This window comes from Acetobacter sp. DmW_043, from assembly GCF_002153485.1.
Lineage (GTDB): Bacteria > Pseudomonadota > Alphaproteobacteria > Acetobacterales > Acetobacteraceae > Acetobacter > Acetobacter thailandicus.
The window spans coordinates 1-56734 of sequence record NZ_JOMN01000003.1; the positions used below are offsets into that span (position 1 = coordinate 1).

At 51.5% G+C, this 56734-nt stretch carries 63 protein-coding genes (1 of these 63 cut by a window edge); 16 read left to right on the plus strand and 47 right to left on the minus strand.

The features are described from left to right. Positions 1–40 precede the first annotated feature (40 nt). The 9 genes from HK11_RS00250 to gmk form a co-directional block, all read right to left on the minus strand. On the minus strand, positions 41–640 hold the full coding sequence (locus HK11_RS00250) for a hypothetical protein (protein ID WP_086553341.1): 600 nt from the start codon (positions 638–640) through the stop codon (positions 41–43). Next, the gene (locus HK11_RS00255) at positions 637–1548 is read right to left on the minus strand and encodes a DUF4123 domain-containing protein (RefSeq protein WP_086553342.1); all 912 of its coding nucleotides are present in this window, start codon (positions 1546–1548) and stop codon (positions 637–639) included. The genes HK11_RS00250 and HK11_RS00255 overlap by 4 nt, the downstream gene beginning before the upstream one ends. Next, on the minus strand, positions 1545–1916 hold the full coding sequence (locus tag HK11_RS00260) for a PAAR domain-containing protein (RefSeq protein WP_086553343.1): 372 nt from the start codon (positions 1914–1916) through the stop codon (positions 1545–1547). Before HK11_RS00260 ends, HK11_RS00255 begins: the two co-directional genes overlap by 4 nt. Positions 1917–1954: 38 nt before the next feature. Further along, complete coding sequence (locus HK11_RS00265; protein ID WP_086553344.1) at positions 1955–2374, minus strand: DcrB-related protein; 420 nt, start codon at positions 2372–2374, stop codon at positions 1955–1957. Between the two features lie 84 nt (positions 2375–2458). After that, positions 2459–3562: a DUF563 domain-containing protein gene (locus HK11_RS00270; protein ID WP_086553345.1), complete on the minus strand. Its 1104-nt coding sequence runs from the start codon at positions 3560–3562 to the stop codon at positions 2459–2461. Positions 3563–3605: 43 nt separating this feature from the next. Further along, positions 3606–5120, minus strand: a complete 1515-nt coding sequence (locus HK11_RS00275) for a replicative DNA helicase (RefSeq protein WP_086553346.1) — start codon at positions 5118–5120, stop codon at positions 3606–3608. 2 nt (positions 5121–5122) lie between these two features. Further along, entirely contained in the window at positions 5123–6298 is a 1176-nt protein-coding gene (locus HK11_RS00280) for an AGE family epimerase/isomerase (RefSeq protein WP_086553347.1), read from the minus strand. Further along, a complete protein-coding gene (gene rfaE1, locus HK11_RS00285) occupies positions 6295–7728 on the minus strand; it encodes a D-glycero-beta-D-manno-heptose-7-phosphate kinase (RefSeq protein ID WP_086553348.1) in 1434 nt (477 codons plus the stop codon). Before rfaE1 ends, HK11_RS00280 begins: the two co-directional genes overlap by 4 nt. Positions 7729–7734: 6 nt before the next feature. Then, complete coding sequence (gene gmk / locus HK11_RS00290) at positions 7735–8388, minus strand: guanylate kinase (protein WP_086553349.1); 654 nt, start codon at positions 8386–8388, stop codon at positions 7735–7737. Positions 8389–8783: 395 nt separating this feature from the next. On the opposite strand from gmk, the gene HK11_RS00300 reads away from it, so the two are divergent. Continuing rightward, complete coding sequence (locus tag HK11_RS00300; protein ID WP_086553469.1) at positions 8784–10130, plus strand: cytosine permease; 1347 nt, start codon at positions 8784–8786, stop codon at positions 10128–10130. Here HK11_RS00300 and rlmB read toward each other — a convergent pair. Next, positions 10064–10894 (minus strand): 23S rRNA (guanosine(2251)-2'-O)-methyltransferase RlmB, encoded by an 831-nt coding sequence (gene rlmB / locus HK11_RS00305; RefSeq protein WP_086553351.1) that lies wholly within the window; start codon positions 10892–10894, stop codon positions 10064–10066. The genes HK11_RS00300 and rlmB overlap by 67 nt on opposite strands. A gap of 254 nt (positions 10895–11148) precedes the next feature. Between rlmB and HK11_RS00310 the strand changes: the two genes are divergently transcribed. The 5 genes from HK11_RS00310 to lptB all read left to right on the plus strand — a co-directional run bounded on the left by HK11_RS00310 (position 11149) and on the right by lptB (position 15429). Next, positions 11149–11811 (plus strand): ribonuclease D, encoded by a 663-nt coding sequence (locus tag HK11_RS00310; RefSeq protein WP_086553470.1) that lies wholly within the window; start codon positions 11149–11151, stop codon positions 11809–11811. 66 nt (positions 11812–11877) lie between these two features. Further along, on the plus strand, positions 11878–12873 hold the full coding sequence (locus HK11_RS00315) for an SIS domain-containing protein (RefSeq protein ID WP_086553352.1): 996 nt from the start codon (positions 11878–11880) through the stop codon (positions 12871–12873). Beyond that, positions 12870–13598 carry an LPS export ABC transporter periplasmic protein LptC gene (gene lptC / locus HK11_RS00320; RefSeq protein WP_086553353.1) on the plus strand — a complete coding sequence of 243 codons (729 nt, stop codon included), beginning with the start codon at positions 12870–12872 and terminating at the stop codon, positions 13596–13598. The genes HK11_RS00315 and lptC overlap by 4 nt, the downstream gene beginning before the upstream one ends. Positions 13599–13600: 2 nt before the next feature. After that, complete coding sequence (locus HK11_RS00325) at positions 13601–14608, plus strand: LptA/OstA family protein (RefSeq protein ID WP_086553354.1); 1008 nt, start codon at positions 13601–13603, stop codon at positions 14606–14608. 2 nt (positions 14609–14610) lie between these two features. Further along, positions 14611–15429, plus strand: a complete 819-nt coding sequence (gene lptB, locus HK11_RS00330) for an LPS export ABC transporter ATP-binding protein (RefSeq protein WP_143216333.1) — start codon at positions 14611–14613, stop codon at positions 15427–15429. Between the two features lie 43 nt (positions 15430–15472). Here lptB and HK11_RS00335 read toward each other — a convergent pair whose 3' ends face one another. Then, complete coding sequence (locus tag HK11_RS00335) at positions 15473–15745, minus strand: hypothetical protein (protein WP_143216334.1); 273 nt, start codon at positions 15743–15745, stop codon at positions 15473–15475. A gap of 281 nt (positions 15746–16026) precedes the next feature. Here HK11_RS00335 and hpf point away from each other — a divergent pair, with 281 nt between their 5' ends. Then, complete coding sequence (gene hpf / locus HK11_RS00340) at positions 16027–16620, plus strand: ribosome hibernation-promoting factor, HPF/YfiA family (RefSeq protein WP_086553356.1); 594 nt, start codon at positions 16027–16029, stop codon at positions 16618–16620. A 77-nt stretch (positions 16621–16697) separates the two neighbouring features. Here hpf and HK11_RS00345 read toward each other — a convergent pair whose 3' ends face one another. Continuing rightward, the gene (locus HK11_RS00345) at positions 16698–16964 is read right to left on the minus strand and encodes a hypothetical protein (protein ID WP_086553357.1); all 267 of its coding nucleotides are present in this window, start codon (positions 16962–16964) and stop codon (positions 16698–16700) included. A gap of 46 nt (positions 16965–17010) precedes the next feature. Beyond that, the gene (locus tag HK11_RS00350) at positions 17011–17514 is read right to left on the minus strand and encodes an Hsp20 family protein (RefSeq protein ID WP_086553358.1); all 504 of its coding nucleotides are present in this window, start codon (positions 17512–17514) and stop codon (positions 17011–17013) included. Between the two features lie 224 nt (positions 17515–17738). Between HK11_RS00350 and def the strand changes: the two genes are divergently transcribed. The 4 genes from def to HK11_RS00370 are packed head-to-tail and all read left to right on the plus strand — an operon-like array spanning position 17739 to position 20596. After that, positions 17739–18302 (plus strand): peptide deformylase, encoded by a 564-nt coding sequence (gene def / locus HK11_RS00355; protein ID WP_086553359.1) that lies wholly within the window; start codon positions 17739–17741, stop codon positions 18300–18302. A 25-nt stretch (positions 18303–18327) separates the two neighbouring features. Then, positions 18328–19245 carry a methionyl-tRNA formyltransferase gene (fmt, locus tag HK11_RS00360; protein WP_086553360.1) on the plus strand — a complete coding sequence of 306 codons (918 nt, stop codon included), beginning with the start codon at positions 18328–18330 and terminating at the stop codon, positions 19243–19245. A 21-nt stretch (positions 19246–19266) separates the two neighbouring features. Continuing rightward, the gene (gene truA, locus HK11_RS00365; RefSeq protein WP_086553361.1) at positions 19267–20094 is read left to right on the plus strand and encodes a tRNA pseudouridine(38-40) synthase TruA; all 828 of its coding nucleotides are present in this window, start codon (positions 19267–19269) and stop codon (positions 20092–20094) included. Continuing rightward, on the plus strand, positions 20072–20596 hold the full coding sequence (locus tag HK11_RS00370; protein WP_086553362.1) for a YaiI/YqxD family protein: 525 nt from the start codon (positions 20072–20074) through the stop codon (positions 20594–20596). Before truA ends, HK11_RS00370 begins: the two co-directional genes overlap by 23 nt. Positions 20597–20611: 15 nt before the next feature. Here the strand turns inward: HK11_RS00370 and HK11_RS00375 are convergent, their stop codons facing one another. The 9 genes from HK11_RS00375 to rpmH form a co-directional block, all read right to left on the minus strand. Next, on the minus strand, positions 20612–21253 hold the full coding sequence (locus HK11_RS00375; protein WP_086553363.1) for a hypothetical protein: 642 nt from the start codon (positions 21251–21253) through the stop codon (positions 20612–20614). A gap of 40 nt (positions 21254–21293) precedes the next feature. Beyond that, a complete protein-coding gene (locus HK11_RS00380; protein ID WP_086553364.1) occupies positions 21294–21917 on the minus strand; it encodes a hypothetical protein in 624 nt (207 codons plus the stop codon). Then, entirely contained in the window at positions 21917–23086 is a 1170-nt protein-coding gene (gene dapE, locus HK11_RS00385) for a succinyl-diaminopimelate desuccinylase (RefSeq protein WP_086553365.1), read from the minus strand. Before dapE ends, HK11_RS00380 begins: the two co-directional genes overlap by 1 nt. A 15-nt stretch (positions 23087–23101) precedes the next feature. Then, the gene (dapD, locus tag HK11_RS00390; protein WP_086553366.1) at positions 23102–23950 is read right to left on the minus strand and encodes a 2,3,4,5-tetrahydropyridine-2,6-dicarboxylate N-succinyltransferase; all 849 of its coding nucleotides are present in this window, start codon (positions 23948–23950) and stop codon (positions 23102–23104) included. A gap of 162 nt (positions 23951–24112) precedes the next feature. Next, positions 24113–25018, minus strand: a complete 906-nt coding sequence (gene argB / locus HK11_RS00395; RefSeq protein ID WP_086553367.1) for an acetylglutamate kinase — start codon at positions 25016–25018, stop codon at positions 24113–24115. 38 nt (positions 25019–25056) lie between these two features. Then, positions 25057–25734 (minus strand): ribosome biogenesis GTP-binding protein YihA/YsxC, encoded by a 678-nt coding sequence (gene yihA, locus HK11_RS00400; protein WP_086553368.1) that lies wholly within the window; start codon positions 25732–25734, stop codon positions 25057–25059. Next, entirely contained in the window at positions 25734–27482 is a 1749-nt protein-coding gene (gene yidC, locus HK11_RS00405) for a membrane protein insertase YidC (protein ID WP_086553472.1), read from the minus strand. Before yidC ends, yihA begins: the two co-directional genes overlap by 1 nt. A 124-nt stretch (positions 27483–27606) precedes the next feature. Continuing rightward, positions 27607–28026, minus strand: a complete 420-nt coding sequence (rnpA, locus tag HK11_RS00410) for a ribonuclease P protein component (RefSeq protein ID WP_086553369.1) — start codon at positions 28024–28026, stop codon at positions 27607–27609. 17 nt (positions 28027–28043) lie between these two features. Continuing rightward, a complete protein-coding gene (gene rpmH / locus HK11_RS00415) occupies positions 28044–28178 on the minus strand; it encodes a 50S ribosomal protein L34 (RefSeq protein WP_081773530.1) in 135 nt (44 codons plus the stop codon). Positions 28179–28327: 149 nt separating this feature from the next. On the opposite strand from rpmH, the gene HK11_RS00420 reads away from it, so the two are divergent. Next, positions 28328–28522: a HAMP domain-containing histidine kinase gene (locus HK11_RS00420; protein WP_086553370.1), complete on the plus strand. Its 195-nt coding sequence runs from the start codon at positions 28328–28330 to the stop codon at positions 28520–28522. A gap of 17 nt (positions 28523–28539) precedes the next feature. Here HK11_RS00420 and gloA read toward each other — a convergent pair whose 3' ends face one another. The 20 genes from gloA to folK all read right to left on the minus strand — a co-directional run bounded on the left by gloA (position 28540) and on the right by folK (position 47598). Beyond that, positions 28540–28926, minus strand: coding sequence for a lactoylglutathione lyase (gene gloA, locus HK11_RS00425; RefSeq protein WP_086553371.1), 387 nt, complete (start codon positions 28924–28926; stop codon positions 28540–28542). A 93-nt stretch (positions 28927–29019) separates the two neighbouring features. Continuing rightward, positions 29020–29859, minus strand: a complete 840-nt coding sequence (locus HK11_RS00430) for an LpxI family protein (protein ID WP_086553372.1) — start codon at positions 29857–29859, stop codon at positions 29020–29022. Between the two features lie 2 nt (positions 29860–29861). Next, entirely contained in the window at positions 29862–30734 is an 873-nt protein-coding gene (lpxA, locus tag HK11_RS00435) for an acyl-ACP--UDP-N-acetylglucosamine O-acyltransferase (protein WP_086553373.1), read from the minus strand. Positions 30735–30851: 117 nt separating this feature from the next. Continuing rightward, positions 30852–31319, minus strand: a complete 468-nt coding sequence (gene fabZ / locus HK11_RS00440) for a 3-hydroxyacyl-ACP dehydratase FabZ (RefSeq protein ID WP_086553374.1) — start codon at positions 31317–31319, stop codon at positions 30852–30854. A 50-nt stretch (positions 31320–31369) separates the two neighbouring features. Next, positions 31370–32473, minus strand: a complete 1104-nt coding sequence (gene lpxD, locus HK11_RS00445) for a UDP-3-O-(3-hydroxymyristoyl)glucosamine N-acyltransferase (protein ID WP_086553375.1) — start codon at positions 32471–32473, stop codon at positions 31370–31372. Between the two features lie 5 nt (positions 32474–32478). Continuing rightward, positions 32479–33342 carry an OmpH family outer membrane protein gene (locus HK11_RS00450; protein ID WP_086553376.1) on the minus strand — a complete coding sequence of 288 codons (864 nt, stop codon included), beginning with the start codon at positions 33340–33342 and terminating at the stop codon, positions 32479–32481. A gap of 4 nt (positions 33343–33346) precedes the next feature. Beyond that, a complete protein-coding gene (gene bamA / locus HK11_RS00455) occupies positions 33347–35857 on the minus strand; it encodes an outer membrane protein assembly factor BamA (RefSeq protein WP_086553377.1) in 2511 nt (836 codons plus the stop codon). An 87-nt stretch (positions 35858–35944) separates the two neighbouring features. Further along, on the minus strand, positions 35945–37054 hold the full coding sequence (gene rseP, locus HK11_RS00460; protein ID WP_173559468.1) for an RIP metalloprotease RseP: 1110 nt from the start codon (positions 37052–37054) through the stop codon (positions 35945–35947). 33 nt (positions 37055–37087) lie between these two features. Next, positions 37088–38245, minus strand: coding sequence for a 1-deoxy-D-xylulose-5-phosphate reductoisomerase (gene dxr, locus HK11_RS00465; protein ID WP_086553378.1), 1158 nt, complete (start codon positions 38243–38245; stop codon positions 37088–37090). A 51-nt stretch (positions 38246–38296) separates the two neighbouring features. Further along, positions 38297–39127, minus strand: coding sequence for a phosphatidate cytidylyltransferase (locus HK11_RS00470; protein WP_086553379.1), 831 nt, complete (start codon positions 39125–39127; stop codon positions 38297–38299). Next, complete coding sequence (uppS, locus tag HK11_RS00475) at positions 39124–39864, minus strand: polyprenyl diphosphate synthase (RefSeq protein ID WP_086553380.1); 741 nt, start codon at positions 39862–39864, stop codon at positions 39124–39126. The genes HK11_RS00470 and uppS overlap by 4 nt, the downstream gene beginning before the upstream one ends. 30 nt (positions 39865–39894) lie before the next feature. Continuing rightward, positions 39895–40416, minus strand: a complete 522-nt coding sequence (frr, locus tag HK11_RS00480) for a ribosome recycling factor (RefSeq protein WP_212333936.1) — start codon at positions 40414–40416, stop codon at positions 39895–39897. A gap of 120 nt (positions 40417–40536) precedes the next feature. After that, on the minus strand, positions 40537–41274 hold the full coding sequence (gene pyrH / locus HK11_RS00485) for a UMP kinase (protein ID WP_086553382.1): 738 nt from the start codon (positions 41272–41274) through the stop codon (positions 40537–40539). A gap of 104 nt (positions 41275–41378) precedes the next feature. Further along, complete coding sequence (gene era, locus HK11_RS00490) at positions 41379–42278, minus strand: GTPase Era (RefSeq protein WP_086553383.1); 900 nt, start codon at positions 42276–42278, stop codon at positions 41379–41381. Further along, a complete protein-coding gene (rnc, locus tag HK11_RS00495; protein WP_233127746.1) occupies positions 42271–43017 on the minus strand; it encodes a ribonuclease III in 747 nt (248 codons plus the stop codon). The genes era and rnc overlap by 8 nt, the downstream gene beginning before the upstream one ends. Beyond that, positions 43014–43823 (minus strand): signal peptidase I, encoded by an 810-nt coding sequence (gene lepB / locus HK11_RS00500; protein ID WP_369822897.1) that lies wholly within the window; start codon positions 43821–43823, stop codon positions 43014–43016. Before lepB ends, rnc begins: the two co-directional genes overlap by 4 nt. A gap of 19 nt (positions 43824–43842) precedes the next feature. Beyond that, positions 43843–44262, minus strand: coding sequence for a holo-ACP synthase (acpS, locus tag HK11_RS00505; RefSeq protein ID WP_086553384.1), 420 nt, complete (start codon positions 44260–44262; stop codon positions 43843–43845). Between the two features lie 25 nt (positions 44263–44287). Then, positions 44288–46531, minus strand: coding sequence for a bifunctional (p)ppGpp synthetase/guanosine-3',5'-bis(diphosphate) 3'-pyrophosphohydrolase (locus tag HK11_RS00510; protein ID WP_233127749.1), 2244 nt, complete (start codon positions 46529–46531; stop codon positions 44288–44290). A gap of 93 nt (positions 46532–46624) precedes the next feature. Beyond that, positions 46625–46996, minus strand: coding sequence for a DNA-directed RNA polymerase subunit omega (gene rpoZ, locus HK11_RS00515; protein ID WP_086553385.1), 372 nt, complete (start codon positions 46994–46996; stop codon positions 46625–46627). Positions 46997–47079: 83 nt separating this feature from the next. Beyond that, complete coding sequence (folK, locus tag HK11_RS00520) at positions 47080–47598, minus strand: 2-amino-4-hydroxy-6-hydroxymethyldihydropteridine diphosphokinase (protein ID WP_233133235.1); 519 nt, start codon at positions 47596–47598, stop codon at positions 47080–47082. A gap of 131 nt (positions 47599–47729) precedes the next feature. On the opposite strand from folK, the gene HK11_RS00525 reads away from it, so the two are divergent. The 3 genes from HK11_RS00525 (at position 47730) to HK11_RS00535 (ending at position 50231) form a co-directional block, all read left to right on the plus strand. Then, a complete protein-coding gene (locus tag HK11_RS00525) occupies positions 47730–48380 on the plus strand; it encodes an NYN domain-containing protein (protein WP_086553386.1) in 651 nt (216 codons plus the stop codon). Between the two features lie 210 nt (positions 48381–48590). Next, on the plus strand, positions 48591–49286 hold the full coding sequence (locus HK11_RS00530) for a carbonic anhydrase (protein WP_086553387.1): 696 nt from the start codon (positions 48591–48593) through the stop codon (positions 49284–49286). 30 nt (positions 49287–49316) lie between these two features. Next, a complete protein-coding gene (locus HK11_RS00535; protein WP_233133237.1) occupies positions 49317–50231 on the plus strand; it encodes an endonuclease/exonuclease/phosphatase family protein in 915 nt (304 codons plus the stop codon). A gap of 62 nt (positions 50232–50293) precedes the next feature. On the opposite strand, the gene HK11_RS00540 is transcribed toward HK11_RS00535, so the two are convergent. The 4 genes from HK11_RS00540 to gluQRS all read right to left on the minus strand — a co-directional run bounded on the left by HK11_RS00540 (position 50294) and on the right by gluQRS (position 55707). Next, positions 50294–51610 carry a DEAD/DEAH box helicase gene (locus tag HK11_RS00540; protein ID WP_086553388.1) on the minus strand — a complete coding sequence of 439 codons (1317 nt, stop codon included), beginning with the start codon at positions 51608–51610 and terminating at the stop codon, positions 50294–50296. A 643-nt stretch (positions 51611–52253) separates the two neighbouring features. Then, entirely contained in the window at positions 52254–53459 is a 1206-nt protein-coding gene (locus HK11_RS00545; protein WP_086553389.1) for a pyridoxal phosphate-dependent aminotransferase, read from the minus strand. 3 nt (positions 53460–53462) lie between these two features. Continuing rightward, the gene (locus tag HK11_RS00550; RefSeq protein ID WP_369822898.1) at positions 53463–54704 is read right to left on the minus strand and encodes a pyridoxal phosphate-dependent aminotransferase; all 1242 of its coding nucleotides are present in this window, start codon (positions 54702–54704) and stop codon (positions 53463–53465) included. Positions 54705–54861: 157 nt separating this feature from the next. Continuing rightward, positions 54862–55707: a tRNA glutamyl-Q(34) synthetase GluQRS gene (gene gluQRS, locus HK11_RS00555; protein ID WP_086553391.1), complete on the minus strand. Its 846-nt coding sequence runs from the start codon at positions 55705–55707 to the stop codon at positions 54862–54864. Between the two features lie 204 nt (positions 55708–55911). Between gluQRS and HK11_RS00560 the strand changes: the two genes are divergently transcribed. Then, positions 55912–56475, plus strand: coding sequence for an HNH endonuclease (locus tag HK11_RS00560; protein WP_086553392.1), 564 nt, complete (start codon positions 55912–55914; stop codon positions 56473–56475). A gap of 7 nt (positions 56476–56482) precedes the next feature. Here the strand turns inward: HK11_RS00560 and HK11_RS00565 are convergent, their stop codons facing one another. Next, positions 56483–56734: the 3' portion of a hypothetical protein gene (locus HK11_RS00565; protein WP_086553479.1), read on the minus strand. The gene runs 42 nt beyond the window's last position; only the last 252 of its 294 coding nucleotides appear in the window; its start codon lies beyond the right edge, outside the window — the gene reads right to left on this strand; the stop codon is at positions 56483–56485.

Here is a 56734-nt window from a genome sequence, read left to right on the forward strand (position 1 = left end):
TTCCTTGCCGTCATCCATATCGCAGCAACAGCAGACTGGATTAAGTTCTAACAGGCCCTAGATTATTCATTCTCTCTAAAATATAATTATTAGATTCTTCTGGAATACTCCCTTTTTTATGGTTTATTCCTGTGTAAGTTTTTCCATTTCTCCTATTAAATGCTATAGCATGGGCTGGACCAATTTTATCTTTTATTGATTTCTTAGAATTAGACCCTAATTTTTCTTTTAATTCTTTAAGTTTTTTTATATTTTCTTTTCTTAAATCATCATCTGATATTGTATAGTAAGGTTTCTCACTTTCAAAAGGAAGACGTTTTACTGCTTCATTACAGTTATAACATTCTTCTAATGGTGCTTTCAGGGTTTCCCCGTTATCAGGAACAACAGCTATGACATCATGCTCCTGACTTATTATCGATGATGACTGACCATGAGAAACATTCCCTCCTAATAAAGAAGACGAACCAGAAACTGTAATTTTTTTAGACAGAGCTGATGCTGGCAGAGATTTGTCGTGACCACTTGCATCCTGCATTACTCGGGTAAGATCAGCGTTTTTCTCCGTAGCAGATGATGCTGACTCTGCCTGTGGTGTAAACCATTTTGAATTATCTGCGTTATCTGAATCACCGCTCATTTCTCCAGCTCCTTCTGAAGATCGTGCCGGGCGGCGTCTCTTATAGATTTTACCAGACGCTCATCTGGTGTCATATGAGATGTGCTCTCATCTCCATGCATGATATATTTTTTAAACGCCTCATCTTTCATGAAGGCCGTGTCTCCAACGATAACGCTTCGGCAAAAAAAGATCAGACACGGCGTTGTCGTCAGTCCCCATGATGCTCCATGCCTGATTTCCTCCTCCACCAGAGTATGCATCTCCACATCTGTCACAGAGGCTGTTTTATCGGGCCATGACGCCCGTAAATAGGTAATAAATCTTCTTATATTCTGCTCATAACGGGCATTTTCAAGCTGTGTCGTTTGTTCTGGTGAGAGGGTCAGAACACCGGGCTGAGGAGCAGGCCACCTGAGATTACGCCTGACTATTTTCACCCCATCTGGCACTGCAATGAGCAGAGCATTTGCCGGACCAAAAAATCGAGCACGCTGAGCTGGGGTGAATATTGGAAAGATACGTTCTGTGACCCATGGATCCTGAAAACGAAACATAGCGGTTCTCATTTTTTGACCACTGCCATCATCAAGTGATGAGGGTATACTGACTTTGGTCAGTTTACGCAGGTGAGACCAGAAAACATGTCCGCTGATTTCTGATGTATGCCAGAATATAGCGTTGCGAATGATGCCTGGTATAGAAAGCAGATTATCCAGCTTTTTTTGTTCAGCCTGAATCAGAAAAGGACCCGTTCGTAAAATGTCAGGGTCACATGGCTCCCGGAATAACGAACCATAAATCAGACCATGCGCTTTCAACAAAGCCGGACAATCAGGGTATGCCGCACCTTCAATAACAGCGAAAACAGTCCCTGTTGTCAGCCATTCTGCCAGTCTGTTTTTAAGGTCTGAGAGAAGATCGCTCATTTTCGGTCAGAAAAAAAAGCAGTCTCTTTCTGAGCGGCCTGTACCGGACACAAAGCCGGAGAAACTCGACCACCACGATCTCCGATAAACACATTCAGGCTACCAGCTGTGATTACTCCACCATGCGCTGTTTTATCACCCATCCGGGCGGCAGGTTTACCATTAATAAAAACGGTAGGAGAGCCCTGAGCCACAGAATCTGACGGACCATTACAAAGTGCTGTATCGCCTGTACGGGCAGCAGGCATACCGTTAATAGTAACATCTGGAGAACCCTGTACGACAGGGCCTCCGACATGCGGCACAAGACCTGAAAATTGCGGACAGGTATGAAGGTCTGTAATACGGGCGGCGGGTTTACCTGCCATTTTCTTTCTCCCTTTTCCGGAAGAAAGATTACTATCATTTAATCTTTAAATTGGAAACTTTTGCTTAAATTATTTAAGGCATTAAGCTGTGCTTCTGAGAATTTCTTCTGAACAGTCGCTATAAATGTCAGAACCTGCATATTATTCTGTATATAAATACGACGCTGTTCAGAGGGATACTTTTCGTTTCCTATGAGAGTAGCAAGAATAAAGCATGGCCTCTCCTGAATCGTGTAAGAGCGTTTCCATAAGAGTTTAAAAAAATTCTCTTCCGTTTCAGTATTTATAATAGTCCGGGCGATATAGGCTGGCAGTGTTTCGGAATCTATAAGAACGCTGCGGGTTATCATCAGACTGAACGGCTCACCATTTTCAGGCGTAATGGTCAGAACATTGATGCTTTGATCGACAAAACCAGCTGGCAAATCAAAACTTGCTTCCTGTATATGATAATCCATATTTTTCCTTTTAAATATCTGCTTTCACAGTCTCAATAAATTAACAGGCCCTGAAGCTAAGCTGATAAATAACCCGGTAAAATACTAAACAACATATTGTTGCAGCTGCTTTGCCCGCCCGATAACAGCCGGCACATCGAACCCACGCAGAGAGGCCGCAGTATGGTTGTCCCCCTCCACACCTGTTTCAATCAGGTCGCCCCAGTATAACAATCCCATCTGAGTGGTGAGAGCCAGTGTGCAGGGATTTTGATGGTGTGCCGGCACAAGCTCATATACGACTGTACCGGGGTGACACCAGGCAACATTTGCCATAGCAGCACCCAGTGAACCCACGACCATACGTGCCCGCGCAAAAAAACGCATCTGCCCGGCAACGCTTAATGTCTCTGGCCGGATAACCGTAAAACCAGCTTCCCTCATAGCCTCAGCCAGTTCAGCCTCATTTGGCATAGCCCTGTTAGACGCGCTGCCACGCTCAATAAAAATAAACAAATCACGCTCATCCGGCTTACAGCCACCGGCTTCAGCCACCAGGGTGTGATAGGCCCGCGCTGAAAGAGGCGACACCGAAAAATCAGCAAGGCCTCTCACATAATCAGTATAAATAACCTGTTTAAAAGCATACTGATGACCATGATGCGTGGTGGCCTGAGGGGCATTCTCAAAACCATTCATTTTGAGCGTTTCAGCCTGCCATGGCTGCAGGTAAGGCAAAATAAAACCGCCTTTATACTGCGCCTCACGCAGGGCAAAAAAAGTCGGGACAGTATGCCTTACCCAGTGGAAAAAATTAATATCCCAGTGGTCAAAACTGGCAGCCATAACTGGCTCTTTCAGAAATTCTTTTGAAAGATCACCCGGGCGCACTGTCAGCGCTGCCACCGCATCAGGGGGCTGAAGGTAAGATGTCTCTGCAACAGGGTGGCCATTTTTGAGGAACACCATGAGAGAACGATCAAGAACAACTTTTGACAGAATATACTGACGCAGTGTCAGTGCCTTACTCTGCCAGCCATAAAAAACTGAGCGCGAACCGTCGGGCAGCACCCCACCCTCCACCATCAACGCCGGATATGATACTGGCGCCTCAAGCTCCGTCACCCCGGAAGAGGCCTGAGCGAGAGTAAGAGAAGACTGCTCTGACTGCCTTTTTAATTTCGACATTATAAATTTAAAAAATGTCATACCAGTCTTCTTTTTTCACAATTTAAGTCAGGCTCTTATCATATCAGTAATGGTGACCATCATCATGAATTTCATCAAGGTTACCAAAACGCGTATATTCACCTTCAAAGAACAGATGCACCGTACCTGTCGGACCATGTCTCTGCTTTTCAAGAATCAGTTCAGCTTTGTTATGAACCAGGCTCATTTTATGTTGCCAGTCATCAAGTGCCATTGAGTATTTTTCTTTAGAATCAAAAGAAACTTCCTTCGGCATACGCTGCTGAAGATAATATTCATCACGGTAAACAAACATCACGGCATCAGCATCCTGCTCAATCGAGCCTGATTCACGAAGATCTGACAGCATGGGGCGTTTATCTTCACGCGATTCAACCTGACGCGACAGCTGTGAGAGAGCAATAACCGGCACCTCAAGCTCTTTTGCTATCGCTTTCAGACCCTGTGTAATCATAGAAATTTCGAGCACACGACTTTCAGGCTTTGTCCCGACCGACGGACGCATAAGCTGAAGATAGTCAACAACTATCAGGCTCAGGCCCTTAGTGCGCTTTAGCCGGCGGCAACGCGTACGCATGGCAGAGAGCGAAATAGCTGGTGTGTCATCAATGACCATAGGCAGGCGAGCCAGCTTCTGGCTGACCCGAACAAAACTATCAAACTCTTTTTGCCTGATATCACCCCGACGCAGACGCTCGCCCGAAACCTGAGCCTGCTCTGACAAAATACGGGTTGCGAGCTGCTCAGCCGACATCTCGAGGGAGAAAATAGCAACCGTGCCTTTAGGCTTTGCACCTGTTGCCTCAGCTTCCTCAAGCAGGGAGCTCGCAGCAGAGAACGCCATTTTGGTCGCCAGCGCCGTTTTACCCATGGCCGGACGTCCAGCGAGAATCAACAGATCAGAAGGATGAAAACCACCGGTTTTTTTATCAAAATCAACCAGACCAGAGGTCAGACCTGTAACATGACCTTCATTCTGAAATGCTTTCTCCGCCGTCACAATAGCATCGGTCAAAGCACGGCCAAACTCAACGAACCCGCCGTCCTGGCCTTTTTCTGTAGCCAGACGGAAAAGAGCCTCCTCACCAGCCGCGATCTGATCCGGGCCGGAAAGAGATGAGCTTTTACCAAATGCTTTGTTAACAACCTCTTCGCCGATATCAATCAGCTGCCGGCGAATCCAGGCATCGTAAATGGTGCGCCCGTAGTCTCCAGCATTAATGATGCCAACCATTGATGTCAGCAATTTACCCATATAGGCAATGCCACCAACCGGCTCGAGCACATCAGAGTTCACCAGCTCAGCACGCAGCGTTACCGGGTCTGCCAGCTGACCGCTTTCGATGCGGCGGGCGATGATATCAAACAACCGGCCATTTGCCTGGTTAGCAAAATGCATCCCACTCAAAAAATCAGAAACACGATCATAAGCACGGTTATTTGTCAGCAAAGCACCCAGCAATGCCTGCTCAGCCTCAATATTAGCCGGGGGGTGCCGAAGGGTAAGAGAAAGAGAAGAATCTTCAGTAGCGGTAAGCCCGGTATCTGCCTGTGCCATATTTATTGTGTCACCTCTGAACGAACTTTATTCAGCACATCATATGCCGTTATAATATGATAAAGAGAACTTGCCGGAATGGCCTTTGAAACCGGATAGGCTGCCTCATTCAGCTGATCATGCCATGTGCCAGCCGGACAGTCAGTGAAATATCGTTCAAGCAGGTTTGTAACGATACGGGCTGCCAGCCCGTCAGTGTCCTGCGGATCAACCGTAAGCACTGCTCGCAGCGTTTCACCCTGAACCCACAGACGCGATGACGCCTTAAGCACTGAACCATCACGCCCCAGCGCATCACACACCAGGCCTGTCGCCGGGTCGGGGCCATAGCGTTTTGCAAACTGATACAGTCTGTCAGCACGTGTTTTTGTGATAACGCCTGTCAGGCGCTCATATTCTGACAAAAGCCAGACCCACTCAAAGTGATGGCCAGGCTCAAGCCAGTTCCCCTCATGCCCGGGCGCGGGAGCCCAGTCTGACGTGAAATATTCACCCAGTGTGCCAGTTGTTTCATCCTGTAAAAACTGACTGAACAAAGCATACAGAGCATGAGCCTGGGTCAGGTCTGCAATTTCACCGGTTGTTTCATACAAAGCCAGAATGGCCTCAAATAAATGCATGTGCGGGTTTTGCTGGCGTGGCTCATCACCCGCTGGCAGAGTATTAAAAAACCCACCCTGAGGGGTGCTCATATTTTCGCTGATCCAGCGTAATGCCTGACGCGCCAGAGCGAGCGCCTTACCACTTTGATCCAGCCGTTCATACCAGGCCAGAGCAAAGATAACAAAAGCAAGATCATAAAGGTCAGCCGTGGGGTCAAGAAGCTGACCTTCGGGTGTCAGACTGCGGCCCCATTTGCCCTGTTCATTATGGGCATTGCATAAAAAAGCAAAAATACCGTCGGCCCGGCTACGCCCTTCGGCCTGGCCCTGTAACGCGGCCCACGAAAATACAAAAAGCTGCCTGGCCTGCACTCTCACTCTTTTAAAAGGTGCCTGTGCTGAAACACCCTCCAGGGTCAGGCTTTCCTGCGCGCCGTACAGTGCAGGGTTCTCTGGTGTGCCATCACACCCTGCTGTCGCCCAGAAAGGCAAAGCCTCATCAAAAAGCCAGTTCGTAAAACGCTGGTGCATAATAAGCAGAGGCTCTGTTTTTTTTTCAGAAATATGCTGCATCATACACCTTTGATCCGTCCGATCGTAGCTGTTGTTGAATGCCCTTTGAGCAGATCGACCAGGACCAGACGCCCGCCGCCGGCTATTACCTCACGTGCTCCGACAACCTGCTCAGGTGTATAGTCTGCTCCCTTGACCAGTACATCAGGCTCAAGCGCCTGTATGATCTCCAGCGGGGTATCTTCATCAAAGGCTACAACAGCATCGACATGGCGGATGGCAGAAATAACGCGGGCCCGTGCATCAAGTGTGTTAACCGGCCGCTCATCCCCCTTGAGACGACGAACACTCGCGTCTGTATTTAAAGCGACGACAAGGCGGTCACAGGCAGCGCGTGCCTCAGCCAGAAGGTCAACGTGACCCGGGTGAATAATATCAAAACAGCCATTGGTAAAACCAACACTCAGCCCCCTGCTCTGCCATTTCTGTATCAGCGCATGCGCTGCTGAAGCAGACAGTAAATGTGGCATTTCATCCGGGCCTGACTGTTTCTCCAGCTCCTGAATGACTTCCTGTATATCTGCTGTGGCCGTACCCAGTCTGGCCACAACAACACCCGCTGCGGCATTTGCAACACGCATAGCCTGCTCAAGCGTACTGCCAGAACCTGTGACAACGGCCATGGCTGCAATAACGGTATCGCCCGCACCTGAAACGTCAAAGACTTCACGGGCACGCGTAGGCACAGACAAAACCGGGCCATTATGGCGCACCAGCATCATGCCTTTTTCAGAGCGTGTTGCGAGAATAGCATCTGCCCCGGCCGCAGCCATCACTTTACGGGCGGCGACTTCAGTCTGCTCTTCTGACGCAACAGGCAGGGCTGAAGCCGCTGCCAGTTCTTTTGCATTCGGTGTGATGCAGGTTGCCCCGCGATACAGACGGTAGTCAGGTGATTTCGGGTCAACAAACACCGGCACCTTACGCGCATGCGCCAGAGTAAAAACCTGCTGCAGCACCTGCGGGGAACACACGCCCTTACCGTAATCTGACACAACAACAGCCTGCACCTGGTCTATCCATTGTGCAATGGCAGCATTCAGCGCTTCAGCCTCTTCCTCCTGCAGCGGCAGAGCACTCTCTTCATCAGCACGCACAACCTGCTGGTTAGCCGCAATAAAGCGTGTTTTACAAATAGTAGGGCGACAGGTGCTCTCAACCGTTGCATCAACAACATTAGCACGACCGGCAAGGCTGTTACGCAATAATGCGCCTGCCTCATCGCGTCCGGCCAGCCCGATAAGAATAGCACGGGCACCAAGTGCTGTAACATTGCTGGCCACGTTACCCGCACCACCTGGCATTTCTCTTTTATTTTTCAGCAGCAACACCGGAACCGGTGCTTCAGGTGAGATCCGCTCCATACCACCGTATAAAAAACGGTCGAGCATAACATCACCAACGCAAAGCACTGAAACAGAAGAGAAATCCATAACCTATCAGACTCCAAACGTAGCCACAAAGTCTGCCAGACCCGTCTGACGACGCATGCGCAGACGACCAGCTGTCAAAACAGAGCGCGCCTCAAAAATCGCGCGGTCAAGGTCTTTATTAACGATAACATGGTCAAACTCAGACCAGTGTGAAATTTCATCCTGTGCAGCCGCCATACGACGGGCAATTTCATCAGGGTGGTCTGAAGCCCGGTTATCCAGACGTCTGCGGAGTTCTTCCAGAGAGGGGGGAAGAACAAACAGGCTGACCACATCATCCGGTAACGCCGTGCGAATTTGCTGGTGCCCCTGCCAGTCGATATCAAACACCATGTCATATCCGGCAGAAAGGGCCTCTTCTACCGGCGCACGCGGGGTGCCATAGCCACGCCCGAACACAGTTGCCCATTCGAGCAGCTCACCCGCTGCTGCCATAGTTTCAAACTGCTCCATAGAACGGAAGTGATAATGCACACCTTCTTTCTCACCCGGGCGCGGGGCGCGGGTAGTAACAGAAACAGAGTGGCGCAGCTGAGGTTCTGAGGCACGCAATGCATTTGCGATTGTTGATTTTCCGGCACCTGAGGGCGCTGAAATAACGAAACAAAGACCACGACGCTTCATTTCTGTCCCTGCATTCGTCATTCTGTTCTGAACCATAATCCGCAAAACCCCTTAACTAAATCTGTCTGCGCAGGCACGATACAACAGTCACTGCACGAAACACAGGGGAGATAAGCAGAATACTCATTCTGTCACTAAAGGCAGATATATGATGAGAGTAAAAAACCTCAGAGCGGAGGTGATATACTGGTTGCAGACCCTGCTGGTGTTATTTCTGCACCCGGAACGAAGAGGCTGGGATTACTCTTATCTCGTGCGTCATTTTTATTGTGATATTATGGTGTTATATACCGGGCCACAGGCATACAGCGCTGACCGCTTACAGAGACACATCCCCTGCGCGGCAATAAAAATGATAATTGCACGCTGACAGTTTCCTTAAAGCGAGGCAGTTTGTGCCCTCCAGAACAGACGGAGAAACAGAAGATATTATGACACAGCCCCTCCCTTCTCCGCACGCTTATCTGATGGAAGATTTATCAGCTGCCTCAGTACGCGAACCCGTGCCCGCCGCCCTTAAAACAATGCCGACTGACCGCGTGTTCTGGAGCCATTTCTCACCCAACCTTGGCCCGGGCGGATGGGTAACAGGCGCACTGCTGATCAGCATGGGACTGGATTTTTATACCGGTGTTCTGGCCATTATCGTGGGAAATATTATCGGCGCCCTGCCTGTAGCCTTTGCCGCCTCTATCGGACCAGAGACCGGCCTCACCCAGATGGAGGCCTCACGACGGGCCCTTGGTCGCCTGGGGGTAAGACCTCCTGCTTTTCTAAACTGGATTTATTGTGTCGGGTGGGATGCCGTAAACAATGTACCCGCTGCCACAGCATTGATTGCTCTGCTCCTGGCGTGCGGCCTCTCAGCTCCCTTCTGGCTGGCACTGGGTCTGCTGGCCGCAGTGCAGATGATGGCTTCAGTTTACGGGCATCATGTCGTTCAGCTTTTACAAAAATATCTCGGTGCTCTGCTGCTTGTCACTTTTCTGATTATCGGAGGGGTGCAAATCAGCCACAGCACAGCACACCTCACAGCCACGCACCCTGTCAGCTGGCAGACTTTTTTGCTGGCAACCGGCATTCTGGTCAGCTTCAACCTGTCATGGGCCTCATACTCATCAGATTACACACGCTACCTGCCAGCCAGCACCAGCCCGACTAAAATTATCGGCCTCGCACTAACGGGGCTGCTCGGGTCTGCCATTCCATTCCAGATTCTTGGATTGCTGACTGCAAGCAGCATCGCTGAGCCATCGCCAACTGCTGTTATTGCCTCATTTCAGCATGCGATGGGGCCCGTTGGCATTGTGGCGCTGGCAGCCATTGCGCTCTCATCCATCACCGGCAACTCTTTTAACGATAATACGGCAAGCTACAGCCTCATCTCAGCCGGCCTGCATGTACCCCGCATTGCCGCTGCTGTTCTGACAGCCTCTCTGGGCTATGTTCTGGCTGTTGCGGGGGCCGGGCAGTACGCCAGCCTTTATACTGACTATCTGCTTGTCACGATGTACTGGATCGCCCCATGGATCGGCATTGTGCTGGCCGACTGGTATTTTGGAGACCGCACCCCAAAACCCGTGCCCCCTGGCTGGACCAGAGGGGCTACGATTTTTACCGTAACATCAGTGCTTACTATCGGGCTTTTTTCGACCAGCACAATTTATACCGGCCCCGTTGCGCGCTGGCTGGGCGGGGCAGATATTGGCTATTATATTGGCTTCTTTGTCGCAGCGTTATGGTACGCACTTGGTGCACGCTCACGCACCAGCTCATAAAGGCCAACAGCTGCTGCCACTGATACATTCAGGCTTTCCATATCGCCGGGCATATACAGCCCGGCAATCTCATCACAGCTCTCTCTGACCAGGCGGCGCAGGCCTTTACCCTCGGCCCCCAGGACCAGAGCCACGCGACGACCTGTCAGAGACGCACCTTCAAGCAGCCCTCCGCCGGCATCAAGCCCGATGGTCCAGAAATTTGCTTTCTGCAATGCTTCAATCGCACGCGAAATATTCACCTCACGCACTACCGGCACAACCTCAAGAGCTCCGGAGGCAGCCTTAGCCAGCACGGCTGTTTCCTCCGGGGCATTCCTGTCCTGAACCACAAGACAGGCTGCACCAAATGCTGCAGCAGAGCGCAAAATAGCCCCGACATTACGCGGATCCGTCACCTGGTCGAGCACAAGAACCGGGCCAGGCCGTTCAACAGCTTCAGCCAGAGAAAGATCAGGCAGTGTTTTAACAAGAGCAGCCACGCCCTGATGCACAGCATCGGGGCCGAGCAGCTCATCTAACACTGAGCGCGCAACCAGTTCAGGCTCAGGGCGGTGTTTAACATCAGCTCCCTGTAAAATCGCGCTTTCCTGGTCAGTCAGTAATAAACGCTGAAAGACCCTGCGTGGATTGCACAACGCCGCAGAAACAGCATGTGTACCAAACAGCCAGACACACCCCGCAGGAGCGCTCCCCCCCTCTCTTGCAGAAGAATGTGCCGGTTTTGCACGACGTGACGGGCGGGCGGGACGAGTATTGCGCATCAGAACCTGTGTCTCTTTGTCATTATGCTCTGGCAGATGACAAAATAAATACCAGAAGGGAACCTGTTCTTAGCAGAAACATTATAATCCCGAAATGCTGCACCTGACACGTTCCCTGCCTTCGCAACGGACAAAAGAACCCGGATGCCATTAAATCGCCGTTATGAGAGTGTAGCTGACACGAGAATTGGACAATTCCATCTCCCGGCTGTATCGCTTGCCGTCCTGACAGAAAAAAAATTATGGAGCGGGTCATGAACACCTCCCAGGCCCTGTCTCAGGGCGCTATTACTCTCCACCGTAATGATCTTCCTGATGATCTGACCTTTACGCACTCAATTGCCGTTGATACCGAGACAATGGGACTTAACCCCCACCGTGACCGGCTCTGCCTTGTACAGATTTCATCAGGTGATGGCACAGCACATCTGGTGCAGCTCATTCCCGAATCTCTTGGTGGCACAGGCTATAACTGCCCCAACCTGAAAAAGCTGATGGCAAACCCTGACATCACCAAAATTATGCATTTTGCACGGTTTGACGTCGCTATTCTTCAGTATGCTCTGGGCATCAGAGTCAGCCCGGTTGTCTGCACCAAAATTGCAGCGCGCCTGGTACGCACCTTTACAGACCGTCATGGCCTTGCCGCCCTGTGTCGTGATATGCTGGGGGTAGAGCTGAGCAAACAGCAGCAGACATCTGACTGGGGCAAAACCGAACTCAGCCCTGAACAGATGACCTACGCAGCCTCTGACGTGCTGCACCTCCATGCGTTATGGGCGAAAATGGAAGAACTGCTCCGGCGCGAAAACCGCACCGAACTGGCACAGGCCTGCTTTGACTTTCTGCCGGCACGTGCTCAGCTTGATATTCTGGGTTACGAAACACCAGATATTTTCTCGCACCGTTCTTCCTGAGCCAGGTATCATCCCGGCATTCCACGCACTATATAGCAACCTGTAACAGCCAGAGGGCAAACTGACTTGCATCTCAAAACTTTTCACGCTCTGACAGCCAGCGCCATTGATGTCGTTCGTACAGAACAGGCCGGCCTGAAAGCGCTTGAAGAAGCTTTACAGGACTGCTCTGGCCTTGGCTCTGCGTTTACAGATGCCGTCACGCTGATAAGCGGGCTGACCGGGCGCCTGGTCGTAAGTGGCATTGGAAAATCAGGACATATTGCACGTAAAATACAGGCTACTCTGTCATCAACCGGTACCCCGGCCCTGTTTGTACACCCGGCAGAAGCCTCTCATGGTGATCTGGGGATGATCCGTCCCGGGGATGCTGTTCTTGCTTTTTCCAACTCGGGAGAGACAACCGAGCTGGGCGATATTGCGGCACACACCCGCAGCAACAACCTGCCACTGCTGGCGGTCACAAGTCAGCCTGATTCAACCCTTGCCTGTGCTGCTGATATTGCTTTAATTATGCCTGCAATGAAAGAGGCATGTCCGATGGGCCTTGCTCCGACAACCAGCACCACAATACAACTTGCCTTTGGCGATGCGCTGGCTGTTGCTCTTCTGCAAAAGCGCGGCTTTACAGCCAGTGACTTTAGCTCATACCACCCTGGCGGGCGACTGGGCATGAGGTTACGCACTGTACGCGACCTGATGCGCACAGGTGATATGATGCCGCTGGGGCATCCTGACACGTCTATGCGTGATATTATTATGGAAATGACGCGCAAGGCGCTGGGCTGCATTGGCATAACAGACGAAAACGAGACCCTGGTCGGGTTGATTACCGACGGAGACCTTCGTCGTGCGCTTGATCTTGACCTTGCCGTGACACAGGCAAAGGATGTGATGAACACAACCCCCCTGACAATTTCTCCTGATATCTTTGTGTCAGAAGCAGTAAGCCTCATGAACACCCGATCTCGTCCGGTCACTTCTCTTTTTGTGCTGGATGACCATAAAAAACCACTTGGCGTCGTTCATATGCACGACTTACTCAAGGCAGGTGGCCGATGACAAAACCCGTTACCCCACACCGGAGCGACTTTGCCCGTTCGGAAGAGACAACACGGCAGCAGCGCAACCAGCTTGCCTCGAACCTCAAGCGCCACAAAGCCCCTAATGAAGCTCTGCTGGCACGGCGCCGCACATTGCTGCGATGGGCTAAATGGGTGCTGCCTGGCACGGCCCTGCTCCTGCTTGTCTCGATTGCTGTATGGCCTGAAGTTGACCGCCTCATTCATGCTGGCAGTGCATCTCTGCGCGACCTGACAAAAATACACGTCGAAAACGGCAGCCTCGTTGGCGCCACCTACCGCAGCGTTGATGAACATAACCGCCCCTTTATGATTACCGCCCAGAGCGTGCATCAGATTGACCAGGAGAGAATGGATCTGGTCAGCCCGGTTGCTGATATTATAAACCAGGGGAATAACTGGATTATTGTCAGTTCAAGAAAGGGGGTTTACATGCAACATGCTAACCTGCTTGATCTGACAGGAGAAGTAACCCTGTATCGTAATGATGGTCTCATGATTCGCAGCCCGGTCGCTGATATTAATTTAAAACAAGGCGTTATTGCCTCTGATATGTGGGTCAGGGCTGAAGGGCCGTTTGGCGTTCTGGATGCGAAGGGCTTTGTGCTGTCTCAGCATGACGGAATTGCACAGTTTCGCGGCCCCGGGCGTATCATTCTCAACGATGACCACAAAACGGACACCCCGGAAGGGAAATCCTCCTGACCATGCGCCTGCCGGTTTTTTCTGTCATAACTTTGCTGCGCCCTCTGTGCGCCGCATTTGTCATCCCGGTTTGTGTGGGAGCAGTCCTGCCTCATACAAATGCCCGGGCACAGGCCATTGATCTCTCTCACGGCGGGCAGATTACTGTCACCGCAGTCGGGGGGTTTGACTGGGACCAGAACCAGAAAAAAATTACTGCCTATAAAGACGCCCGGGCCGTACGGGGCGACGCAACGGTCACCGCAGATAAGCTTATCGCTTATTACCGGAAAAAAAGCGGCACAGATGACGCTAAAACGGGTGCAGCTCCGCTACAGACCGCGCCTCAGAAAACAGCAGCGCCTCCGGCTGATGCTTCAGCCGGCCCGATGGATTCCTCAGGCTCAAACGAGATTTATCGTCTTGAAGCCATTGGTCACGTGCATATCTTTACACAGACCGATCAGGCATGGGGTGACAAAGCCGTTTATGACATGGACAAAGCCGTCCTGGTCATGACGGGAAAAAATATGAAAATGGTGACCCCGCAGGATCTCCTGACTGCCAGAGATTCAATGGAATATTACTCACAGGATCACATCTCCATCGGGCGGGGAAATGCAACTGTGACAACAAATGACCACAGGCAGATCAAAGCCGATGTTCTGGTCGGCTACAGCGCACCGGCTGATGAGCAGACAAAAGACCAGGATAAAGCCACAAAAGCTCAGAAAAGTCAGGGCGGACTGGCCGATGGCTCAGGCAAACTGAAGAAAGTTGACGCCTTTGGTCATGTATGGGTCAGAACACCGACTGAAGTCGTAACAGGCGAGCGCGGTGTTTATGTTCCTGACACCGGCATTGCCCGCATTGTAGGCAATGTTCATATCACCCGCGGCGCTAACCAGATTCAGGGTGCTGCGGCCATTATTAATCTGCATACAGGCATTGCCACTATGACCGAACAGCCCGGCAACCGGGTCAACGGTGTTGTCGTGCCAAACAGCAAAGACAGCACAGACAGGAAATAAGGATGACACAGGCACAAAGCCCATGGACATCACCCGAAGCCCCCGACGATAGTTTCCTCGGCTCTGAGTTCGTGTCTGACAACCCGCTTCACGTCCCTGGCCATGGGCTGTTTGCTCACGGCATCGGAAAGTCTTATAAAAAGCGCGAAGTTGTTAAAAACGTCTCGATAGAAGTACACCGCGGAGAAGCTGTTGGGCTTCTTGGTCCAAACGGCGCAGGTAAAACCACCAGCTTTTATATGATTGTTGGTCTGGTACAGCCAGATACCGGTTCTATTACACTTGATGGCGCGAATATTACCCAGCTGCCTATGTATCGCAGAGCACGCCTTGGCATTGGCTACCTCCCGCAGGAAGCCAGTATTTTCCGTGGCCTCAATGTTGAACAAAACATTATGGCGGCCCTGGAAGTCGTGGAGCACGACCCTGACAAACGGCAAATGATGCTGGATGGTCTGCTGGGTGAATTTGGTATTTCACACCTGCGCCGCTCCCCTTCTCTTGCGCTGTCAGGTGGTGAACGCCGGCGACTGGAGATTGCGCGTGCCCTTGCAAGCCAGCCCAATTATATCCTGCTCGATGAGCCGCTGGCTGGTATTGACCCTATTGCGGTCGGTGAGATCCGTGATCTGGTTTCACACCTGAAAGACCGTGGCATTGGCGTGCTGATTACCGATCATAACGTGCGTGAAACGCTGGAAGTTATTGACCGCGCCTATATTATGCACAGCGGACAGGTGCTCATGCAGGGTGTCCCTCATGAGATTGTCGCCAATGAAGATGTACGACGCGTTTACCTCGGGGAGAGCTTCTCGCTCTGACCTCCTCCCCTTTTTCTGTGCACTTCTGACAGAAGCAATACTGTCAGCGTGCCAGAGAAGGAACCGGCAGATGAATATCAGGTGGCGCGACCATAACGACAGGTGGCGCTGGTGGTGCCGCAGGTACTTTTACAACATGTGAAACGACCTTTGCGGGGATGATAACACGCTCCATCCGAACCGGTGGTTTTTTATGGGTAAAACTCCATACAAAAGCCCCGTAGCCAGCAACCAGCACACACAGAACAACAACCTTAACACGCCAGCTACGACGCATTTTTGGCATATCAGCAGGCGGGTTAGACAGTAACAGCATAGCACTCACATACAAAATCGAAGAGGCACTTATCTCTATGCTGTGTAACTAAACCTGACAACCTCTTCTTTCACGCGACAGACTATTAATACTCTGCGCTCATAATTTATCAGAAATGTCATAAAAATATAGACAGACGCCGGCAACCATGGCCAAATCATAGATACGGGTGTTGCAGACTCCCTGCTCTGCAGCCTTAGCTCTGATACCAGAGGTAAAGTAGATTTTTTGCCATCAAGACAAAAAATAACTCCGGCAACAGGTTAGAAAAGGACTCACGAATGAATATTCATGTTTCCGGTAAACAGGTTACTCTTTCTGATGCACTAAAACACAGGGTTAATACCCACCTCAACACACTGACCGGCCGCTATTTTGATAAAGCGTTCGATGCTAAAGTTACTTTCAGTAAAATACGCTCGTTTTTTACGTGCGATATTAACGTCCATGCAGGACGTGGCGGTATTATCCTTCGTGGTGAAGGTGAAGGTGCTGACGCGAACGTCGCCTTTGATGATGCTGCTGAACATATTGCCAAACGACTGCGCCGCCATCACCAGCGTATAACCTCGCATACGCGTGCGGATAAGACTGAACAGCCGCCTGAAACAGGCCGCTCGTACATCCTCGATGCTGAAACCTCATTTAACGAAAGTAAGGATATCACCCCGCCACCGGAGGAAGCCTCCTTTCCGGTCATCATTGCTGAGCAGGCAACGGACATCCCTTTTCTGAGCGTAAGCGAAGCTGTTATGCGCCTTGACCTCGCCGGCTCAACACTCCTTCTGTTTCGTAACAGTAAAAATCAGGAAATTAATGTTATCTTCAGGCGCTCTGACGGTAATATTGGCTGGATTGATACAGGGCCAGCCTGATTTTTTCCCTTAAAAACGACAAAGGCCAGTGGCGTATCTTATACCACTGGCCTTAACCGGATGTATTCTGGCATTCTTTACTGCAGTCCTGCTGTAACCATGTCGTTTTTCGAAATAATTCTCGAGGCGGCCTCAATATCATCAACGACTGAGAGCAACGCACCATCTGCCGCATGAATAGCCCAGGCTGCATGTCCGTCTGCCGTTACAGAAGGACGCACATAAGCAACATTTGTTAACCCCATAATCAGAAACTGATGCTCTGATAAGTCCTGAGTATTCAGCAGCATAGCTTGCTGATCCGGTGCCAGAACAATCTTTCCGTTATGGGTTGTGACCTTCATAATCCGCTCCATTTATTAAAATAAATTTATAAATAGCACGGTTTTATTAACTTATCTCATCATTTTCAACTTTATGTAATATTCTTGACGACCGTTGCACAAAATCCCCGGAGGTCCGCCTCGCAGATGTCTTCTTCTGACCAGGCTGCATAATCTCAATACGCTTTACTCGCACCTCAGGCTGCGGACGGTATAAGTCTATATGCAGCAGACCATTATCAAGCCAGGCTCCCCCGGTCTCAATCCCTTCAGCAAGGACAAACGCTTTCTGGAACTGGCGCGAGGCAATGCCACGGTGCAGATAGACTTTTTCTTCTTCCTCTTCTGCCTGCCGCCCTCTTATGACAAGCTGATTATGCTCCTGCGTGATCTGCAGATCTTCCATCCGAAACCCTGCAACTGCCAGAATAATCCGCAGTTTATCAGAAGCAACCTGTTCAATATTATATGGCGGGTAACCATCACTGGCTCCCTTGCTGGCACGTTCAAGCATCTGCTCCAGATGATCGAACCCTAAAAACATAGGGGAGCCAAATACTCTGCCTGACATAAAAGCCTCCTCCCTCCTGAGCGAGACAAAGCCGGACCCAACATGGCATCCGGTCACTGCATAAAATATGGGGGGAGGATCAGAAAAACTCAAGACAAAGGCAGCTTTCAGCCGCGATGAAACTCTCAGAATATCTGTAAATCAAAAAGCAATATGAGCATTTTAAAGAAAAATGACTTATTTTCCTCTGGCATAGTCAGAAGGAGAAGGCTAAATCGGCTGATATGACACATGCGCTTCAGACTGATATCGCTATCGCCGCAACTGCAGCCGATGCGACCCCTATGCCTATTCTCATTGCCCCTCATGCTGTTCTGCGTCGCAAAACACGCGAAGTACGCCCTGAGGATATGGCTGACATTCGTCGTCTTCTGCCTGGCATGTTTTCTGCCATGTATAAAGCACCCGGCATTGGTCTGGCCGCTCCGCAGGTCGGTCTTGACCTGCGTTTTGCACTGGTTGACCTGGGTGAGCCCGAGGCCCGCGAACCTATTATTATGATTAACCCCGAAATTCTGAGCGAAACAGAAACGATGGCTGTGCGCGAGGAAGGCTGTTTGTCACTCCCCGATCAGTATGCTGAAGTTGTTCGCCCTGAAAAAGTACGGGTGCGCTGGCGCTCAGTTGATGGTGACACGATTGAACGCGAGGTTGATGACCTGATGGCAACCTGCATGCAGCATGAAATTGACCATCTTGAAGGCATTTTATTTGTCGATCACCTTTCGGCTCTGCGCAAAAATATGATTATGCGCCGCCTGGCAAAACAACAAAAAGCAAAACGCTGATAACACTGACAGGGATACTCTGATTATGCGCCTCATTTTTATGGGAACACCGGAGTTCTCTGTCCCTGCCCTTCAGGCTTTGCATGATGCCGGCCATGAGATTGTTGCTGTCTACACTCAGCCGCCCAGGCCGGCAGGGCGAGGCAAGGCTATCCGCCCCTCACCTGTTCATAAAGCAGCTGATGCCTTAGGCATTCCTGTCAGGCACCCCCTCTCTTTGCGTAAGAATGAAGAAGAATGGGCTGCTTTTGCGGCACTCAATGCTGATGCCGCAATCGTAGCCGCTTATGGCCTGATTCTCCCTCAGATTATGCTTGATGCCCCCCGCCTTGGCTGCCTGAACATTCACGCAAGTCTGCTGCCGCGCTGGCGCGGTGCCTCGCCTATCCAGAGTTCTGTTCTGGCAGGCGACACAGAAAGCGGTGTCACGATTATGCAAATGGAAGCCGGGCTTGATACCGGCCCTATGCTGGTGCATGCCGCAACGCCCATCACACCGGCAACCACAGCGACAACATTACATGATGCCCTGAGTGCTCTTGGTGGTGAACTGGTCGTGTCAGTCCTGAGCAATCTGCCACAGGCAACCCCTCAGCCAGAAGACGGTGTTACCTACGCTCCCCGCCTGACAAAAGAGGATGGTCGCATTAACTGGCAGGACAGCGCCAGCGCCACAGACCGGCGTATTCGTGCCCTGACCCCCTGGCCGGGTACTTTTACCAGCACGGAAGATGGTACGATTCTTAAAATCGGGTCGGCTGAGCTTCTGGCAGATAAACAGCATTCCGCACCTCCGGGCACAGTGCTCGATGACATATTAACCATCGCCTGTGGCACCGGTGCACTGCGCCTGACACTCATACAAAAGCCTGGCGGACGTATGATGGATGCGCAAACCTTCCTGCGTGGCTTTTCCCTCCCTTCGGGCACACGCCTGGCCTGAACATACACACGCATTATAATTATGACTGAAACCAGTTCATTTACCCATCAGGCTCATACCGGCTCTGATGACCTTAGCTCTTCCATTCAGCGCTGGGCTGTTAAAGTAGAGTATAACGGCACGGGCCTTGTTGGCTGGCAGCGCCAGACAAATGGCCCCTCGGTGCAGGAGTTTCTTGAACATGCAGCTTCCTGCATCGCAGGGAAACGAACCGTTAACAGCATTACGGCCGGACGCACTGATGCAGGCGTGCATGCTACAGGTCAGGTAGCGCATCTCGATTTTCCGGCTGATATTGCCCTAAAACCTCATCAGGTCAGGGACGGGCTAAGCTATTACCTGAAGCCACATGCGATAGCTGTCATACAAGCTGCCCCCGTACCACCAGACTGGAGCGCGCGTTTCTCAGCGACCTGGCGTTCCTACCGCTACCGCATTCTTAATCGCCCGACACGGGCTGCTCTGGGTGCAGGTCTTTTATGGCATGTAAGAGGGCACCTCGATATTGACCTGATGCAGGAAGCAGGAAACCACCTTCTGGGCCTGCATGACTTCACCTCTTTCCGTGCTGCGGCATGCCAGGCGAACAGCCCTGTACGTTCGATTGATCATCTGCATGTCGCACGCCATGATGACGAAGTGCATGTTACGGTTAAAGCCCGCTCGTTCCTGCATCATCAGGTCAGAAACATTGTTGGCACCCTGGTTCTGACTGGCCACAAACGCTGGAAGCCAGAGCGCGTTGCTGAAGCTCTTGCTGCACGCAGACGCAGCGCTGCCGGACCAACCGCGCCACCTGATGGCCTTTACCTGACCGGAGTTGGTTATGACCCAGACCCCTTCACCTGAGAACGATAAAACTGTTCGTATTTTTATTGATGCGGATGCCTGCCCTGTGCGTGACGAGGTCTACCGTGTGGCTGAGCGTTACGGGCTGCACACATTTGTTGTGGCAAACCAGCTTCTGGCTGTGCCTCCAACTCCGCGCATTGAGCGGGTCATCGTCTCTGAAGGCATGGATGTTGCTGACAACTGGATCGCTGACAATGTCAGAACCAATGATATCGTTATCTCAGCAGATATCCCTCTGGCAGCCCGCTGTGTCGCAAAAGGAGCCTGCACACTCGACCCGCGCGGTCGTATTCTGGATGAAAATGCCATTGGTATGGCCCTGGCCGTGCGCAACCTGATGGATGACCTGCGCTCAAACGGCGCCATCACACAGGGCGGGCGCAGTTTCGCAAAATCTGACCGCTCTGCCTTTTTGTCAGCGCTCGATACAGCTGTTGTTAAAGCCCGAAAAAATGCAGCTCTTCCGGCACAGCGGCGCCACCCGATTTCTTTTTCATAGTCCTCTGCGGCCCCGTCAATGCACCCCGTACAGCGGGAAAAGCATCTGCATAAAACCGGCATATGTCAGGTCAGAGGCCGGGGGGCTGTAATAAGGTGGTAAAAACGAGCCTGCAACATGTACGGCAAGCATGGCCAGTGCGATATAGGCACAGAGCTGAGCCGCCCTTAAACCGCTGACTGCCAGAGCAACGCGCGCGATATACCACTGCACCCATAAAAAATTACCTGAAAATATCAGCAGCATAATCATCAGAAAAAGTGACGATGTCTTCAGGCCTGGAAACACCAGAATACCAAGCTGCGTCAGAATAAAAGCATCAATTACAACCGACCAGCCACACCATAAAGAGGCCACCATATAGCGCAGCCACATCTCGCCACGCTGCCAGTATTGCGCACAAAACTGAGAGACAACCAGCATCATAAGAGTGCCGCACAGATCGAGCAGAATATCGCGCAGATCGTTTATTTTAGCGGGAGACACACAGACCAGAAACAGGCTGACAATATTAAACGCAAATGAGGGGGCTAACGCAGCCCACAGATCAGCCTTTGTGTCACCAAAACAGGCAACACCTTCGCGCCTGCCTGTGCAGAGAAGGTATGTACCCTGGAGGATTCTGCCTGTATTTCCTCCTTCGTCAGAACCCGCCATAATCACAAACCTCGTATTTCAGGTAACAGACAGGTAACCGCTATGCTGCTCCGGCACGATGAAAGAAGACTTTCATCAGATCATCAGGTGACGGATAATGTGGCGGCAAAATGTAAGCAACGACATACATTAACCCTGTAATAACCAGCACCGAGCCATATAACAAAGCGGCCTTAAAGCCACTGATAACCAGACCAACACGGGCAATATACCATTGCAGAACAACGTCACCAATAATACCCATCATCATGACAGCGGCGGTAAAATAGGGGGGGTCAGCAAATTCGGGGAATAAAAAATGACCCGCAACAATAACAATAACCACGCCAAATACAGCGATCCAGTTGCTCCAGGTTGCCGCAGTAATATAACGCAGCCATAAATTGCTACGCTGCCAGCGCCGCGCATAAAACTCTGACACAACAACCGGCAGCAGAATTTTACATAAAAACATTAAAACCTGGATCAGGCCTGTGATTTTTCCGGGTGAGGCCAGAACAGCAAACAGATTAATCAGCACAAATGCCAGCTGCGGTGCCAGTGCTGCACCAAAAGCATCTGTCGTGCCGGCAAAATTATTAATGCCTTCGCGCCGTCCGCTGGCCAGCAGAAACATACCCTGAATGATCTTATGCGCATTTCCCTGCCGGGTCGGCTGAGACATTATGCCAGCACCTCTTTAAGAAAAATGTGATAGATCTGCGTCAGCGTTTCCAGGTCCTGCACACTGGTGTGCTCGTCAACCTGGTGAATGCTGGCACCAACCAGACCAAACTCTACCGCCGGGCAATAACGCGCGATAAAGCGGGCGTCTGACGTCCCGCCTCCGGTATCCTGCTTCGGATCACGTCCCGTCACCTGCCTGATGGCAGAGATCAGAGCCTGTGTCTCTGCCCCCGATGGGGTCAGAAAAGATTCCCCACTGATATGAATATCTGCATGGCTCTGCGGTGCATGCTTCTGACAGACAGTGGTGATCCACCTGGCCAGTTCTGCACCGGTATGAAGGTTGTTGAAACGTATATTCAGCCGGGCCTCAGCCTTAGCCGGAATAACATTTGTTGCCGTATTGCCAACGTCCATGCTGGTGACCTGAAGGCTTGAGGCCTCAAACCATTCTGATCCCTCATCCAGTGGCCGGGCCGTCAGTTCGCCCAGCAGAGCAAGCAAACGATGCACCGGGTTATCAGCCCTGTGCGGATATGCGACATGACCCTGCACTCCTTCAACCACAATATGAGCATTGAGGCTGCCGCGCCGGCCATTTTTGATCATGTCACCGATAGCAAGAGGATTCGTTGGCTCACCAACAACACAGTAATCAGGAATGTGTCCTTCCTGCGCCATCCACTCCAGCACCTTCTGCGTGCCGTACGTTGCCCGTCCTTCTTCGTCTCCTGTGATCAGAAGGCTGACCGAGCCGGGACCACCCTCACCCATACGGGATGCCGCTGCAACAAAAGCGGCAATACCACCCTTCATGTCACAGGCACCGCGGCCATAGAGCACACCATCGGCAATATGTGCAGCGTAGGGAGGGTGCGTCCACAACTCTTCTTTTCCTGGTGGCACAACATCCGTATGGCCCGCAAAACAGATATGCGGGCCTTTATCACCACGACGTGCAAAAAAATTGAACGTCTTTTCTTTCCCCTCGCCAAAGGCAAGGTGCCAGACCTTAAAACCCATCTGCTCAAGCACTGCAGCCAGAAGCGCCTGAGCTGCTCCTGTATCAGGTGATACAGATGGCTCACGGATCAGCATTTGTGTCAGAGCAACGGGGTCTGTCGTATCAGGCAGAGAGGCTTCCTCTCCGAAAGAAAAGCGCGTCATGGTGTCTCTGTGCCTTTAGTCGCGCAGCAGGTCGTTGATGGAAGTTTTAGAGCGTGTGCGCTCATCAACGCGCTTGACGATAACCGCACAGGCAAGGTGGGGGTTAGGCTTGCCATCAGCACCAGCAGGTGATGAAGGTGGCAGAGTGCCAGGCACAACCACTGAGTAAGCAGGCACGCGCCCCATGAAGATCTCTCCGGTGGCACGATCAACAATTTTTGTCGACGCACCAAGGAAAACACCCATGGACAGAACTGAGCCACGTTCAACAATAACACCTTCAGCGACTTCTGAACGTGCACCGATAAAACAGTCATCTTCAATGATAACAGGAGCAGCCTGAAGAGGCTCAAGCACACCACCAATACCTGCACCACCGCTGATATGACAGTTACGGCCGATCTGAGCACAGCTGCCAACGGTTGCCCATGTATCAACCATTGTGCCGCTGCCAACGTGCGCGCCAACATTTACAAAAGAAGGCATCAGCACAGCGCCGGGAGCAATAAAAGCAGAATAGCGCACAACGGCACCAGGCACGACGCGAAAACCAGCGGCATCAAAACGAGCCTGGTCCCAGCCGGCAAATTTAACCGGCACTTTATCAAAAGCCGGAGCACCCGCTGCTGCACCAGGTACAACCACACTGTCGTTAAGACGGAAAGAGAGCAGAACAGCTTTTTTCAGCCACTCATGCACAACCCAGCCACCATCTTCAGGGGCGGCAACACGCAGCTCACCGGCATCCAGTGCGGCAAGGGCTGTTTCGATTGTTTTACGGCCTGCTCCGGTCGTTGCAGAAGAGATCGTATGACGTTCTTCCCACAAAGCTTCGATTTGAGTACGCAGTGTATTGTCTGTCATGAGGCACCGTCAGAAACATAAGGAACATCAGCCAGAGCTGTCAGCCCTGACCATTAAAACGTGAGCAAGGACCATGCGGACAGAGACGAGCCCTGTCAACGCACCATCCTTTATGCCACACACGCCACGGCAGAACTGCCGGGGGCTATAAACAGCTTAAAGTTAGTCAGCTCTGATAAGAGTGCCTGAACCAGAAGTTGTAAACAGCTCGAGCAGACAGGCATGCGGTATGCGCCCGTCAATAATAACCGCAGCCTGAGCCCCTGCCTGCACGGCCTCGATGCAGGTTTCAACTTTAGGAATCATACCGCCGGTAATAATACCGTCTGCAATTGCTTTACGCGCCTGGGTAGCAGTCAGTTCAGGAATGAGATTACCCTGCGCATCAAGCACACCTGCTACGTCTGTCAGCATAAGCAGACGTTTGGCGTGCACAGCACCAGCCACAGCACCGGCGGCTGTATCGGCATTGATGTTATAGGTCTCGCCATCCTCACCCTGCCCGACAGGGGCAATAACCGGCACCAGGCCAGAACCTGACAGGGCGTAAATCACACGCGGGTCAACTTTAACAGGCTCACCAACAAAGCCGAGGTCAAGCACACGCTCGCTCTTTGTCACGGGGTCATATACTGTGCGCTGATGCTTGCGGGCAGTAATGAGGTTGCCATCTTTACCTGATATGCCAACAGCCATAGCACCGGCGCGGCTGATCAGCCCGGCTACCTCTTTATTGACTGAGCCGGACAGAACCATCTCGATCACGTTAACCATGCTGGCATCAGTGACACGCAGGCCATTAACAAAAGTTGACTGAATGCCCAGTTGGGTCAGCATATTGTTAATCTGCGGGCCACCGCCATGCACAACGACCGGGTTAATGCCAACCAGTTTTAACAAAGCAATGTCACGACCAAATGTCTGCGCCAGGTCAGAATTGCCCATGGCATGACCGCCATATTTTATGACAATCGTATCACCGGCATAGCGACGAAGGTAAGGGAGTGCCCCGGCAAGAACAGCGGCCTCCTGGTGAGGCCCCATGGAGGCATTGTTGGCACTGGTCATAACGGCAAAAGTCCTGCTGCTAAATCTGCCAGATGGCTTCAGGTTAACGGGAGAGCGAACTCGGCAAGCTCGGCGCGCAGCTCTTCAATACCCGTACCTTTTTCACTGCTGGTAACAGCCAGAAAGGGGCAGGCTGCAGGGTGGCGCTTCACCTGCTCCTGCAGGGCGTTGTGTTTAGCACTCAGCGCCTGTGGTTTAAGAGCATCGCATTTGGTCATCACGATCTGAAAACTGACAGCCGCTTTATCAAGCAGCTTCATCATATCAGTATCGTGCTTTTTCAGTTCGACACGGGCATCCAGCAGCAGCATAACCCGGCGCAAACCAGGCCTGCCACGCAGATACTCAAACATCATCTCCTGCCAGTCTTCTTTCACTGACTTCGCAGCTTTTGCGTAGCCATAACCGGGCATATCAACCAGCATCAGTCTCTCAGCGAGATTAAAGAAGTTGAGCTGCTTGGTGCGCCCTGGCTCTGAAGATGCACGGGCCAGCGCCTTACGACCGGTCAGCGCATTAATAAGGCTCGATTTACCGACATTCGAGCGGCCGGCAAAAGCAATTTCAGGCAAAGTCTGCGGCGGGAGCTGCCCCAGTTTCTGAGCACCAAAAATAAACTCACACGGGCCGGCAAACAGACGCCGCCCCTCCTCAAGGGCGGCATCAATCTGAGCCTGATCTGTCAGTTCACGGAAGGTCGTCGAAGCCTGAAGCATTATTTGTTACTCAGCGCAGCTTTTTTGGCATCAGCTGCTTTAAACCCGCGCATAATAATGACCTGCTGCAGAGCTGTGAGCAGGTTGCTCCAGCTATAGTAGATCACAAGGCCAACGGGCTGGTGTGCCATAAAGAACGTAAACACCAGAGGAATGAAAGTCATAACCTTCTGCTGTGCCGGGTCCATGTTCGTTGAACTGGCACTGATTTTCTGCATCAGGAACATGGTTGCACCATAAATGATGGGCCATGCACCAAGAGAGAGAATAGCAAAAATATGTGACGGGTCGAACGGCAGCAGACCAAACAGATTAAACACGTTGGTCGGGTCAGGTGCAGAGAGGTCTTTAATCCAGCCAAAGAAGGGCGCCTGACGCATCTCAATGGTCACATACAGGTCTTTATACAGACACCAGAACACAGGCGCCTGGATAAACAGAGGCAGGAACCCGCCGAAAAGATTAACACCCTCCTCACGGTACAGTGCCATGATGTGCTGCTGCATCACCATCGGGTCTTCTTTGTAGCGTGCTTTAATCTGATCGACTTTTGGCTTCAGGCGGCTTGTCTTCCAGGTCATGCGCATCTGTTTGACGGTCAGCGGCAGGAAGGCAACCTTAACAATCACGGTAAAGGTCAGCAGAGCCAGGCCAAAATTACCCATAATTGAATACAGCCAGTCGAGCACCTTAAACACCGGCAGGGTCAGGAAAGAGAGCCAGCCAAAATCCACCGCTTTCCAGAACATGGGGATATGCAGCATCTTCTGATAATGATCGAGGAGGCTGTATTCTTTTGCACCGGCAAAGAGATGTGCTTCGGTCCCCGCTGTCTGCCCGGCAGCCACTGCCACAGGGGCCACGTTGGTAAAGCCAACCTGATAGGTCGTGCTGGCAGCCTGATAGTCATATGTACCAACAACCTGAGCTGCCTGGTCAGGCACAATCGCCATCAGCCAGTATTTATCGGTAATACCGGCCCAGCCACCTTTACCCTGATGGCTCCAGGCAATGTTATTAGGTGGTACACTGTCCTGACGCAGGGATTTATATGACCCTTCGTTCAGGCGGTCATCAATAACGGAGATCGGCCCTTCGTGCACCAGCATCCCGCCATTAGTTTCGGGGGTATAGCCACGGTTAACACGATAAAACGGATAAAGCGAAACCGCCTGCGCTGTATTATTATGCACATGCTGACTGACCGTGAACATAAAGTTACGATCAATCGCCAGCACGATATCAAACACAAAGCCCTGACCGTTATCCCACGTCAGTGTAACCGGATGTGTCGCATCAAGATGAGGCTGATCAGCTTTCCAGACGGTATTAGCGTCTGGCAGAGCAATTTTGACATCTTCAGGGGCGCGCCAGCCAAAATCAATATAATCAGGACGGGCCGTGCCAGTCTGGCTCAGCACACGCACATCAGGACTGTCTGGTTTTGTTGTTTCGCGGTACGCCTTGAGAACGAGGTCATCAAGACGGGCACCTCTGAGATTGAGGCTTCCCTGAACAGCAGGGGCGTCAATTGTCAGACGGATATCGGCCTGAGCAGCATCGGAACTTTCGGCAGGTCTGGCAGCTGCACCTGATGTAGCAGCGGCTCCGCCGGCAGGGGCGTTAAGAGCCTGCGTTGCAGCAACCGGCACAGGCTGCTGTTTAGGGGCTTGCGGGAAGAAATAATCAAACCCGATAAGGACAATAGCTGACAGAAATGTTGCCAGTATGAGACGACGTGTATCCATTCTCTGGCCAGCAGGCCCCCTTGTAGCAAGCAAAAAAAATAGCAGCACACTGCCTGCGAGCCGGGAAACCTGAAAAGACAAACCATAAAAAAACGGAAATCAGGCACAACAGGCCTGAAAAACTTTAAGAACCGTTTTTGCCTGCTCTGGCTTTTCTGTCGGCCTCAGACAGACATACCCCCAGTGCCTTACGAAAATCTGTGATCAGAGCCGTGAAAGGCCTGTCTCTTGTCCCTGCACGACCAATCAGAACGAGGTCAAGACCGTTGAGTGAGGTTTCTGCCTCGACGATTCTCACAACTTCGCGCAGACGACGGCGCACTCTGTTACGCACAACAGCGTTGCCGACTTTTTTGGTAACTGTGTACCCCACACGGGCAGCCCCCGAATCAGCACGCCTGAAGAGCTGAAGAACAAGGCCTGGCACCGGGCTTTTACATCCACGCGCAGCCAGAAAAAGAAACTCTTTGCGCTTTTTAAGGCCCTGAGACTGAAGAGGTCCGTCTTCAGCCTGCTCAAGGTTTCTTCCCTGGTCTGTGACCATGGACAACCCCTCAGCCCTTAGGCAGAAAGACGTTTACGGCCTTTTGAGCGACGGTTAGCGATAACTTTACGACCACCAACTGTTGCCATACGTGAACGAAAACCATGGCGACGCTTGCGAACGAGCCGTGAAGGCTGATAGGTGCGCTTCATTGCGGCACTCCCTCTGATAAATTAATTGTCAGACAGATAGATAAAACTACCTGCCCCTGTAAAGGGCGGCTTATAATGACCTGAAAGCCAGCCGTCAATCGTTGCCAGAGTCTCTCGGATAATCATAACCAACAAGAAGGCTATTCCTGATGCCACAGTCTGACACCATCCAAACCGCTAGCAAAAAACTAAAGCATGATATTAAAAATATTATTGCCCCTGCCCTGCTAAGTGTTGAGCTGCTCGAAACCCACCAGGACTCTCAGGTGCAACAGGCTGCAAACACGATTAACAGCTCGCTTGAACGACTGCTATCACGCCTGAAGCAGGACCCGGCTGCATAAGCAGCCGGAGCCGGAACTTACCGCTGGATAAGTTCTATTTTATAACCATCGGGGTCTTCAACAAAGGCGATAATGGTCGTGCCAAATTTTACCGGCCCGGCCTCACGGGTTACTTTTCCGCCACCCGCACGCACGGCATCAGCTACCGCTGCAACGTCTGAAACACCAACGGCAAAATGACCAAAGCCGGTACCAACGTCATAGCCGTCATCCTGCCCCCAGTTATAGGTAAGCTCAATTTCAGCCTGCCCTGCGGCATTGTCAGCATAGCCAATAAACACAAGCGTATATTTGCCCTCTGGCACCTCACGCCGGCGCAACTCATGCATGCCGAGTAATTTATAAAATGCGAGGCTTTTGTCGAGGTTGCGCACACGCACCATTGTATGCAGATAACTGGCCATTAGACTTCTCTCCCGCCAATAACAGAATAATATCTCATACTAGCAGGCGTCACCTGACACACAAACCGATGAAGGCGCGAGCACAGTCACAAATCAGGGAATAAAACGCTCAGGTTCAACGGCTATCAGAAAAAGTCCGCTCTTATCAGCTTCCGCTACGCAGTTTTCAGAATCAGTTAGCAGTGTGTGTGCTGCCTCAAAGGCGATACCCCGCAAACCGGCCTGCGCTGCGAGCCGCACAGTAACCGGGCCAATCGTTGGCATGTCAGCGCGTTTATCCTGACCTGGCTTTAAAAGCTTAACCAGTACACCGCCCTCTCCGGGCTGCTTACATAGCCCCGCACGTTCCAGCATACGGTCTGTGCCCTCCATGGCCTCAACCGTCAGAACCACGCCATTCTGCACAACGCATCCCTGCCCGATATCCAGCCGCCCCAGAGCCTGCACTACTTTTATGCCATGCGCGATATCAGCCCTGGCAATATCATCAGGCCGAATCTGCCCCAGCACTCCGGGTTCAGAAACAGACTGCGGCAAAAATTCGTGAGCCCCACGAACCCGAAAGCCCTCCTCCCCCAAAATACGAACGAGGGAGGCCAGAAGGCCATCATCACCAGAAAAAAGAGAACGACCCAGACGGGCAAGAATACGCACCCCCTCAGAATCGGGATACAGACTCCGTAATGACGGACGACGCACAGGGCCTATAAGAACAAGATCACCGCACTTATGCTCTCTGAGCAAAGAGAGCATCTGACCCGCCGCACCCAGCCTTACAATCTGGTGCGGCCAGGGCGCTATCGTCTCAGGCTCTGCGAAGCCCTCGAAACCAAGAATGAACACCGAGCCGCCTCTGGCCACAACAGCTTCAGCAACTCTGGCAGGCAATGGCCCGCCACCGGCCAGAATCCCTACAGTTTGCGACGACTGCAGTGTCAGGCTCCCTCTGTTTCTGCTGCGCTGTAATCACCTCGTGCAACCCTTACAAGGCCACGCTTGCTCGGGCTGTCAATAAAGGTCAGAACCTCCTGAATACGTGGGTCAGAAGAGTAATCCCTGCGCACACGCTCAAGACGTTCAGCAAATGTCCCTTCCTCAGGCCCTTTAGGATAAAGAGTGAGGAATGCACGGCGCATCTGATGAATTTCAGGCTGACTGACACCATGACGGCGCAGCCATATCCAGTGCAGACCAACCAGCCTGGCCCGGTTTCCCAGCACACTGCCATAGGGGATAACGTCAGCTTCCACGCCGGCAACGCCACCAACCAGAGCAGCATGACCGATACGGACAAACTGATGAATGGCTGCGGAGCCCATAATGCGGGCATCATCCTCAACAACGACATGACCACCCATCACAACGTTATTGACGATAATCACACGATTCCCGACCTGGCAGTCATGAGCAACATGCGCGTTCGCCATAATCAGCACATCGTCCCCGACATGCGTCACGCCACAACCGGTAGCTGTGCCACGGTGAATCGTCACGTGTTCACGCACAACAGTACGTGCACCAACCTCACAACGGGTTGGCTCATCATTATACTTCAGGTCCTGCGGTGCCATGCCTACCGTAGAGAACGGGTAGTAGCGTGACCCGACACCAAGACGTGTATGACCATCAACCACAACGTGCGAAATCAGCTCAACGTCATCATCAATAACGACATTGGCTCCGACAGAACACCATGGCCCAACCTTAACTCCACGCCCGATGCGGGCGCCAGGAGCAATAATGGCAGTTGGATGGATTACTGCCCCACTGCCTTCTTCCACCTTATGCAATACCTCAGTTCCTTCCATAACTGCACTCTCGTCCTTCGGTGAAAAAGACAAAAACAAACAGACAAATCACGCTTTTTTATGGCAAACTACTTTTCACAGGCATTTACTTAAAAGCGTCCCTTACAGGCAGAACGCTCAGTCCATGATCATAGCGCTGAATGTTGCCTCAGCTACAATTTTTCCATCTACGGTTGCAGACCCAAAAAACTTCCACACACTACCGCGGCGGCGCTGCTTGGCAACGTGCAGGCGAATCTGATCTCCGGGACCAACGGGGCTACGGAATTTGGCACCTTCAACGGTCATAAAATAGACAAGCTTGCCCTCAAAACTATCACCAAGAGAAAGGACAACAAGAGTGGCTGCTGTCTGAGCCATAGCTTCAATAATCAGGACACCAGGCATCACCGGGCGCGCCGGGAAGTGCCCCTGAAAGAAAGGCTCATTAACAGTTACGCATTTAATACCTGTTGCTTCCTCACCAAGGACAATATCGACCATTTTATCGATAAGCAAAAAAGGATAGCGGTGAGGTATAGCCTGCTTAATACGATTAACGTCTATCTCTTTAATTATCTGCTCTTCCTGCTGCATTACTTCCATTATCTTAACACCCTGATTTTAATTTAATCTTATCTGATAGAATTATCCGGTTAGTCTTTTTTATCATCTTTATCGGCCGAACTCTCAGACGAACCCGGCTTCTTTTTAGCTATTCTTCGCAAAACAGCAACATTCTGAAAGAATTCTTTGAAAGGCATTGCAGGACTACCAATCACATCAGCCTTACTTTTTACGTCAGACATCACACCGCACTGCGCACCTACACGCGCTTTTTCACCAATGCGGATATGCCCGATAAGGCCTGCCTGAGCAGCAATTGTAACAAAATCTTCAAGAATAGTAGAGCCGGAAATACCGGCCTGAGCCACCACTATGCAGCACCGGCCCATTTGCACATTATGGCCAATCTGCACCAGGTTATCGAGACGGGAGCCCGCGCCAATAACGGTGTTATTAACCGAGCCACGGTCAATGGTCGTATTTGCACCGATTTCAACATCATTACCGAGCACAACCAGACCAAGCTGCGGCACAGTTTCAAAGCCCTGAGGCCCCACAGCGAAACCAAACCCATCCTGACCAATGCGTGCGCCTGGCAGAATAATAACTCTGTCACCCACAACGGCATGCGATAATGTAACGTGACCGCCAATCCGGCACTCTTCACCCAGTGTCACACTCTGTTCAATGACAGTATGGGCACCAATAACAGAACCGGCCCCGATTTTTACGTTTTCGCCAATCATGGCGAAGGGACCGACTTCGCAGGTGGGATGAATGTCAGCTGTTGACGCAACACAGGCTGAGGGGTGAACCCCCGCTCTGGCCGGATGCCTGGGATGAAACATGCGGGCAACACGCGACCAGGCCAGATATGGCTCTGACGTAATCAGCGCAGCACAATGTGGCGGAACTTTATCAGCAAAAGCAGGCGCAACGATGACCAGCCCGGCTGAGGTGTTTTCAAGTAACGTCGCATAACGCCGGTTATCAAGAAAACTGATTTCATCAGAACCGGCATTTTGCAACGGTGCTATGCCTTTGAACCCTTCGGCTGGCAGAGCACGTCCGTCAGCCGGAGGGACAAAAGTAGCCTGAGCAGCCTGAGCGACTGCCTGCGCATCAAAAGGGCCTGACCGAAGAAAAAAACGTGGATTAGCCGGCCCCGCAGCTAAAGAATTTTCGGCATTCATAAGAATTAATGAGTCTTTGCCGCAGAAGGGTTAAACGCAGGTGCAGGACCCGCTGCCGGTGCCTGTGCATCACTATTAGCCGTTGTTGGCATCTTCCCTGATTTAGCAAGCACTTCCGGGTCGACGTCAGCAGCAGGAATGAAAACAGATGACATAATAGTATTCAGCTGTTTAGCCACCTCATTGGTAATATCCTGGCCATCTACATGCAGAGCTACCTGCTCATTATGAAGAATGAGGTTCATACCACGCGATGTTGCTACTTTCTGAATAACCTGAACCAGCTCGCGCTCTATCTGCCCGAGGGAAACCTGAGCGGCCTCCTGAATGATGCGGTTACGATTACGGAAAGCCTGCTGAGCTTTCATAACGCGTGTTTGCAGGCTGCGCTCGCGAGACTGGATCTGATCAGAGGTCAGTGACTTTGCCTGCGCCTGAAGCTTCTGCTGCTCATCACGCCAGCCAGCCTGCTCTTTCTGAACATCACGGGCCAGGGCGTCACGACGTGCACCCAGAATATGCTCTACCTGTGCTGCGGCCATTGACTGCTGCATAACGCCAGGAACACTGATCACGCCGATAACGGCCTGAGGAGGAGCGACACCTTTTGGCAGGTCAGGCGCATTTGGAATAGTTGGGAGAGGCAGAACGGGAGGGGTCTGCGATTCCTCACCACCACTCTCTTCAGGAGCATCAGGCTGAGGCGCTTCGTGAACCTGACGAGGTGCCGGAGCAGGCTTTGGCTGTGCACTCTTTGGCACAAACCATCCGCCACCTGAACTCTGTGCCTGCGCATCTGATAGAAAAGCAGCTGAACATGACAGAAAAACGGCTCCCAAAAGGGCTTTTCTGCTAAAATAAACCATCATTACCTCAGAATTGCTGACCAAAACCAAAACGAATAAGCTGCGTACGGTCGTTATGACTGCGCATGATAGGAACACCAAGGTCGATATTAAGCAGACCGAAGGGGCTCTTCCACGAGAAACCGGCACCCGCACTGACACGTGGCAATGGTCTGTCACCCGAAATACCCTGATACGGGTCACTCCAGGGATGCGACAAGTTACGTTTTACACGCAGGCCCCAGAGACTACCTGTATCAACGAAGGTACGCCCCATCACGCCCATTGCAGACAGAAACGGCATCGGGAAATTAAGCTGGGCTGAAGCGTTGTAAATATAACGCCCGCCCAGGAGATCCTCACCCGGATAAGCGCCATAACCTTTGCTTCGCGGACCGGCACCACCATCAAGGAAGCCGCGAAGGTTCTGACCACCCAGATAGAAGTTATCAATGATATCATGGCGCCCGTTACCCCAGTCACCCATGTAACCGGCACCGGCACGCAGGACAATCGTCCAGTCATGGCTGTTCGTCAGGTCATCAAGCGGAATATAATATGAGGCATTAACTTTAACACGCCCATATTTTTCATCCCCGCCCAGACCAGCAAAATCTCCGCCAAGTGATACCATATAACCATTATGCGGGTTCATACGGTTATCACGCCGGTCATAAACCAGGTTCGTACCGATCTGAGACAGAAGAGAGTTACCCTTCTGGTCGATCACGTACAGGGAGGGCTGATACCAGCCACCACCAGCAAGACCCACATGACGGCGTGTCAGCGTATAATTCCATGACTGTGAGAGGTAGCGATTATACGCATACCCCATACGCAGGGTAATACCGACACGACTTTCAGAGTAGTTCTGGTACGTCTGATACTTGTTCTGAATACCGAAAATATCGACACCAGCAACAAGGTTACGACCAAGAAAAGCCGGGTTTGTAACAGAAAGATCAACCTGCCTCTGCCACTGCGACATTGTGCCGGAGAGACCGGCATCAACGCCTGTACCAAGCAGATTGTGCTGTTTAAGACCAATATTACCAATCACACCAACGTCAGTTGAATAACCGCCACCAAGAGAAAATTCACCTGTTGGCTTTTCAACGACATTAACTGCGACGTTGGTTTTATCCTGTGCCGAACCCGGCGTATCCTGAACGTCTACACTTTTAAAGAAGCCAAGATCCTGGACCGATTCTTTAGCATATTTTTTGTAGCTCGGTGTGTAGGGATCACCCTCAGCAAAAGGCATCTGACGACGAATAACGCTGTCTTCGGTAATGGTGTTACCGTTAATGTCGAGACGCTCAATATAACGACGCGGCCCCTCACTCACATCAAACAACAGATTCACAACACCCTTTTCAGGGTTACGTGCGATAACCGGCCTGACCATAGCAAAGGGGTGACCTTCAGCCTGGAGAGTTTCCTCCATATCTGTGGCGTTATCCTGCACAGCCTTGCCATCGTACCACTGATGAGCAAACAGCTCGACATATTTTCGCAGGGACTTTGCCGGCACATGGCGCAGACTTGAGCGAATATCGACTTTACCCAGACGGTAACGCTGCCCCTCATCCATGGTATAGGTTACATAAAATGACTTACGGTCAGGAGAAAGCTCGCCTGACACGTCTTTCATCTGAAAATCAACATAGCCATTGCTGAGATAAAAACGCCGCAGAAGCTCCGCATCGTATTTCAGACGCTCAGGATTATATTCATCTGCTGAAGACATAAACCTGAACCAGGCCGTCTCTTTTGAGGAAACAATACCGGCCAGACGGAGGTCGCCATATGCCTTATTACCAACAAATGCAATTTTGCGAATAAGGGTCTGCGGTCCTTCCGTTATATGGAAAACCACATCCACGCGGTTATGTGACAGCCTGACAATCTGTGGCGTGACGACGGCAGCATACCGCGCCTTCTCCGCATACACATCGAGAATTTTCTGGCGGTCATCAGCTGCAGTTTCTGCCGAGAAAACAGCACGCGGACGCAGAGCGATAACCTTTCGCAGGTCTTCCTCTTTGGCTGCACTGTTACCTTCAAACACAATGCGGTTGACGATCGGATTCTCAACCAGGTTAACCTTCAGAACATTGCCCTCACGACGAAGGCGGACATCCTTAAACAGACCTGTCGCAAACAGTGTTTTAAGCGAACGGTCAAGGTCATCCTGAGAGAAGTAATCCCCGGACTGAACAACCATGTAAGAAAGGACTGTGTTGGTTTCGATGCGCGAATTACCGGTAATATCGATATGTTCGATAACATCGTGCGATCCGGGAGAAACCCCCGAAACACTACCACTGACGTATCCTGGCGAAGATGACACCTTACGCTGACCTGCAGAAACAGCCGAAGACTGCCGCGCAGAGCTGGCAGGAGCGTCTGCAGCCATGGCGTATCTCTGCACCAGCAGAAAAGGCACCATACATACAGAGACAAAGAGAGCTGAACGCTTACCCGTCAAAATCTGCTTTCCTCCACAGTCGGGGTCGTTGCACAGCCAGGAACCCATCTTTCATTAATATTGCTCTGCCCTCTGTATGGAGTATCCGATATCACTATCATGACGCAAGTGTTTCCATTTGCGCGATAACAAACTTCAACTCACAAACGATGTTATCCACTTAAACAATCCAAAGCTGGAAAGGTCATTAAACGTCGAAAAAAGAAAAAGAGCAGCAACAGCGGCCAGACCAAACTGAAAACAAACTTCCTGCACTTTAACCGGCACAGGGCGTCCTCTGACCGCCTCAACAATGTAAAATATTAGTTTACCACCATCAAGCACCGGTATCGGGAAGAGATTGATAAGCCCGAGATTAACAGAAAGCAAAGCCATAAACGGTAGTAAACTGGCAAATCCATACTGCGCAACCTGCCCTGAAAGCTGGGCAATTTTAAGCGGCCCGCCAAGCTCTCTGGCACTATGCTGCCCGGTAAGAATCATCCACAGTCCGCGAACTGTCTCCTTCGTCATAGACCACGTCTCTTTTATGCCAGCAATTACAGCCTGAGGCAACGCAAGCGGCGGGGTCTTTTCGACCATAAAGCCAACGCCCAGAAGACCATGAGCGGAACCACCTGATTTTGCCGTACCTGAACCAATTGTAACCGGCACTTCGAGTTTATTACCGTCACGTGTAACGCTCAGAGTCGTTTTAAGACCAGGAGATACTGAAACCTCCTCCTGAATAGCCGCAACGCTGTCAAGCGAATGACCACCAATGCCAGTAATCACGTCACCTTTTTCAAGGCCTGCATCGGCTGCGGCACTATGAGGCAGTATTGTCGATACATGATTAGTGATTCTGGGCATGCCTGTAACGCTGTACAAACACGCAAGCAGGACAATAGAAAGCAAAAAGTTAAAGAGTGGCCCCGCCACAATGACTGCTGCACGCGACCATACTGATTTTTCATGAAATGTTTTACCCGGAATCCAGGCAGCCCTCTCTTCGGGGGTGGCGGTCTCAGGGTTCATCATTCCATGAGGCAGCACGTAACCGCCGAAAGGCAGGCAGCATATACGCCACTCTGTACCGCTGCGATCAGCCCAGCGCACCAGAGCGGGACCAAAACCTATAGAGAAAATCTCTACATGAATGCCACGCCAGCGTGCTGCCAGATAATGCCCGAACTCATGAATGGTGACCAGAACACCGAGTACAAAGACGAAGGCGATAATCGCCCGAAGAGAGTCATGTATCATAATAAAATCAATATCACTCCTGCTAACCCGGGTTCAGGCAGCCAGCGTTGATGTCAAATTCCGGGCCTCATGACGTGCCTGAGCGTCCCAGTGCAGAACGGCATCGAGTGTATCTGCCGGCGGAGCACCAAGCTTCTCCATCACCTTCTCCACAAGACGCGCAATATCAAGAAAACCAATTGTCTTATTTAAAAATGCATCAACTGCAATTTCATTCGCAGCTGAAAGAATAGCAGGTGCAGCACCACCTGAGCGTAACGCCTGACGCGCCAGACGCAAAGCAGGAAAACGCTGCTCATCAGGGGCACTGAACTCAAGTGTTGCATAAGCAGCCAGGTCGAGCCTTGACGATGTGGTTGCCATCCGTTCAGGCCAGGCCAGAGTATGCGCTATAGGAATACGCATATCGGCTGATCCCATCTGCGCAATCAGGCTGCCATCGGTGTATTGTACCATACCATGCACAACAGACTGCGGATGCACCAGAACATCAATCTGACTTTCGGGCAGGTTAAAAATTCTTGCAGCCTCAATCACCTCAAGGCCTTTATTAAACATTGTAGCCGAATCGATGCTGATCTTAGCACCCATGCTCCAGGTCGGGTGCTTCAGAGCCTGCCCGGGTGTTGCGGCTTCCATCTCAGCAAGAGAAGACTTGCGAAATGGCCCCCCTGAAGCGGTGAGAATAATTTTCTCAACCTGAGATACCTGCCGGTCGGCCATAGACTGATAAACAGCGTTATGCTCAGAATCGACAGGCAGCAGCGTTGCTCCGGCCTCAGCAACTGCGCGAAGCATCACATCACCCGCACAGACCAGAGCCTCTTTGTTAGCCAGCGCGACTGAGCGGCCATTTTTAACCGCAGCCAGAACTGGCTCAAGGCCCGCAGCCCCTGTAATGGCAGCCATTGTCCAGTCAGCGGGCAGAGCTGCCGCATCAATCACCGCCTGCCGCCCGCAGGCAATTTTTACAGACGAGTCAGAGAGCAGACTGCGCAGCTCATCAAACGCTGCTTCATCAGCGACAACGGCCAGTTCTGCATTGAGACTGAGCGCCTGTTCTGCCAGCTTTTTAGCATTCCTGCCGCCGACAAGAGCACGAACGCGATAACGGTCACGCGCCTGCTCAAGCAGATCAACAGTTGAACACCCAATGCTGCCGGTGCTTCCCAGAACAGTTACAGTTCTCATTTTTATCTATCTCTTATAGCTGAAGAAAACGGCTCTATGCTGACGACTGACCTACATGTGGAGTATAGTTGTCAGAGCGGTTAATACAGCATGCAAATCCGCTGTCCAGAACGGACGAGGCAAAGTCACACACAAAGAAAACAGGGCCGCAGCCGGTGCCGCGAAAATAAGACCGTCAAACCTGTCGAGCAGCCCGCCATGACCAGGCAGAATACTGCCCGAATCTTTCACCCCGATTTTGCGCTTCACACCACTTTCAGCCAAATCTCCGATCTGCCCTACAACAGCAAGAACACCAGCACAAAATAAAGCTGAGCCCGTAGCAGGGTAATCAGAGGCAGAAGCGATCAGGAACCCTGTCAGTAAAGCTGCCAGCAAGCCGCCAGCAGAGCCCGACCAGGTTTTACCAGGAGAAATGCGCGGGGCCAGTTTAGGGCCGCCAAGCATACGTCCGGTCAGATAGGCACAGCTGTCACTGGCGACCACGACACCGATAACAAACAGCACAGGCAAAGCCCCGCCAAGACGCAGCCACAACAAGGCATTACAGGCCACAACAATCACGCACATAATAGCGCACAGAGGCAGACCAAAAATAAGAGAAGAAAGACAAAAAAGCGGGAAAGCGTTCCAGTGGCCAGTCACGGCAGCAATCCAGGCGCAGGCGGCCCACAACACATAAAGCCCGCCACGCCACGACCGGGGCGAAACCTTGAAAAGCGTTGCAGCCTCAGCCGCCATCCCTGTGGTCATGACAGCAACCATGATCTTATAGGGCCAGTCACCGGCCCATATACAAAAAGCACCAACAGCTCCAAGCATAATGCCTGAGAGTGTACGAACTTTTAAGTCACGCCAGGCGTTACTTTTTTCAGCACTCATGCTGACGGCCTGACACCAAAGCGGCGCTCACGGCGGGCATAATGATCTAACACAGCAGCAAAGTGCCTTTCATTAAAGTCTGGCCAGAACACGTCCAGAAACACCAGCTCTGCATATGCACTCTGCCACAGTAAAAAATTTGAAAGGCGATACTCCCCGCTTGTCCTTACGACAACATCAGGATCGGGGACGCCTGACGTCCACAAATGTTGTGAAAACTCTAATTCTGTAATCTGCTCCGCTGCCATTTCACCACGCTGAACGGACAGTGCCAGACGCTGAGCAGCCTGAACGATATCCCCCCGCCCACCGTAAGACAGCGCAAGCAAAAGGGTAATGCGCGTATTTTTACTGGTTAATTTCTCAGCACGATCCAGCTCGACCCTCAGGTCAGAATCAAAACGCGATAAATCACCAATGAAACGTATTCTGACCCCTTCCTGATGCAGGCCTGCAATTTTATGCCGCAGGTAATAACGCATCAGACTGGTCAGGTCAGAAACCTCCTGCGGTTCGCGCGACCAGTTTTCGGAAGAAAACGCATATAATGTCAGATAATCCACACCGCGGGCCACAGCAGCACGCAGGCAACGGGTTACTGCCTCTGCCCCGGCTTTATGCCCGGCCAGACGTGGCAGACCCCGCTCTGCAGCCCACCGGCCGTTTCCATCCATGATGACCGCAACATGCGTCGGAACAGAGACTTTTTCTTTTTCACGTGTTTTTTCGGCTGACATCACGGCTTTTAATCTGATCGCGCTTGCACATTAAACCTGTTTGATCTCACGATCCTTATCAGCCAGCATGTCATCAACTTTTTTAACATACTGATCCGTCAGTTTCTGGATCGCATCAGACCAGACCTTAACATCGTCCTGGCTGATATCGCCTTTTTTCTCACTGGCTTTCGATTTATCCATGCCATCGCGGCGTACACCACGCACTGCGATCTTGGCACCTTCAGCATAACGAGCTGCTGCACGAGCCAGCTCATGACGACGCTCTTCCGTCAGCTGGGGAATGGGCACACGCACAATCTGACCATCAGCGGCAGGGTTAAGCCCCAGACCAGAATCACGAATTGCGCGCTCCACAGCAGCAACGGCACCGCGATCCCACACCTGTACAGTCAGCATACGTGCTTCTGGCACTGCAATCGACCCAACCTGTGTCAGCGGCACTTCGCTGCCATAAACCTCAACTCTTACAGGCTCAAGAAGAGCCGGGCTGGCACGACCGGAGCGCAGGCCGGCAAAATCACGTCGCAGGCTCTCCAGCGCGCCGTCCATCCGGCGGGTCAGGTCTTCGGTCAGAGCATTCAGTTCAGACACGGTTTTCTCCTCCGTTTAGCAGGCAGCCGAAGCTGCCTTTATTATATCAGGTCGCACCTCAGAACAGGCAGCAGCCTGTCAGGATGCCTCAATAATCTTTGTAAAGGGGCCTTCGCCACGCATAACACGAGCGAAAGACCCGGCTTCACCAATATTAAAAACAATAATAGGCAGCTTATTCTCACGTGACAGGCTGATTGCAGCCGCGTCCATCACGTTGAGATCATGCGCAAGCACATCCATATAGCTCAGCTGATCATAGCGCTTTGCTGACGGATCTTTTTTCGGATCTGCAGAATAAACGCCATCAACCTGCGTACCTTTAAGCAGCACATCGCATTCCATCTCGGCAGCACGCAGCGCAGCGGCTGTATCTGTCGTGAAGAAGGGGTTGCCTGTGCCGGCGGCAAAGATAACAACACGCCCTTTTTCCATATGCCTTACGGCACGGCGACGGATGTAGGGTTCTGCGATAGAAGACATATCAATAGCTGACATCACGCGGGTTGGCAGCTCTTCACGCTCAAGCGCATTCTGCAAAAGCAATGCGTTAATAACTGTTGCCAGCATGCCCGCGTAGTCACCCTGCGCGCGGTCCATCCCTTTTGCAGCAGCAGCAACACCACGAAAAATATTGCCACCACCAACAACCAGACACACCTCAACACCGCTGTGCACAACGGCGGCAACATCTGAAGCAATACGCTCTACAGTTTTCTGATCAACCCCAAAGGCACCGCCGCCCATCAGGGCCTCACCCGAAACTTTGAGCAGGACACGTTTACGATCTGGCTTTTCGCCTGTTAACATTGTCATTTGCCCTCGACCATTCCTGAGAAATTCCGGCCCGGCGCATAACCGGGCCTGTGTGGCTCTTTCTTATCCTTCATGAGCGTATGCCACAAGCGGTCATGGGTTCTTTATGGCACGTCATCCAGGCCAATAGCACGCAAACGCGCGCGCTCTTCATCCCAGCCTGAACGCTCTTTCACATTCAGGAAGAGATGGCAGGGGCGTTCAAGAAGTTCAGAAAGCTGCCGGCGGGCACGTTCGCCGATCTGACGAATTTTCTGGCCACGCTCACCAATCAGAATCGCTTTATGCCCGGTACGCGACACATAAATAACGGCATCAATACGTACTGAACCATCAGGGCGCTCTTTGTAGCTTTCGGTTTCAACTGTGGCACCATAAGGCACTTCTTCATGCGTTTGCAGAAAAACCTGTTCGCGCACAATTTCAGCAGCAAGAAGACGATCGGGCAAATCTGTCAGATCATCTTCAGGGTAAAGATAAGGCCCCTCAGGCAGGGTCTCTGCCAGGCGGTCGAGCAGATCATCAACCCCCTGCCCTGAACGGGCACTGACCATAAACACATGCTCAACCGGCAGTTTTTCTGTCACTGCTGCTGTCAGAGGCAACAAAGCCTGGCGCTGCACCAGGTCCGTTTTATTCAAAACCAGCCAGACTTTACGTTTTGTCTCTGCGAGGCGTGCAATAATTTCCTGCACAGCCTCTGTCAGGCCAGATTTTGCATCAATCAGCAACATGGTGATGTCAGCATCTTCCGCACCGGTCCAGGCAGCGGCAACCATAGCCCGGTCAAGCTTACGACGCGGACGAAAAATTCCGGGAGTATCAACCAGAAGAATCTGCGTTTTTTCACGCATAAGAATACCCAGAACCCTAAAGCGGGTTGTCTGAGCTTTCGGGCTGACAATAGACAGTTTTACCCCCGCCATACAGTTAAGCAGGGTCGATTTTCCGGCGTTTGGTGCACCAACCAGAGCAGCAAAACCACAACGTGTTACATCAGCCATTTTTTTTACCTTCCAGCTGCTCAAGCAGGCTTGCTGCGGCTGCGCTCTCCGCCGCCCGCTTGCTGCCTGCCCGACCTGACCCGCTCTGGCCACCAGCTTCAACTTCAACAACAAAAGAAGGAGCGTGTGACGGCCCTTCTGCAACAACAACCTTATAAACAGGCAAAGCCTGACCTCTGGCCAGAACCCATTCCTGCAAAGCTGTTTTGGGGTCTTTGGGCGGACGGGCCTGCGCTTCGAGCAGGGAAGACCAGCCTTTGCGCACAATTTTACGCGCAGGAGACAAGCCGCCATCAAGGAAAACAGCACCCAGAACAGCTTCCATAGCATCAGCCAGAACGCTGGCTGTTGCCTGAACACCAGCACGCGCCTCGTGCGCGGCAACACTCAGACTGTCTGTCAGCTCAAAAGCACCAGCGACCTCAACCAGCATAGTACGTGACACCAGATGAGCAAGACGGGCCCCCAAAGCTCCTTCCTGCTCGCCGGGGTACCGCTCCAGAAGCCACTCAGCCATCAGCAGCCCCAGAACACGGTCGCCTATAAACTCAAGGCGCTCATTGGAGCCGACGCCTTTAAGTTTCTGACCACGCCTGCGGCCACCGGCGTTCTGATAAGCTGCAGAACGATGGGTGAGTGCCTCAAAAAGCAGCTCCGGTTTTTTAAAAATATACCCAAGGCGCTGTTGTAAAGCGTCAATGGGGGGCTGCGGCACAAGGCCGCCAGCAACAGATGTCACGTCAAACTCCGAAATAAATGTGCCCAGCGAATTTCCGCCGGCCAGTGCCAGAACTGCCAGGCCGGGGCGATGCTATCAAACGAGAAGAAGATGAATTTAGCCTGACCAACGAGATTTTGCATTGGCACAAAACCGAGATCATGCGGGTCATCACCCATAAAGCGGCTGTCGGCACTGTTATCGCGGTTATCACCCATCATGAACAGATGCCCTGGCGGCACAACATATTCAGGCGTGTTGTTCTGCGCTCCCTGATCCGTCAGCTTCAGCACAGAATGCTTTACGGCAGGACGACCATCACTGCCGGGCAGAATCTCTTCACAGACCTGACCATTTTCCGGCTCATGCGTTTCATCCACAGCAACATAAGGGTGCGGATCAATACAGGGCACCAGCTGGTCATTAAGGTAAAGCTGCCCCCCGGTCACGCGGATCCGGTCGCCGGGGAGGCCAATAACGCGCTTGATATAATCGATTGACGTATCTTTAGTGAAACGAAAAACCGCCACATCTCCCCGATGTGGCACTGCGCCCCATATACGACCATTAAATAAATCGAGGTTCATCGGAAAAGAATAACGTGAGTAGCCGTAACTATATTTGCTCACAAAAATATAATCACCAACCTGGAGAGTCGGGATCATTGAACCGGACGGAATGAAAAACGACTGAAACACAAAAGTACGCAGCACAAGCACGACAATAAAGGCCGTACCAAGCGTGCGCACATACTCCATGACAACCTGAGCCGTTGTTTTTGTCTCACCTTCTTTGTTTTCGGAAGGCTGATGTTCCGGCATATTCATGATCTGACGTTTTCCTGTCTTAATGCTCTTTTGTTATCGGGCGCGACGAAATAATCACCTCAGCAAAAGCATAGGGCGGCTCGTCTGTCATACTCAGCAGAATATGTGGCTCATGTCCTTCAGGGATTAACGTCATCAGACGTTTACGGGCGGCACCATAAAGTTTGAGCGTTGGCTGACCTGATGGCAGATTATCAACAGCGATAAGGCTATGTGCCACACCCATAGCAAACCCGGTACCAAGAGCCTTGGAACAGGCCTCTTTCGCTGCCCAGCGCTTGGCATAGGCGCCGATACGCGCATGACCGGAACGCCCTTCAGCACGCTCCCGCTCTGCCGTCGTAAACACCCGATCGAGAAAACGCTGACCAAAGCGGTCAATCACCCCCTCAATGCGGCGCATGTCGCACAAATCGACCCCGGCGGCAATAATCGTCATGGTCCACCTTCTTTCACAGGCATGATTATGAACGTGCCCTGTCAGCCTGTGTCACACCTGAAGCAGCACGCAACCCGCCAATAACCGAAGAAAGATGTCTCAGATCACGAACCTCGACATCAACCAGAATTTCCATAAAATCAAGCTGACGGTTCACGATCTTCAGATTGACGATAGAAGCATCATATTTAGAAACTGTGTTCGTAACTGTTGCCAGAACCGAAGAAACATTTTCAGCTATAAGACTGATACGCCCGACCCGCATGGTGCTGGCACCACCCCGGTCCATGGCGTCATAATCCCAGTCAACATCAAGAAAACGCTCAGGGGTTGCCGCAAAATTTTCCAGCGTCTGACATACTTTGGTATGCACGGTCACACCACGCCCGGTTGCCACGACGCCTACAATCCGATCACCCGGGAGAGGATGGCAACAGGCGGCAAAATGTACTGCTATGCCAGCACCCAGACCGACGAGAGGAATATTACCATCAGCGCGCTTCTTCTGGTTACCGCTGGTTCCCGCCATAAGGCGTGGCCCTGCTGTCCCCAGAACACCAGGTAGCCCGGGCACCATACGCGGAGCACGTACTGCACGCCTTAACTCAGGATAGGTGGCATAAACAACATCACGCGCACCAATACTATTGTTGCCAACGGCAACATAAAGGTCATGCAGGCTGTTTTGTTTAAGAGTTTTAAGAACCGGCTCAAGAATTTTCTCTGAACCGTCAACACCTTCCTGCCTGAAAGCCTTAGCCAGAGCAGAACGCCCGGCATCAAGATATGTCTGCCTTTGCTGTGCTGCCACATAACGACGAATGCGCGCACGCGCTTTGCCAGTAACAACAAACCGCTCCCACGAGGGGGATGGTGCCCCCCCGCGTGCGGTCATAATTTCAACCTGATCGCCATTTTGCAGCTCATAGCGCAGTGGCATCAGGCGGCCATTCACCCTGGCCCCGACACAACTATCGCCAATCTGGCTGTGTACAGCATAGGCGAAGTCAACCGGCGTTGCGCCCCGCGGCAGAGAGATCAGCTGACCTTTGGGTGAGAAACAAAAAACCTGGTCCTGGTACAGCTCAAGCTTGGTGTTTTCCAGGAACTCATCAGGAGCTGAAGAGGCTTCAAGAATTTCAAGAAGATCCTGCACCCAGCGCGGCCGCCTGAAACCAGGAGAGCCTTCTGTATTTTCACCGCTGCCGTCTTTATAAGCCCAGTGCGCTGCCACACCGTTTTCAGCAATATCATGCATTGCAGCGGTACGAATCTGCACTTCGATTTTCTGGTTGCGCGGCGAGCGCAGCGTCACACCTGTATGGATACTCTGATATCCGTTGACCTTAGGTGTGGAGATATAATCTTTAAAACGCCCGGCAATGACCGAATATGCAGCGTGCACTGCCCCCAGCGCCATATAACAGTCTTCACGCGTGTCAACGATCACGCGGAATGCCATGATGTCGGAAAGCTGCTCAAACGCCACATTACGGCGCTGCATCTTATCCCATATCGAGTAAGGCGATTTTTCACGTCCCGCGACATGAACATTCTTCAGGCCAGCATCGTGGCACAGGCGCAAAAGTTCACGCCTGACATCCTCAATGACATCAGCCCCCTGCCCGCGCAGATAATTCAGGCGGGCCCTCAGTGTTGCATCGACCTCAGGCTCAATCTGCGCGAAAGACAGATTCTGAAGCTCGGTTTTAACCCGGTCCATACCGATACGCTCAGCAAGTGGCGCATAAATATCGAGGGTTTCACGGGCGATACGCTGCCTGCGATCAACGCGCTCCACAAAATGCAGCGTACGCATATTATGCAGGCGATCGGCCAGCTTCACCAGAAGGACACGAATATCCTTCGACATAGCCAGCACAAGTTTACGAAAATTTTCAGCCTGCTTGGTACGGTCCGACTGCAGCTCAAGCCGTGTCAGCTTGGTTACACCGTCAACCAGCTCAGAAACTGTATCACCAAACTCTGCCCGAAGCTGTTCCTGCGTGACACCGGTATCTTCAACCGTATCATGCAGCAAAGCTGTTATTACTGAGGACACATCAAGCCGGAAACCGGCGAGAATCATCGCAACAGCGAGAGGATGGGTTATATAAGGGTCACCATTATCACGAAGCTGACCCTCATGCGCTTTCTGCGCAACATCAAAGGCCCGCCTGATGGACTCAAGGTCGGCATCAGGGGCATAACCCCGAACAACAGAAAGCAGTTTATCGCAGGTGACAGGCTTTGCGTCTTTTACCGACACATTCGTGCCGTGAGCGGCTGGCGGAGCTTCAGCTATAACTCCACCGCCCCCGACATTCTGATTGCCACTGCCGGCCTGCGTCACTCAGCTCTCTTACCGGCGCCCGCGCCCGCTCAGAGCTGCCTCAACAGCACTGGCGTCGTCATGCGCCTCTTCCTCAGGAGAAATCTCCTGAAGGCCGAAAATATTCTGCTCAGTGGGAACAAGATCCTGCACTTCTTCATCAACAGGCTCAGGCTCAGGCTCACGCGTCTGAGAACGGATCAGGTCGTTACGCAGCTGTGGCAGCGGCACAGCATCCTGAGCGATTTCACGCAAAGCAACTACCGGGTTCTTATCATTGTCACGATCAACAATAAGCTCTTCACCGCGGGAGATATTGCGGGCACGCTGTGCTGCGTACAACACCAGCTCAAAACGATTTGGAACTTTTTCTACGCAGTCTTCAACAGTCACGCGGGCCATTGTGAAGAGCCTCCTGACACTAGCACTTTAAAAAACAGAGGAACCTTCTTAGCGCATTATGCAAGCCTAAGAAAAGACCCCTTTCAGACAATTCTTCTGATTTCCTGCTCAGAAACCTGCTGAACCAGCTTTTTTATCCCGACACCACTCACGGGGTGCACCCAGTCAGGCGCAACATCACAAAGGGGCATCATAACAAAAGCACGCTCATGCGCTCTGGGATGCGGTAAAATAAGCACCGGATCATCCTGACACAGATCACCATAAGCAATGATATCGAGATCGAGCGTGCGCGCCGCATTAGCAACGGAACGCTGACGACCAAAATCCTGCTCCACTCCCTGCAAAACATGCAGCAGCTCATAAGAACCCAGAGATGTCAGCAGACGGATAACACCATTGACATAAGGAGGCTGCCCTGATGGCGGAACAGGCGCACTTTCATACCATGATGAAACCTGAATATCCTCAACACCGGCAACCTGTTTCAGAACCCCTGCCGCCTCCTGGCACGCAGATAACGGACTCCCCTGAGCTGAAGGCAGATTAGCACCCACCGCAACCAAAGCTGTTACAAGCTTTTTTTCAGGTTTTATTTTCAACTATATTCCCCTGCAGCAGGTTGTCAGATAATCTCCGCTTCCCTTATATTAATAAAACAACTGACACGGGAATTTTTAACTAATTTTAACAATTTTACATTTCGTTAATAATTATGAGGATATACTCTCTTATGAACCTGAAGAAAGACGAAAAGACGTGTCTGTTTATTGACGGATCAAGTCTTTATTCAACCTCCAGAAGTCTTGGTTTCGATATTGATTACAAAAAACTTCTCGATTTTTTTGCTACAAAAACACACGTTGTTCGTGCCTATTATTATGCAGCTATTCTCGACACAGAAGATTATTCTCCCCTGAAGCCTCTCACCGACTGGCTCTCATACAACGGATACTTTCTGGTCACCAAAGCTGCGCGCGAATTCACTGACAGCACGGGCAAGCGCCGCGTTAAGGGAAACATGGAAATAGAAATCGCTGTCGATATGATGGAGATGGCTCCACATATTGATCATGCGATTCTCTTTACCGGAGATTCAGACTTCCGCAGAGTTGTTGAGGCCGTTCAGCGCCAGGGCACACGGGTTTCCGTTGTTTCCTCAATGCGCTCAACCCCTCCCCTTATCGGTGACGACCTGCGCCGACAGGCTGACCAGTTCCTTGAGCTGGCAACTTTAGGCGCAAGCTTTACACGCCGCAGAGCACCCGAAGCCCAGGCACCACAAATGCCATCACCAACTGCAGCCGCTCCACGCTCTAACGCTCCGATACGCCATCCCGCAGATCAGATGAGCGAACCTGATGAAAGCGATCTTCTCGCCTGAGATCATTGCTGTTTTCAGATTTTATACATAGCGTAGGAATGTTTATTGCTGTAATAAACATTCCTGTCAGCATTTAAACTTTTCTGACCAAAAATAAAAACAAACCCTCTTGTGAACACACTCGCTCTATTTGTCTGTTTATAAGAAAAACATAAATGCGGACGCTGCCTTTAAACAATGCAGCCGCTCTAAACAGCCGGAGTCTACAGTATGCCTAAATGTTCTGAGACCAGATCAAACCTGATCTCTCTGCTTCGTGGCGTTGAACACTTCAACTCTGAAGTTTTTCCTGCAAAAGAATCTCTGTTCTCCGACCTGGCCAGCGGCCAGTCACCCGGCACCCTTTTTATCACCTGCGCAGATAGTCGTATTCATCCCAACCTGATTACTCAGACAGAACCAGGCGATCTGTTCATTCTGCGTAATATTGGCAATATCGTTCCTGCTTATGGCGAAATGCTCGGAGGCGTCTCCTCTGCCATTGAGTATGCCGTCCTGGGCCTTGGCGTAAACTCCATCATTATCTGCGGCCACTCTGACTGCGGCGCCATGAAAGCACTGCTGCCAGCAAACCAGGCCAGCCTGGAAAAAATGCCAACCGTTAAATCATGGTTGCGCAATGCTGAAGCAGCTGCAGCTGCGGCTCTGAACGATTTTACAGCTGAAGATGCCGGTCCTGCAATCGTAAGGTCACTGGCAGAGCATAATGTCCTGCTTCAGCTGGCACATCTGCGCACACACCCAGCGGTCGCAGCAAAACTTGCACGTAACACCCTGACTCTTCAGGGCTGGTTTTATGATATCGGGTCAGGCGAAGTCAGCATCCTTGATGAAAAAACACGCCGGACAACCTCTGTAGCCGAGGCCCTTAAAGAGCTTGAACTCTCAGCCGAGACACAGGCCTGAACGCCCTCTGCGCTGAAGCAGACGAGAATAATGCCCGCCACTCCTCACCTGTGGCGGGCATTTTTTATGCCCGCACGTGGCCGCCTCTGTCATGCAATGGCCCTTTGCTTAATCAGCCCGCTACTCATAACGCGACCATGTTTAGCCGAAACGCAGCTTAAAATAGCGACATGGAACATGGACTGGCTCATCAATGAGACCTCTCCCCAGGCTCAGACTGCCCCGCCCGACATTCCTCATCGCACGCCAGATGATTTTTATGCTCTGTCAGATTATGCACAGCATCTCAACGCAGATATTATCGCTTTTCAGGAAACCGATAATAAAGATACCGCAACCAGGGTTTTTTCTGAATTACGCTACACTATTCTTATGACGCACGATGATATTCTGCAGCGTACTGGTATAGCTTTAAATAAAAATCTTCACATAACCCGCCACCCTGACCTGACGGAGTTAAGCACAGCAGGCGTAAACACCCGGCACCTGCTGCGAAGCGGGCTGGATATTACAGTACAAAGCGATCATTCTGCCCTGCGCTTACTGGTTATCCACCTGAAAGCAGGGTGCTCATATTACCCGATGACTGAAAAAAAACACAGCTGCCCGACACTCATCAAACAATTCTCCATTTTACAGAAATGGATAGCGCAGCGACAGGCCAGCCATGAAGCCTTTCTTATTCTGGGTGACTTTAACCGCCGCCTGACAAAAGCAGATCCGTTATTTCTCAAACTTTCACAGTCAGGCCCCCTGATGCTGACAACATCAGGTTTTGCAACCCCGTGCGAAGGAGGAAGATATTTTATTGATCATCTGATAGCCGGTGGAGATGCCATATCCTGGATTGCGCCAGGAAGCCTGAAGGTCATGCTTTATAAACCCGACGAACAGGCCCTGACATCTGATCACTGCCCCGTCTCAGTAAAGCTTATAATGCCATAAAAAAACCACCCCTTTCACAAGGAGTGGTTTTCAAATTTTTAACTCACGGTGTCACAGAAAAATCAGCTGACACCAGCAGCCTGACGCTGCCCGCGGCCACCGTAGCGACGCTGTCCGGATGCCCCTGCATCAGAACGATAGTTCGTCGGACGACGGGCACCACCACCATTACGTGACGGACCACCCCGGCCACGACCACCCCCACCAAGGACAGGAGGACGCATGGTAGAAGCCTCTGCTTCTTCAGAGTGCCACGGATGATCACGCACAACCGGCACCGGCTTGCCAATTGTTTTTTCTATATCACGCAGCCAGGCACGCTGCTCTGCATCACAGAATGAAAGAGCCCAGCCTTCACGCCCGGCACGCGCTGTACGGCCGATACGGTGCACATAACTTTCAGGAATATTAGGCAGATCATAATTGAAAACGTGGCTGACTTCATCCACGTCGATACCGCGCGCTGCAATATCCGTTGCAACCAGCACCTGCACTGCACCACTACGGAAACCCTTCATAGCCCGCTCACGCGCACCCTGAGATTTGTTACCGTGTATTGCTTCTGAGCTGATGCCATATTTATTAAGAAACTCAGAAACTTTATTGGCTTCGTGCTTCATCAGCGTAAAGACAACCGCACGCACCACCTTAGGTGACTTGACCAGCTCAAGCAAAGCCTCGCGCTTATCATCACCATTGATAAACATAACAGCCTGCTGAATACGATCAACCGTACTTGAAGGAGGCGTAACCTCTGCTTTAGCAGGGTTATTCAGCAATGAACCTGCAAGATCAGAAATGCTGCGCGGCATTGTTGCAGAGAACAGAAGCGTCTGCCTCTTTTCTGGCAGATACGTCATGATACGACGGATATCACGGACAAAGCCCATATCGAGCATACGGTCAGCTTCGTCGAGCACCAGAACTTCCAGCGCAGACAGGTCAATATGACCCTGGCCGATCAGATCAAGCAGACGACCAGGAGCTGCGACCAGCACATCAACCCCACGGCGCATGACCTCAACCTGACGCCCCTGACCAACACCGCCAAACACAACAGCCTGAGAGCATTTCATATAACGTGAATAGGCTTTAAAGCTGTCACTGATCTGAGAAACCAGCTCACGCGTTGGCGCCAGAACCAGAACCCGGGCCTGCCTGGACTGAGACTGCTTTGGGTTTTTGTGAAGATATTCAAGGATAGGCAGCGAAAAGGCTGCTGTTTTACCCGTACCAGTCTGAGCGAGCCCGAGAAGATCGCGCCCCTGCAAAAGATAAGGGATAGACTGCGCCTGAATAGGGGTAGGTTTATCGTAACCCTCGTCAGCCAGAGCCTTCAGTATAGGCGTTGCAAGTTGCAGATCAGAAAAAGTAGTCATCAGAGTCAAATCCCTCTGTGCTGTCTGAATAACAATGTTAGTCAGCTTTTCAGCAGCACCACTTTCTTCAGATGATACGTCCAGTAACGATCAACTCTCTGACCAGCACGCATCAACGAAGGCTTTTAATAAAAAATTAGCGCAACAGTTAATGATTTAATTAAAATGATTAACTGCGCCTCCTTCCCCATGATATAAGGGGATTTTCTGGCTCCTGCAAGCAGACAGTACCATTATGGTCCTAACTGGAAGTGCCATCAGACCTTCCAGATTACAGTTTCATATAAGTTACAGCTTATCGTATAATTCTTGTTTTCTTATTGATATAAAATACTTTTCTAATTTCTTTTCCCGTAACATTACTTAACAGAAATACAATACTACCCACTTAAATTTAATAAAATTTAATATAATATAAGAGATTTTCGTAAATATTACTGACAAACAATAAAAACTATAAAAATAAAATAAATTAATAAAATTATAAGTAATTATTGTCCATCATACTGAACAATAAATATTCTTTTATTGTGATAAAAAAATATTGTTTTTAACAAAAAATAAAAAATCTCCATAAAAAGTTTTCATAGAGATTTTTAATGATTTTTTAACTTCAGAATACTTTTCTGTATAAACCTGTACTTCAATGACAATTTTTTACAAACTCTCGAATTCGTGAGCAGGCATCCTCCAGAATCACCTCACTCGTCGCACAGGAAAGTCGCAGATAAGGAGCCAGACCAAAAGCAGAACCAGGCACTGTTGCAACATGAGCCTCTTCAAGTAAGGCAATCGCAAAGTCACGGTCCGTCTCAAGCAGCCTTCCAGCTGCAGTTTTACGCCCCAGACAACCAGCTATACCCGGATAGGCATAAAAAGCCCCTTCAGGCATTGCACAGGTCACACCTGGTATTTGTCTTAATGCCTCAACAACCATCGTGCGGCGCCGGCTATATGTTTTTGCCATATGCTGCACAAGATCAGCCGGACCATCAAGAGCCGCTGCGGCAGCTGCCTGCGCTATAGCGCAGACACCTGAGGTTGCATTCCCCTGCACGGCAGACATCGCTGCAATTAGTGCCTGCGGGCCGCCAGCAAACCCGACACGCCAGCCGGTCATAGCATAAGCTTTTGAAACCCCGTTAAGAGTAACAACCCGCTCTTTCAGATCAGGGGCCACTGCCGCGATAGAGTATGACTGCATACCGTCAAAAACGAGATGCTCATAAATCTCATCAGATAAAATCCAGACATCAGGATAGCGCCGCAGCACTTCGGCTATTTCTTCCATATCCTGACGGGAACAGACTGCCCCGGTCGGATTATTAGGAAAATTCAGCACAACCCAGCGCGTGCGCGAGGTCATTACACGTGAAAGCTCGGCAGCTTTGAGGCGAAAACCATCCTCTTCATGACACCGGGCATAAACCGGCACTGCCCCGAACATGCTGGCAATAAGAGGGTAACTGACCCAGTAAGGAACGGGCACAACGACCTCATCCCCCTCATTAAGGGTCGCCATAAAAGCATTAAAAATAACCTGCTTGCCACCATTTGAGACCATAATCTCAGAAGGCTGATAAATCAGATTATTTTCACGGCCGAACTTACGGGCGACAGCCGCCTTCAAAGCTGGTGTACCATCAACCGGCGGATATTTCGTCTGGCCGTTAAGAGCGGCCTGATGCGCAGCCTCAACCACTGCCGGAGGCGTTGCAAAATCAGGCTCGCCCAGAGCAAGAGAAATAATCTCCTGCCCTTCTGCCCGTAAAGCACGGGCACGGCGTGCCATTTCTATCGTCGCAGGCGGCGGCAGTGTCTGCAGCCTGCGTGAAAAATGTCCTGCCATCGTTTAACGCAGACCGTTACAGAAATTTTCAATGCGCTCACAGGCTTTACGCAGGCTTTCTGTATCCGTTGCATAAGAAAGGCGCATATAGCCAGGATACATAAAGGCCGAGCCATGCACAGCCGCTACACCTTCTTCTTCAAGCAGAGCTGTCACAAAATCTTCGTCAGTCTTCAGCACAACACCGCTGCGTGATGTTTTGCCAAGGCATTTCTCAACAGATGGGAACACGTAAAACGCACCGGAAGGCATATCACATTCCAGGCCATTACACTGATTAATCCTGGAGACGACAAAATTACGGCGCTCTTCATAAATTTTGACCATATCCGCAATAAAATCCTGCGGACCCTGCAGAGCTTCAACAGCTGCTGCCTGGGCGATAGAACAGGTGTTGCCTGTTGACTGCCCCTGCAGTTTGTTCATCGCTTTTGTCAGCTCGACAGGTGCACCAGAAAAACCAATCCGCCAGCCGGTCATGGCATAGGCTTTTGAAACCCCGTTCATTGTCACGGTGCGTGAACGCAGGCGGGGTTCGACCTCAACAAAAGTTGCAGGTTTAAACCCGTCATAAACCAGCTTTGCATAAATATCGTCGGTGAAAACCCATACGTGCGGATGCTCTAACAGCACATCACACAGCGGACGCAGCTCTTCAGCCGAGTAGCTGGCGCCTGTCGGATTGCACGGAGAGTTAAGGAACAGCCATTTTGTACGAGGTGTAATAGCAGCCCTGAGTTCATCAGCTGTCAGCTTAAACCCGTTCTCGCGCTTACAGTGCACAATAACAGGCACGCCCTCAGCCAGAGTGACGATATCGGGATAAGAAACCCAGCATGGAGCAGGAATAACCGTCTCATCACCCGGATTGAGAGAGGCCATCATCGCATTATAAATAATCTGCTTACCGCCGGTTGAAACCAGAATCTCATCCGCCGTGTAATCCAGTCCGCTATCCAGGCGAAAGCGTTCAGCAACGGCCTTACGCAGCTCCGGCGTGCCAGCAACATCGGTATATTGAGTCTGCCCGTTTTCAATGGCTCTGGCAGCAGCCTTACCAATATTATCAGGAGTTCTGAAGTCAGGCTCTCCTGCAGAGAGGCTGATAATATCACGGCCGGATGCTTTAAGAGCACGGGCCTTAGCGGAAATAACTACCGTCTGGCTTGGGCTAATTCTGTTCAGACGATCAGCGACAATACTCATGGTTTCCACAGTTCCTGACACAGTTGATATGGCTGGCATCTTCCGACCAGTCCACACGAAATTTGTCTGTTGTCTTTCTCAGACTCCGCCGGGCAAAAAAACTTCGGCGGCGGGATCATACAGAAGAAAAATATCCTGCCATCTCTTTTTCTTATAGTTGAGCGAAAACTCCTGTCATTTTTATGATATCACCAGCTCAGAAGCCTGCTGCACGCATAACTTCCTCTTTGCACATACCAGCCTCGCGCATAGCGCGTACCGACCGGGCGTTATCACGTTTTGACAGCCGCCTGCCATCTGCACCGCAGAGCAAAGGGTGAAATGTGTAATGCGGGCGGGGCCAGCCCATCAGATTCTGCAAAAGGCAGTGCAGGTCTGTAGCAGGGCGCAGATCCTCCCCGCGTGTGACAAGGGTAATACCCTGCTTTGCATCATCATGCGTCACACACAGATGATAAGATGCGGGAATATCCCTCCGGGCCAGCACGACATCACCAAACAAAGCAGGCTGGCACTGCACCCGCCGTCCCTCTGGTGTGTTGTAATAAAGGCTTTCGGCACCCCCGGCACATTCGAGTGCACGCTGCATATTCAGACGCAGCACATGGGGCCTGCCCCGGGCAAGCAGCTCTTCACGCCGCGCTGCGGGCAGGCTGCGACAACGCCCCGGATAAAGAAGGCTGCCATCAGGTGCAGCATGCGGCGCTGAGAAAATAGCGGCACTCTCGCGCGCAATGTCAGAACGGGTGCAAAAACAGGGGTAAAGAACTCCCATCTGCTCAAGAATATCCAGGGTCTGCCTGTACTCGGCCAGGCAGGCAGACTGATAAAGAACCGGGGCATCAGAAAACAGACCAAGCCATGCGAGGTCCTCAAGCAGCTGCCTGGCATATTCAGGCCTGCAACGCTGAGGGTCGATATCCTCCATTCTGATAAGCCAGCGCCCGCCAGGGCGGGCATAAGACAGCCCCGACATGGCCGATGCCACATGCCCCAGATGCAGCAACCCTGTCGGACTCGGAGCAAAGCGCGTAACCCACATTGTTTCTGCTCCCGCTCAGGTTACAAAACCCTTGTAAAAATTACCGTTTCATGACGAACCCGCGCTTTATCTTGCTGCCCTTCATACAATCTGCAATAGTCAGCGGGCTTATTCATCTCGACGACGTGCTTCCCGCAGACGTAATGGTCAGAGTATAACGCCCGCTGCGAAGCCGCTCCCTCGTAAGAGTAAAGGAGGATCGGTGTGGCTGACGGCAGCTTGCTGAATTTCCCGGCTTTAGTGCTAAATGCGGACTTTCGACCACTTTCTTACTTCCCCCTCTCTCTCTGGTCCTGGCAGGATACGGTTAAGGCGGTCTTTCTCGACCGGGTCTCCGTACTCAATGAGTATGACCAGGAAGTACGCTCCCCTCAGGTCTCCCTGCGTCTGCCAAGTGTGATTGCACTGAAAGACTACATCCCCGCAGCGCGCAGGCCGGCATTCACCCGCTTTAATGTTTTTCTGCGTGATAATTTTTCATGCCAGTACTGCGACGACCAGTTTCCCGCACACGACCTGACCTTTGACCACGTGATTCCACGCTGCAAGGGAGGGCGCACCACATGGGAAAATGTTGTGACAGCCTGCGGTGTCTGCAATCTGAAAAAAGGGCCGCACCTGCCAGAAAAAATCAACATGCATCCCCGTCGCCGGCCAGACCAGCCCACATCATGGCAGTTGCAGGAAAACGGGCGTGCCTTCCCGCCAAACCATCTTCATGAAAGCTGGCGTGACTACCTTTACTGGGATACAGAGCTGGAAAACTGAAACACGGCTATTTTGTATAATTATAGCCGTGGTCGTCGGCCATTTTTTGCAGATCAGGCGCATCCCTGAGGTTAAGAGGCAAAGGGTGCGCTCCCTTTTCACTGAGCACAAAATTATGATTGCTCATACGCTGGCAGGTGTTAGCCGCCAGAGGGAAACTCAGAAACATTGGCCCCGCCATCTGCTTACGCAGGCAGGAGACGTCAGTATCCAGAAACGGCCTGCGCCCGACTTCGGACGAACAGCCCGCAAGCACGAA

Bases quoted from the DNA above. Each gene is read 5' to 3' on its own strand.
- HK11_RS00275 (WP_086553346.1), bottom strand. From the start codon at position 5,120: ATGGCACAGGCAGATACCGGGCTTACCGCTACTGAAGATTCTTCTCTT.
- yihA (WP_086553368.1), bottom strand. From the start codon at position 25,734: ATGCTTCAGGCTTCGACGACCTTCCGTGAACTGACAGATCAGGCTCAG.
- uppS (WP_086553380.1), bottom strand. From the start codon at position 39,864: ATGTCAGCCGAAAAAACACGTGAAAAAGAAAAAGTCTCTGTTCCGACG.
- HK11_RS00470 (WP_086553379.1), bottom strand. From the start codon at position 39,127: ATGAGTGCTGAAAAAAGTAACGCCTGGCGTGACTTAAAAGTTCGTACA.
- truA (WP_086553361.1), top strand. From the start codon at position 19,267: ATGACTGAAACCAGTTCATTTACCCATCAGGCTCATACCGGCTCTGAT.
- rfaE1 (WP_086553348.1), bottom strand. From the start codon at position 7,728: ATGGATTTCTCTTCTGTTTCAGTGCTTTGCGTTGGTGATGTTATGCTC.
- HK11_RS00345 (WP_086553357.1), bottom strand. From the start codon at position 16,964: ATGAAGGTCACAACCCATAACGGAAAGATTGTTCTGGCACCGGATCAG.
- fabZ (WP_086553374.1), bottom strand. From the start codon at position 31,319: ATGGAAGTAATGCAGCAGGAAGAGCAGATAATTAAAGAGATAGACGTT.
- HK11_RS00450 (WP_086553376.1), bottom strand. From the start codon at position 33,342: ATGATGGTTTATTTTAGCAGAAAAGCCCTTTTGGGAGCCGTTTTTCTG.
- era (WP_086553383.1), bottom strand. From the start codon at position 42,278: ATGGCTGATGTAACACGTTGTGGTTTTGCTGCTCTGGTTGGTGCACCA.
- def (WP_086553359.1), top strand. From the start codon at position 17,739: ATGACACATGCGCTTCAGACTGATATCGCTATCGCCGCAACTGCAGCC.
- dapD (WP_086553366.1), bottom strand. From the start codon at position 23,950: ATGACAGACAATACACTGCGTACTCAAATCGAAGCTTTGTGGGAAGAA.
- argB (WP_086553367.1), bottom strand. From the start codon at position 25,018: ATGACCAGTGCCAACAATGCCTCCATGGGGCCTCACCAGGAGGCCGCT.
- HK11_RS00270 (WP_086553345.1), bottom strand. From the start codon at position 3,562: ATGACATTTTTTAAATTTATAATGTCGAAATTAAAAAGGCAGTCAGAG.
- lpxD (WP_086553375.1), bottom strand. From the start codon at position 32,473: ATGAATGCCGAAAATTCTTTAGCTGCGGGGCCGGCTAATCCACGTTTT.
- HK11_RS00535 (WP_233133237.1), top strand. From the start codon at position 49,317: ATGCCCGCCACTCCTCACCTGTGGCGGGCATTTTTTATGCCCGCACGT.
- HK11_RS00525 (WP_086553386.1), top strand. From the start codon at position 47,730: ATGAACCTGAAGAAAGACGAAAAGACGTGTCTGTTTATTGACGGATCA.
- lptB (WP_143216333.1), top strand. From the start codon at position 14,611: ATGACACAGGCACAAAGCCCATGGACATCACCCGAAGCCCCCGACGAT.
- fmt (WP_086553360.1), top strand. From the start codon at position 18,328: ATGCGCCTCATTTTTATGGGAACACCGGAGTTCTCTGTCCCTGCCCTT.
- bamA (WP_086553377.1), bottom strand. From the start codon at position 35,857: ATGGGTTCCTGGCTGTGCAACGACCCCGACTGTGGAGGAAAGCAGATT.
- HK11_RS00540 (WP_086553388.1), bottom strand. From the start codon at position 51,610: ATGACTACTTTTTCTGATCTGCAACTTGCAACGCCTATACTGAAGGCT.
- rpmH (WP_081773530.1), bottom strand. From the start codon at position 28,178: ATGAAGCGCACCTATCAGCCTTCACGGCTCGTTCGCAAGCGTCGCCAT.
- rseP (WP_173559468.1), bottom strand. From the start codon at position 37,054: ATGATACATGACTCTCTTCGGGCGATTATCGCCTTCGTCTTTGTACTC.
- gluQRS (WP_086553391.1), bottom strand. From the start codon at position 55,707: ATGTGGGTTACGCGCTTTGCTCCGAGTCCGACAGGGTTGCTGCATCTG.
- HK11_RS00375 (WP_086553363.1), bottom strand. From the start codon at position 21,253: ATGGCGGGTTCTGACGAAGGAGGAAATACAGGCAGAATCCTCCAGGGT.
- HK11_RS00250 (WP_086553341.1), bottom strand. From the start codon at position 640: ATGAGCGGTGATTCAGATAACGCAGATAATTCAAAATGGTTTACACCA.
- rnpA (WP_086553369.1), bottom strand. From the start codon at position 28,026: ATGGTCACAGACCAGGGAAGAAACCTTGAGCAGGCTGAAGACGGACCT.
- HK11_RS00255 (WP_086553342.1), bottom strand. From the start codon at position 1,548: ATGAGCGATCTTCTCTCAGACCTTAAAAACAGACTGGCAGAATGGCTG.
- frr (WP_212333936.1), bottom strand. From the start codon at position 40,416: ATGGACGGCGCGCTGGAGAGCCTGCGACGTGATTTTGCCGGCCTGCGC.
- gmk (WP_086553349.1), bottom strand. From the start codon at position 8,388: ATGGTTCAGAACAGAATGACGAATGCAGGGACAGAAATGAAGCGTCGT.
- HK11_RS00530 (WP_086553387.1), top strand. From the start codon at position 48,591: ATGCCTAAATGTTCTGAGACCAGATCAAACCTGATCTCTCTGCTTCGT.
- HK11_RS00310 (WP_086553470.1), top strand. From the start codon at position 11,149: ATGAACACCTCCCAGGCCCTGTCTCAGGGCGCTATTACTCTCCACCGT.
- hpf (WP_086553356.1), top strand. From the start codon at position 16,027: ATGAATATTCATGTTTCCGGTAAACAGGTTACTCTTTCTGATGCACTA.
- HK11_RS00325 (WP_086553354.1), top strand. From the start codon at position 13,601: ATGCGCCTGCCGGTTTTTTCTGTCATAACTTTGCTGCGCCCTCTGTGC.
- HK11_RS00420 (WP_086553370.1), top strand. From the start codon at position 28,328: ATGCCACAGTCTGACACCATCCAAACCGCTAGCAAAAAACTAAAGCAT.
- dxr (WP_086553378.1), bottom strand. From the start codon at position 38,245: ATGAGAACTGTAACTGTTCTGGGAAGCACCGGCAGCATTGGGTGTTCA.
- HK11_RS00380 (WP_086553364.1), bottom strand. From the start codon at position 21,917: ATGTCTCAGCCGACCCGGCAGGGAAATGCGCATAAGATCATTCAGGGT.
- HK11_RS00260 (WP_086553343.1), bottom strand. From the start codon at position 1,916: ATGGCAGGTAAACCCGCCGCCCGTATTACAGACCTTCATACCTGTCCG.
- HK11_RS00300 (WP_086553469.1), top strand. From the start codon at position 8,784: ATGACACAGCCCCTCCCTTCTCCGCACGCTTATCTGATGGAAGATTTA.
- acpS (WP_086553384.1), bottom strand. From the start codon at position 44,262: ATGACGATTATTGCCGCCGGGGTCGATTTGTGCGACATGCGCCGCATT.
- dapE (WP_086553365.1), bottom strand. From the start codon at position 23,086: ATGACGCGCTTTTCTTTCGGAGAGGAAGCCTCTCTGCCTGATACGACA.
- rpoZ (WP_086553385.1), bottom strand. From the start codon at position 46,996: ATGGCCCGCGTGACTGTTGAAGACTGCGTAGAAAAAGTTCCAAATCGT.
- HK11_RS00265 (WP_086553344.1), bottom strand. From the start codon at position 2,374: ATGGATTATCATATACAGGAAGCAAGTTTTGATTTGCCAGCTGGTTTT.
- lpxA (WP_086553373.1), bottom strand. From the start codon at position 30,734: ATGGAAGGAACTGAGGTATTGCATAAGGTGGAAGAAGGCAGTGGGGCA.
- gloA (WP_086553371.1), bottom strand. From the start codon at position 28,926: ATGGCCAGTTATCTGCATACAATGGTGCGTGTGCGCAACCTCGACAAA.
- HK11_RS00335 (WP_143216334.1), bottom strand. From the start codon at position 15,745: ATGCTGTTACTGTCTAACCCGCCTGCTGATATGCCAAAAATGCGTCGT.
- HK11_RS00350 (WP_086553358.1), bottom strand. From the start codon at position 17,514: ATGTCAGGCAGAGTATTTGGCTCCCCTATGTTTTTAGGGTTCGATCAT.
- pyrH (WP_086553382.1), bottom strand. From the start codon at position 41,274: ATGACAATGTTAACAGGCGAAAAGCCAGATCGTAAACGTGTCCTGCTC.
- HK11_RS00550 (WP_369822898.1), bottom strand. From the start codon at position 54,704: ATGCCAGCCATATCAACTGTGTCAGGAACTGTGGAAACCATGAGTATT.
- yidC (WP_086553472.1), bottom strand. From the start codon at position 27,482: ATGGATACACGTCGTCTCATACTGGCAACATTTCTGTCAGCTATTGTC.
- HK11_RS00545 (WP_086553389.1), bottom strand. From the start codon at position 53,459: ATGGCAGGACATTTTTCACGCAGGCTGCAGACACTGCCGCCGCCTGCG.
- HK11_RS00370 (WP_086553362.1), top strand. From the start codon at position 20,072: ATGACCCAGACCCCTTCACCTGAGAACGATAAAACTGTTCGTATTTTT.
- rlmB (WP_086553351.1), bottom strand. From the start codon at position 10,894: ATGCGCAATACTCGTCCCGCCCGCCCGTCACGTCGTGCAAAACCGGCA.
- lptC (WP_086553353.1), top strand. From the start codon at position 12,870: ATGACAAAACCCGTTACCCCACACCGGAGCGACTTTGCCCGTTCGGAA.
- lepB (WP_369822897.1), bottom strand. From the start codon at position 43,823: ATGAATATGCCGGAACATCAGCCTTCCGAAAACAAAGAAGGTGAGACA.
- HK11_RS00280 (WP_086553347.1), bottom strand. From the start codon at position 6,298: ATGATGCAGCATATTTCTGAAAAAAAAACAGAGCCTCTGCTTATTATG.